This window comes from Salinisphaera sp. G21_0 (assembly GCF_017744115.1).
In the GTDB taxonomy this organism is placed as follows: Bacteria; Pseudomonadota; Gammaproteobacteria; order Pseudomonadales; family Endozoicomonadaceae; genus Endozoicomonas.
The window spans coordinates 1-57671 of the sequence record NZ_JAGHQW010000019.1 but is presented as its reverse complement, the minus strand read 5'-3'; the positions used below and the strand labels follow the sequence as shown (position 1 = coordinate 57671).

General features: G+C 49.8%; 42 protein-coding genes and 1 pseudogene (1 of these 43 running past the window's edge). 17 read left to right on the top strand and 26 right to left on the bottom strand.

Features of this window, described 5'->3' with window-relative positions:
• Window positions 1–326, top strand: the final stretch of a protein-coding gene (locus J7439_RS10685) for an RING finger protein (protein WP_209201800.1). The gene continues 814 nt to the left of window position 1, outside the view; 326 of the gene's 1140 nt are visible here — the last part of the coding sequence; its start codon lies beyond the left edge, outside the window; its stop codon occupies window positions 324–326.
• Window positions 327–430: 104 nt separating this feature from the next.
• Window positions 431–2191, top strand: a complete 1761-nt coding sequence (locus J7439_RS10680) for a mechanosensitive ion channel family protein (protein ID WP_209201799.1) — start codon at window positions 431–433, stop codon at window positions 2189–2191.
• Window positions 2192–2428: 237 nt separating this feature from the next.
• Here J7439_RS10680 and J7439_RS10675 read toward each other — a convergent pair whose 3' ends face one another.
• Window positions 2429–3169 carry a UPF0149 family protein gene (locus J7439_RS10675; RefSeq protein WP_209201798.1) on the bottom strand — a complete coding sequence of 247 codons (741 nt, stop codon included), beginning with the start codon at window positions 3167–3169 and terminating at the stop codon, window positions 2429–2431.
• A gap of 252 nt (window positions 3170–3421) precedes the next feature.
• On the bottom strand, window positions 3422–4411 hold the full coding sequence (locus J7439_RS10670) for a C2H2-type zinc finger protein (RefSeq protein WP_209201797.1): 990 nt from the start codon (window positions 4409–4411) through the stop codon (window positions 3422–3424).
• Window positions 4412–4742: 331 nt separating this feature from the next.
• On the opposite strand from J7439_RS10670, the gene nrdD reads away from it, so the two are divergent.
• The 3 genes from nrdD to J7439_RS10655 all read left to right on the top strand — a co-directional run bounded on the left by nrdD (window position 4743) and on the right by J7439_RS10655 (window position 8788).
• Window positions 4743–6875, top strand: coding sequence for an anaerobic ribonucleoside-triphosphate reductase (gene nrdD / locus J7439_RS10665; RefSeq protein ID WP_209201796.1), 2133 nt, complete (start codon window positions 4743–4745; stop codon window positions 6873–6875).
• Between the two features lie 67 nt (window positions 6876–6942).
• A complete protein-coding gene (nrdG, locus tag J7439_RS10660; RefSeq protein ID WP_209201795.1) occupies window positions 6943–7434 on the top strand; it encodes an anaerobic ribonucleoside-triphosphate reductase-activating protein in 492 nt (163 codons plus the stop codon).
• Window positions 7435–7669: 235 nt separating this feature from the next.
• Window positions 7670–8788, top strand: coding sequence for an Rcat domain-containing protein (locus J7439_RS10655; protein WP_209201794.1), 1119 nt, complete (start codon window positions 7670–7672; stop codon window positions 8786–8788).
• A 15-nt stretch (window positions 8789–8803) separates the two neighbouring features.
• Here J7439_RS10655 and J7439_RS10650 read toward each other — a convergent pair whose 3' ends face one another.
• The 4 genes from J7439_RS10650 to glyA all read right to left on the bottom strand — a co-directional run bounded on the left by J7439_RS10650 (window position 8804) and on the right by glyA (window position 12149).
• On the bottom strand, window positions 8804–9427 hold the full coding sequence (locus tag J7439_RS10650; RefSeq protein ID WP_209201834.1) for a LysE family translocator: 624 nt from the start codon (window positions 9425–9427) through the stop codon (window positions 8804–8806).
• Window positions 9428–9475: 48 nt separating this feature from the next.
• Window positions 9476–10159, bottom strand: coding sequence for a zinc metallopeptidase (locus J7439_RS10645; protein ID WP_209201793.1), 684 nt, complete (start codon window positions 10157–10159; stop codon window positions 9476–9478).
• Window positions 10160–10621 carry a transcriptional regulator NrdR gene (nrdR, locus tag J7439_RS10640; protein WP_101746570.1) on the bottom strand — a complete coding sequence of 154 codons (462 nt, stop codon included), beginning with the start codon at window positions 10619–10621 and terminating at the stop codon, window positions 10160–10162. It abuts the gene before it with no gap.
• Between the two features lie 262 nt (window positions 10622–10883).
• Window positions 10884–12149, bottom strand: a complete 1266-nt coding sequence (glyA, locus tag J7439_RS10635) for a serine hydroxymethyltransferase (protein ID WP_209201792.1) — start codon at window positions 12147–12149, stop codon at window positions 10884–10886.
• Window positions 12150–12672: 523 nt separating this feature from the next.
• Between glyA and J7439_RS10630 the strand changes: the two genes are divergently transcribed.
• Window positions 12673–13659 (top strand): SET domain-containing protein, encoded by a 987-nt coding sequence (locus tag J7439_RS10630; protein ID WP_209201791.1) that lies wholly within the window; start codon window positions 12673–12675, stop codon window positions 13657–13659.
• A 228-nt stretch (window positions 13660–13887) separates the two neighbouring features.
• On the opposite strand, the gene J7439_RS10625 is transcribed toward J7439_RS10630, so the two are convergent.
• On the bottom strand, window positions 13888–15297 hold the full coding sequence (locus J7439_RS10625; protein WP_209201790.1) for an SET domain-containing protein: 1410 nt from the start codon (window positions 15295–15297) through the stop codon (window positions 13888–13890).
• A 261-nt stretch (window positions 15298–15558) separates the two neighbouring features.
• Window positions 15559–16518, bottom strand: a complete 960-nt coding sequence (locus J7439_RS10620; protein WP_209201789.1) for a hypothetical protein — start codon at window positions 16516–16518, stop codon at window positions 15559–15561.
• Between the two features lie 309 nt (window positions 16519–16827).
• Between J7439_RS10620 and ettA the strand changes: the two genes are divergently transcribed.
• The gene (ettA, locus tag J7439_RS10615; protein WP_209201833.1) at window positions 16828–18495 is read left to right on the top strand and encodes an energy-dependent translational throttle protein EttA; all 1668 of its coding nucleotides are present in this window, start codon (window positions 16828–16830) and stop codon (window positions 18493–18495) included.
• A gap of 78 nt (window positions 18496–18573) precedes the next feature.
• On the opposite strand, the gene J7439_RS10610 is transcribed toward ettA, so the two are convergent.
• The 6 genes from J7439_RS10610 to J7439_RS10585 all read right to left on the bottom strand — a co-directional run bounded on the left by J7439_RS10610 (window position 18574) and on the right by J7439_RS10585 (window position 26081).
• The gene (locus J7439_RS10610) at window positions 18574–19737 is read right to left on the bottom strand and encodes an RING finger domain-containing protein (RefSeq protein WP_209201788.1); all 1164 of its coding nucleotides are present in this window, start codon (window positions 19735–19737) and stop codon (window positions 18574–18576) included.
• Between the two features lie 213 nt (window positions 19738–19950).
• Window positions 19951–21129 (bottom strand): RING finger domain-containing protein, encoded by a 1179-nt coding sequence (locus J7439_RS10605; protein WP_209201787.1) that lies wholly within the window; start codon window positions 21127–21129, stop codon window positions 19951–19953.
• 175 nt (window positions 21130–21304) lie between these two features.
• Complete coding sequence (gene vapC / locus J7439_RS10600; RefSeq protein ID WP_209201786.1) at window positions 21305–21718, bottom strand: type II toxin-antitoxin system tRNA(fMet)-specific endonuclease VapC; 414 nt, start codon at window positions 21716–21718, stop codon at window positions 21305–21307.
• Window positions 21718–21957, bottom strand: a complete 240-nt coding sequence (gene vapB, locus J7439_RS10595; RefSeq protein WP_209201785.1) for a type II toxin-antitoxin system VapB family antitoxin — start codon at window positions 21955–21957, stop codon at window positions 21718–21720. Before vapB ends, vapC begins: the two co-directional genes overlap by 1 nt.
• A 106-nt stretch (window positions 21958–22063) precedes the next feature.
• Window positions 22064–22465: a ferritin family protein gene (locus J7439_RS10590; RefSeq protein WP_209201784.1), complete on the bottom strand. Its 402-nt coding sequence runs from the start codon at window positions 22463–22465 to the stop codon at window positions 22064–22066.
• A gap of 1105 nt (window positions 22466–23570) precedes the next feature.
• Complete coding sequence (locus J7439_RS10585; protein ID WP_209201783.1) at window positions 23571–26081, bottom strand: CoA transferase; 2511 nt, start codon at window positions 26079–26081, stop codon at window positions 23571–23573.
• A gap of 302 nt (window positions 26082–26383) precedes the next feature.
• Between J7439_RS10585 and J7439_RS10580 the strand changes: the two genes are divergently transcribed.
• From J7439_RS10580 to gcvA, 4 genes are all read left to right on the top strand, one after another.
• On the top strand, window positions 26384–27973 hold the full coding sequence (locus J7439_RS10580) for a BCCT family transporter (RefSeq protein WP_209201782.1): 1590 nt from the start codon (window positions 26384–26386) through the stop codon (window positions 27971–27973).
• Window positions 27974–28033: 60 nt separating this feature from the next.
• The gene (locus tag J7439_RS10575; RefSeq protein ID WP_209201781.1) at window positions 28034–29194 is read left to right on the top strand and encodes an iron-containing alcohol dehydrogenase; all 1161 of its coding nucleotides are present in this window, start codon (window positions 28034–28036) and stop codon (window positions 29192–29194) included.
• A gap of 66 nt (window positions 29195–29260) precedes the next feature.
• Window positions 29261–30757 carry a CoA-acylating methylmalonate-semialdehyde dehydrogenase gene (locus J7439_RS10570; protein ID WP_209201780.1) on the top strand — a complete coding sequence of 499 codons (1497 nt, stop codon included), beginning with the start codon at window positions 29261–29263 and terminating at the stop codon, window positions 30755–30757.
• Window positions 30758–31038: 281 nt separating this feature from the next.
• Entirely contained in the window at window positions 31039–31986 is a 948-nt protein-coding gene (gcvA, locus tag J7439_RS10565) for a transcriptional regulator GcvA (RefSeq protein ID WP_209201779.1), read from the top strand.
• Between the two features lie 497 nt (window positions 31987–32483).
• Here gcvA and J7439_RS10560 read toward each other — a convergent pair whose 3' ends face one another.
• The 7 genes and pseudogenes from J7439_RS10560 to J7439_RS10535 form a co-directional block, all read right to left on the bottom strand.
• A complete protein-coding gene (locus tag J7439_RS10560; RefSeq protein ID WP_209201778.1) occupies window positions 32484–34067 on the bottom strand; it encodes a SpoVR family protein in 1584 nt (527 codons plus the stop codon).
• On the bottom strand, window positions 34054–35166 hold the full coding sequence (locus J7439_RS10555; protein ID WP_353623042.1) for a YeaH/YhbH family protein: 1113 nt from the start codon (window positions 35164–35166) through the stop codon (window positions 34054–34056). Before J7439_RS10555 ends, J7439_RS10560 begins: the two co-directional genes overlap by 14 nt.
• Window positions 35087–35344 (bottom strand): DUF444 family protein, encoded by a 258-nt coding sequence (locus tag J7439_RS27080; protein WP_353623041.1) that lies wholly within the window; start codon window positions 35342–35344, stop codon window positions 35087–35089. Before J7439_RS27080 ends, J7439_RS10555 begins: the two co-directional genes overlap by 80 nt.
• 95 nt (window positions 35345–35439) lie before the next feature.
• A pseudogene (locus tag J7439_RS10550) lies at window positions 35440–37361 on the bottom strand (PrkA family serine protein kinase).
• A gap of 254 nt (window positions 37362–37615) precedes the next feature.
• Window positions 37616–37879, bottom strand: coding sequence for a hypothetical protein (locus J7439_RS10545; protein WP_209201777.1), 264 nt, complete (start codon window positions 37877–37879; stop codon window positions 37616–37618).
• 283 nt (window positions 37880–38162) lie between these two features.
• On the bottom strand, window positions 38163–39878 hold the full coding sequence (locus J7439_RS10540) for a VRR-NUC domain-containing protein (RefSeq protein ID WP_209201776.1): 1716 nt from the start codon (window positions 39876–39878) through the stop codon (window positions 38163–38165).
• A 104-nt stretch (window positions 39879–39982) separates the two neighbouring features.
• The gene (locus J7439_RS10535) at window positions 39983–40651 is read right to left on the bottom strand and encodes a Rossmann-fold NAD(P)-binding domain-containing protein (protein ID WP_209201775.1); all 669 of its coding nucleotides are present in this window, start codon (window positions 40649–40651) and stop codon (window positions 39983–39985) included.
• Between the two features lie 111 nt (window positions 40652–40762).
• On the opposite strand from J7439_RS10535, the gene J7439_RS10530 reads away from it, so the two are divergent.
• Window positions 40763–41329, top strand: a complete 567-nt coding sequence (locus J7439_RS10530) for a DUF4202 domain-containing protein (protein ID WP_209201774.1) — start codon at window positions 40763–40765, stop codon at window positions 41327–41329.
• Between the two features lie 188 nt (window positions 41330–41517).
• The gene (ydiJ, locus tag J7439_RS10525; RefSeq protein WP_209201773.1) at window positions 41518–44592 is read left to right on the top strand and encodes a D-2-hydroxyglutarate dehydrogenase YdiJ; all 3075 of its coding nucleotides are present in this window, start codon (window positions 41518–41520) and stop codon (window positions 44590–44592) included.
• A 290-nt stretch (window positions 44593–44882) separates the two neighbouring features.
• Here the strand turns inward: ydiJ and dmsD are convergent, their stop codons facing one another.
• The 4 genes from dmsD to J7439_RS10505 form a co-directional block, all read right to left on the bottom strand.
• A complete protein-coding gene (dmsD, locus tag J7439_RS10520) occupies window positions 44883–45476 on the bottom strand; it encodes a Tat proofreading chaperone DmsD (RefSeq protein ID WP_209201772.1) in 594 nt (197 codons plus the stop codon).
• Window positions 45477–45570: 94 nt separating this feature from the next.
• The gene (locus tag J7439_RS10515; protein WP_209201771.1) at window positions 45571–46320 is read right to left on the bottom strand and encodes a class I SAM-dependent methyltransferase; all 750 of its coding nucleotides are present in this window, start codon (window positions 46318–46320) and stop codon (window positions 45571–45573) included.
• 46 nt (window positions 46321–46366) lie between these two features.
• On the bottom strand, window positions 46367–48574 hold the full coding sequence (gene glgB / locus J7439_RS10510) for a 1,4-alpha-glucan branching protein GlgB (protein WP_209201832.1): 2208 nt from the start codon (window positions 48572–48574) through the stop codon (window positions 46367–46369).
• A 4-nt stretch (window positions 48575–48578) separates the two neighbouring features.
• Window positions 48579–51035 carry a glycogen/starch/alpha-glucan phosphorylase gene (locus tag J7439_RS10505; protein ID WP_209201770.1) on the bottom strand — a complete coding sequence of 819 codons (2457 nt, stop codon included), beginning with the start codon at window positions 51033–51035 and terminating at the stop codon, window positions 48579–48581.
• Window positions 51036–51579: 544 nt separating this feature from the next.
• On the opposite strand from J7439_RS10505, the gene malE reads away from it, so the two are divergent.
• From malE to J7439_RS10485, 4 genes are all read left to right on the top strand, one after another.
• On the top strand, window positions 51580–52797 hold the full coding sequence (gene malE, locus J7439_RS10500; protein ID WP_209201769.1) for a maltose/maltodextrin ABC transporter substrate-binding protein MalE: 1218 nt from the start codon (window positions 51580–51582) through the stop codon (window positions 52795–52797).
• A gap of 28 nt (window positions 52798–52825) precedes the next feature.
• Window positions 52826–54382 (top strand): maltose ABC transporter permease MalF, encoded by a 1557-nt coding sequence (gene malF / locus J7439_RS10495; protein WP_209201768.1) that lies wholly within the window; start codon window positions 52826–52828, stop codon window positions 54380–54382.
• Between the two features lie 175 nt (window positions 54383–54557).
• Window positions 54558–55448 (top strand): maltose ABC transporter permease MalG, encoded by an 891-nt coding sequence (gene malG, locus J7439_RS10490; RefSeq protein WP_209201767.1) that lies wholly within the window; start codon window positions 54558–54560, stop codon window positions 55446–55448.
• Between the two features lie 111 nt (window positions 55449–55559).
• On the top strand, window positions 55560–56696 hold the full coding sequence (locus J7439_RS10485; protein WP_209201766.1) for an ABC transporter ATP-binding protein: 1137 nt from the start codon (window positions 55560–55562) through the stop codon (window positions 56694–56696).
• Window positions 56697–57089: 393 nt separating this feature from the next.
• On the opposite strand, the gene J7439_RS10480 is transcribed toward J7439_RS10485, so the two are convergent.
• On the bottom strand, window positions 57090–57509 hold the full coding sequence (locus J7439_RS10480; protein WP_209201765.1) for a hypothetical protein: 420 nt from the start codon (window positions 57507–57509) through the stop codon (window positions 57090–57092).
• Window positions 57510–57671: the final 162 nt, after the last annotated feature.

The following is a 57671-nucleotide window of genomic DNA, read 5'->3' as shown; positions in this document are numbered from 1 at the left end:
TACTGGGTAACGGCTACCTTAAGATTGCCTCTCGCGGCATTGATAGTGATGTTACTGTCAAATTACCACAGGCGTTTGCTCAGCCTCTTAAAATCTTCAGCTTTAACGGGCATGTCACCACTGATAATGACTATCAGATCAAACATGGGGGATTAATCGCTTCGCAGGTGGGGAATATCCGTATCGCAGTTGATGGCACACGGGTAAAAGTTGAAACTATGGGACTTAATTGTGAAGTGACTGTTGCCAACCATGACGAACCTCTCGGACAAAGAACCAGGCTATCCGTGAGAGCCTTGTGTGGCAAAATAAATGTAACCGACTGATCAGGCTTTGTACGCAGGACATAGAATCCCGTTCCCGTTCAAGCCTGAGAAACAATCAACACCTAAACCGGAACAGAAACTGATGTTCCTTTCGGAGACTTCCGATGTTCAGAAACCTTGTCTGGATATTACTGTTTTTTTCCTTCAACGCCTTTACAGACACCACCGGCAACATCGCTCCCCAGCCACCGTTACCAACTGAGCTGATTGATGCTCATGCTGCGGTAATAAAGGATATTAAAGCCACCGGCACGCGTGTGCTCCAAATGGAAGCCAGCTGGAAGACAACCACATCCGAAATGGGCCGCGACCTGATTCAGCAACAGATCGTCTCTGATATTCGCACGACCACTCAACGGGTAAATAATTTCCTGGACCAGGTTAAGGTCGTTAATACAACAGCAGCCGTACAACTGGGCGAGGAGGTGGTGAACGCAGAAAATCGCTTTTTTGAAGCCCGACTGACCCCCGCCTCATCCGACCTGCGTAAAATGTTTGAACAATACGAACAGGCTGAAACCGATGAACAATTGCTGGTGCTGTTCAATATCAATGACTTTTACGCCTATATCAACTGGCTACAGAGCGAAAGGCTGGATAACCTGAATTTACTGAAAAGCTGGCAGGTTGATACCACCGCATTACAGCAGAAGCTTGACCATGAGATCACTCGCTATGCCGAGTTTATGGCTACCTACCTGCGCAACAATAACCGTCAGAAAGAGCTGTTGCAGACCGAGCTTAAATCCCTTCCTGCTGATGCCCGCAGCTCTCTGGAAAGCAAAATTGCCAACCAGGATCGCCTGGTGCGCAGCGCGGTCGCTAACCTGAGGCAGATCGTAATGATGATGGAAGAACAGGGGCTGCCGGTGGATCATTACAATGAACTGATCTTCAAGGCAACCGGCAATCTGGCCGAAGCCGTGGTTAACTTTGATACGCTGCGTGCGGTAATTGTCGGGCTATGGGACGACCTGACGCACTGGTTCAAAGCCAATCTGGGCGGCATCCTCTCCCGCCTGTTCCTGTTTGCCGCCCTGATGGCGGCAGCCATAGTGTTAGCGCGTCTGGTTCGGCGGGGAATATCCCGTGCCGTCACCCATAAAAAAGCCCGTTTCAGTACACTGGTTCAGGAATTTTTTATCAATGTCGGTGGTAACCTGGTGATCATCTTTGGCCTCCTGTTCGCCCTGGCACAGGTGGGTCTGGACCTGACACCGGTACTGACCGGTCTCGGTGTTGCCGGTATTGTCATCGGTTTTGCCCTGCAGGATACCCTGTCCAACTTCGCCTCCGGAATGATGATCCTGATCTACCGCCCTTTTGATGTGGGTGACTTTGTTGAGGCCGGCGGTGTTGCCGGTAAAGTCGGCAAGATGAGCCTGGTCAACACCACCATTCGCACCTTCGATAACCAGGTCTTTATGGTGCCTAATGCCAAGATCTGGGGAGAAACCATCAAAAACATCACCTCGGAACGAATCCGCCGGGTGGATATGGTCTTCGGGGTTGCCTACGGCGACAATGTTGAGCAGGTAGAAGGGATTCTCGAAGATATTGTCAGCAGCCATCCGAAAATCCTGAAAACGCCAGAGCATTTGATTCGTCTGCATGTGCTCAATGAGTCATCCGTGGATTTTGTCGTTCGTCCCTGGGTAAAAACAGACGACTACTGGGATGTGTACTGGGATATTACCCGTGAAGTAAAAGTCCGGTTTGACCGGGAAGGCATCACCATTCCATTCCCGCAGCGGGAACTGCACTTTTATAAAGCACCAGCCGAACTACCGGGCGAGCGGGTAACCGTGCAACGATCAGATATCGGGCTGCGCACGGTGGGTGAAGGGGAAGACGGACGTACTTAAAAGACTTTTTTTGCACCACAAATACTCATGACGATTGTTCGTCACCTTCTGGTATGAAAGATTTGCCACGGAGGCACGGAGACACAGAGGTAAAACTTTATCTTGTCTCCGTGCCTCTGTGTCTCCGTGGCAATTTTTCTTTCACGGCAAAGAAGCGCAAAGGTAAGAGCGAAGCTCTTACCATCAAAGCGCCTTTACTTTGTGTCTTGGTGACTTTGTGGTTAACAGATCTTTCTTTTAACCCTTTTCACAGCACTTTTTGTGCTTTTTGCCGCTGCCACATGGGCACGGGTCATTGCGGCCAACTTTGGTCACCTTTACCGGAGCGGGCTTTTCCAGGGACTTTTGCCAGATCTCGCGAATATCGTGACACATCACCGCCATTTCCCGGGCAACCGCTGGCATTGCCTGCAGCATCTTATTCACATCCGGGCCATCTTTCTTTTTGGCTTTTTCCAGCAGGCTGTCTGCACGACTCCAGACGTTCAGCAGCACCATGCAGCTGGACCAGGACTCTTCCATAGGCTGAACCCCGGGATGCTTCAGTACCTGGGTCCAGACATCCATCAGCAATTGACAACCCTGCCCATAACCTGTCGCCCATTCCTGCAGGCGGGAAAATTCTGAACAATGAACATCTTCAGCCCGGCACTCTTCCGGCAGTACCTCAAAACCACCTGTGATGGTCTTTCTGGTTTTATCCAGCAGGTTAAACAGGATATGGCGGATATCATCTTCCTGCTGTGGGGATTCAAACTCTGGTGTTTTGGTCGCCAGCGCCAGGGTCATCCAACGATCCGGCGGAACATTAACCGGTGAGTTGGCAATGGCAAACATCAGGCCTTTGATGGCTGGCAGCGTCATAACCTGACCGCTTTTCCCCCCAGGGCGTGATGCCAGATAGGCAGATAATACGGTTTCCTGCTGCTGATCAAACTCGTCATTGGCCAAGGATGCTTTTCCAGAACTAACGCTCAATTCAATCTCCTCTCTCCATTACAGGACAGATACAAAAAAAGGCGCAAATCATCGCATCATCAACAGAGTCCATCAATATCCCTGCCACAAAGATAACGTAAATTTTATAATTGTTTTCATAAACGACTAATTACCCTGTTTGCTCTTTCCGGGGCGGCCAGTAAAACAATGATATTAACCCTCCCGGATAACCGACAGTTCTCCGTAATTTTTGACCGATCTAACGGGGCTCCCGGATAGGCAAAGCAGGTTTTACCGTTTGCCTGCCAGAGGACAGCGACCAGTATTTCCTGATGGTTTGGTTGATGACAGTTGAGCCTGTTTCTGCAAATGGCGTTTAGTTTTCTGGTGCCTTATTAGATAAGCTTTTAGTGCAAAGCTCTTTTCGCACACCTCACACTTAAAGGCCTTCTCACCGGTATGTGTGCTTTTATGTTTTAACAGGCTAGTGGCGAGTCTGAAGCTCTTATCGCAAACCTTGCACTTATAGGGCCTCTCACCGGTATGTTTGCGGGTATGGTTTGTCAGGCTAGTGGCTATACTGAAGCTCATTTTGCACACCTCACACTTATAGGGCTTCTCGCCGGTATGTATGCGGATATGTTTTTTCAGGTCACTTCTGTGGAGAAATCTCTTGTCACAATTATCGCACTTATAGGGCCTTTGGCCATTATGGGTGCGGGCATGTACTTTCAGGTTACTGCCTCGACTGAAGTTCTTTTTGCATACCTTACACTTATAGGGCTTTTCGCCATTGTGTACACGGATGTGTCTTGCCAGATTTTTCTTTCGATCAAAGCGCTTCTCACATTTATTACACTGAAAAGACTTCATGACAGTGCGCAAGACCTTTGTTGAATTTTCTATCTGAGCACCCGGTTCATTCATTTTTATTTCTGTGAAAATATCACCATCTCCGGATTTATCACAATTTTCGAGGTGCGAAGATAGTGGACGTTTATTTCCTTCGGTATCTGCGGACGTATGGTAAAGAACATCAGGTTCAGGAATCTTCTCCATTTTTGGCCAAATGGGCGAATCAAAAACACCATTTTGTTCTATCATTTCGGCCATTTCGGCGACGGCGACATGGCAAGAATCAGACGATTCAACTGTTTTAACTTTTTTGTCATAAAAAAGTCCATTTTTTATACTATTTTCTTTTAAATCACATGTTGTTGTTTCAGTGAGCCAGTCAAAAGTATCAGGGGGAAAAAAAAGGTAATTAGGAAATAGGTCCATTTTTGGAACTTTACTACTAAATTGTTTTCGTTAATTTTTTTTAGACCACTTTTCCAAGAAAAAATTCCTTCATTCCAAATTTTTAAACATTTGTCACAACCACACAGTATGTGAGACTTTCCCTGTCAGTAACTCCTGACTTCCGAATGAAAACCGTGCTTTCCCCAGCAGATTTACGTTTTGTCAATATTGCAGAATCAAACAGTTTAGTAGATCATAGCCGCCGCAAAACACCACATATAGTGCCAACCAGGCATGCATACCACCACCTGTAGATATTCCATCCGAAAAGGCGCAATATCTCATTACTTTATTTGTCCGGAGATCCACCATGACTGAGATCATCAAACGCGATGGCTCACGCCAGCCTTTTGATGCACCACGCATCGTAAAAGCCGTTGCCAGCGCCCTCAATGATGCTCAGATCAAAGACCATGACTTTGCTGAGTACGTTGCGAAAAAAGTAGCCAGCACCGTGGAAGGTCTGGAACTGGTGGATATCTATGATATTCAGGATCAGGTAGAGCACCTGATGATGAGCAGCGAATACCATAACGCTGCCCGCAAATACATTGAGTATCGTCAGACCCGGGATATTGAACGTGAGTCGCGTAATGCCCTGAGCCGGGACATTCTGAGCATTATCAACCAGGATAATGAAGAGCTGCTCAACGAAAACGCCAACAAGGACAGCAAAATTATCCCCACCCAGCGGGACCTTCTGGCCGGTGTTGTCGCCAGGCACTATGCCAGGCAGCATATTCTGCCAAAGCACATTACCGCTGCCCATGACCGTGGTGAAATCCATTACCATGACCTGGACTACGCGCCCTTCTTCCCGATGTTCAACTGCATGTTGATCGACATTGAAGGGATGATGACCAACGGTTTCCGCATGGGTAATGCGGAAATTGAAACGCCCAAATCAATCACTACCGCAGCGGCCATCACAGCCCAGATCATTGCCCAGGTTTCCAGCCATATCTATGGCGGTACCAGCATCAATGAGATTGACCGTATTCACGCACCTTACGTACGCAAAACCTTTGAAAAGCACCTGCAGCAAGGCATGCGCTGGATCCGTGATGAAGAAAAAGCCCGTGAATACGCCATGGAAATGACCGAAAAGGATTGCTACGACGCCTACCAGGCACTGGAGTATGAGGTAAATACCCTGCACACCGCCAATGGTCAAACGCCGTTTGTCACCTTTGGCTTTGGTCTGGGTACCAGTTGGGAAGAGCGGATGGTGCAGCAGTCCATTCTGAAAAACCGGATTCGTGGCCTGGGCAGAAACTGCAAGACACCGGTCTTTCCAAAGCTGGTCTTTGCCATCAAAAAAGGGGTGAACTTCAGCCCTGAAGATCCGAACTACGATATCAAGCAACTGGCACTGGAGTGTGCCAGCAAGCGGATGTACCCGGACATTCTCAACTATGACAAGCTGGTTGAAGTGACCGGCAGCTTTAAAACACCTATGGGCTGTCGTTCATTCCTGGGTGTTTATGAAGAAGACGGCAAGATGATTCACGATGGCCGTAATAACCTGGGGGTCGTCTCTCTCAACCTGCCCCGCATAGCGATTGAAAGCAAAGGCAGTGAAGAGACCTTCTACCAACTGCTGGAACAGCGTCTGCAGCTGGCGAAAGAAGCCCTGATGACCCGTATACAACGTCTGGATAGTGTCCGTGCACGGGTAGCGCCGATTCTCTATGTGGAAGGTGCCTGCGGTATTCGCCTGAAGCCCGATGACAAGATCAGCGATATTTTCAAAAATGGTCGCGCCTCCATCTCGCTTGGCTACATCGGTATCCATGAGACGATCATTGCCCTCTATGGTGGCAAAAATGGTTCTGGTGATCTTTACGACAGTGAAGAGCTGCGCCAGAAAGCCGTTGCCATTGTTGAAACGATGCGTGCAGCGGTGAATAAGTGGAAACAGGAAACCGGCTACGGTTTCAGCCTCTACTCAACCCCAAGCGAAAGCCTGTGTGACCGTTTCTGCCGCCTGGACAAAAAGAAATTTGGTGTTATTGAAGGCGTGACTGAAAAAGGCTACTACACCAACTCTTTCCATCTGGATGTGGAAAAGAAGGTCAACCCATACGACAAGGTCGACTTTGAACAGGTATACCCCAAACACGCCAGCGGTGGCTTCATCTGCTACGGTGAGTACCCGAACATGGTCAACAACCTGAAGGCACTGGAAAACGTTTGGGACTACACCTACGACAAGGTCCCATACTACGGCACCAATACACCCAATGACTCTTGCTACAGCTGTGATTATGAAGGTGAGTTCAATGCCACCAGCCGTGGTTTTGAATGCCCACAGTGCAAAAACCGCGACTCCGACAAGATGTCCGTAACCCGTCGTGTTTGTGGTTACCTGGGCCAACCCAACAGCCGACCGTTTATTAAAGGTAAGCAGGAAGAAGTGGTTCGTCGGGTGAAGCACCTCTGATACGGCTGCTTATTCCCACGCTCTGCGTGGGAATAAGCACCACAGGTACCATGGAAACGCAAAGAGCATGAACTATCTCCAGTACTATCCAATCGATGTGGTCAATGGTGAAGGCACCCGCTGCACCCTGTTTGTCAGTGGCTGTGAACACCACTGCAAAGGCTGCCATAACGCCACCACCTGGGATGCCCGCAAGGGAACCGCTTTTGACCAGGCCATGGAAGACCGGATTATTGCCGACCTGGGGGATTCCCGCATCAAGCGCGATGGGCTGTCGCTGTCCGGCGGAGACCCTCTGTTTCCCGGCAATCTATCCGGCATGCTGAAGCTGGTTCAGCGGGTAAAAGCCGAATATCCGCAGAAAAATATCTGGCTCTGGACTGGCTACACGCTGGAAGAACTCAGCCAGGCTCAACAGGACGTTGTGCAATACATTGATGTGCTGATTGATGGACGCTTTGAACTGGATAAGAGAGATCTGTCACTGCCCTGGCGGGGCAGCAGCAATCAAAGAATAATTAATATCAATATTACTATTACTCCGAGACAGATTACTTAAAAAAAATGGAACTTTGGGATCAAAATTTAGTCTAAAGAAAGTAAATCAAGAGTTTAAATATCTAAATATGATTCCCGATTCCACTTTAAACATCGCTTCTAACAATACTGCTTCTAACAATATTGGACAATCTGATGAAGGCTCGAATACTGATGCCCTGGCTTCATGGCTGGATCGTACTTTACAGTCCGTTTTAGAGGCTGATCCCAGCATACCCAGAACTATAACTTATGAAGTGAGAGCAACTGATGGTGCCTACCTGCGCGGAACCCGCCATTTATTAAATCCTGTTGCTCCCATTCCAGAATCTACTGCTGCACAAAACCCGGAACCTGTTTTACAACAAGAAACGTCGGATGCAAGTGAGACTCAACCACCCACCGATGCAAAATGTTCTGTCTGCCTGAGTGATTTTCAAAATGCACCAGAAGCAGCATTTATCTCCGGATGTGAAACACCAACGTGGATTCACTCTGACTGCCTGTCACAGCACACTCAATATCGAATCGCAGACCCCATAACAAATGATGAAATACATGGGGTTGGCATAGCTTGCCCAACGTGCGATTCATCCAAGCACCACTCCATACCCGTCAACAAGCTTGCTCCACAGATATCATCCCCGGAATGTTTGCAGATGCTGCAAGATTTCCACCTGCAATCACAACTCCGGATTTTTGCCCGGGATCCGTTTTCCCCATTGCTTGGCCCTGTAGTGACAAAAAATGCTACATGCCGAGACTGCAATGAACAGTATTTTGTCAACCTGAGAGAGCCTGAACAGGCTGTAATCAGCTGCTCTGGTCAAATTTACAGACGCAATATTGGTTTCGTACCCTGTACTCGCAAGTTTTGCGCAAGCTGTGAAGAAAAGCCCCATTTCAATAAGAGTTGTGATGAAGCACATATCATAAGTCAGGAGCAGCGGCTTTCTGATTTGAATGCAAAACTGCAGGTTTACCAGATGGCCAAAGCGGATGACAGTAGATTCAGGCCATGCCCGAAATGCGATAACCTTATTGAGAGATCAGCAGGCTGTAATCACATTCGACGGTCAGGCCATCATGCAAATGAAAATATACCCGCAGATGCCAGTTTTTGTGACCATGACATTTGCTTTGAATGCCTTAAAGATTGGGAAGAAGCAGAAAGTATACAAAAACGAGGCATCTTCAGAGTAAAGCACCATAATTATGTTCAGTGTAATGATACCAGGAACCGTCAACGTCTTTACGCCAGAAAAATTGCTGATTTAAAACAAGACATTCGAATCCTGAGGGAGGAGAACCCCACAACCCCCTTCCACAGATTAACCAGATTTTTCTCTGGCAACAGATCCTCCGCTGGCAATTGATTTATTGTGCCAGATTCAACCAAACGCCAGCCAGATACCAACCCCCATCATCAGAGAACCGGCAATCCGGTTCAACACCCGGACATTACCGCTTTTCTGCAGAAAATGTCGCAGCGTTCTGCCACCAGCTGCGTATATATTAAGGCAGATAAATTCAATAACCAGAATAATGGCCACCAGAATAATCAGCTGTGGAGTCAGCGGCTGATCTGCTGAAATAAAGGGTGGTAGCAATGAGATAAAGAATGCCCATCCTTTGGGATTCGCTACCGCAGTGAAAAACCCCTGAACCATAAGCTCTCTGATACCGGTCTCTTTTGGTTGCAGCCCCTCATGGGGAATGGCCATTTTCCCCCTGGACAGCCACATCTGCCCCCCGAGATAAAACAGATACAAGCCCCCCAGCCATTTAAACACCGTGAAAGCGGCTGGATAGTTCAGCATCACCGCAGCCACGCCGAGCACAGCAAGCACGGCAATAAGCCCAACGCCAAACAGTTCTCCCAGCATCATCCACAGCGCCCGGCGAACACCCACGGTCATACCCAGCGTCATGGCCAGGGTCATGCACATGCCCGGGGTGGCAGACACAAAGAAAAACGTAGGAACAAAAAGAACCAACAGGGATAAACTGACCATATTTAACTCAATTCCAAAGGCATCCATTTGCCCAACTACTTATTATCGTTATCGCCTTAAAATAGCTATCCATCGTCCGATATTCAGCAAGCTTGCCAGTGCCGCAGCAACATAGGTCATTGCCGCGGCTTTCAGGACCTTTCTGGCCCCCGGTAGATCGTCTCTGGCAAGATACCCTTCCTCCAGAATCGGCAGGGCCTTGTTAAAACTGGCATCCATCTCAATGGGCAGGTTCATCAATTGCACCCAGAGTGAGGCAACCATCCCGGAAGCGCCCAATAGCAAAGTGATCAGAGTACTCTGGGGAAGCCGGGTGAATAAGAAGATAAAAGGTGTCACCATCAGGGCCATAACGCTGAACCGCTCAATCATCATGGCCATTTTTACCCGCTTCTGCCGACGCATAAACCCGGGGTGCTGCTCCTGATGCTGCAAGGCATGGCTGACTTCATGGGCAGCAACGGCAACAGCAGCGATGGTCTTCCCCCGATAGTGCCATGAGGAGAGCGAAACCACCCGGTTTTCCGGATCATAATAATCCTCCCCATCCTGACCTTCACGAACGGATACACCATCCAATTGGAATCGTTCAATCAGGTGCTGTGCCAGCTCGCCGCCGGTGCCCTGAAGATCCGGTCGGTCTTTGCCATATTTACGGAACGTGTGCCTGACCCAGAACTGAGGCCCGAAAACCAGGATCAGAATCGCCAGCAATAACAGAATCAGAGGCATTTAATCCCGATCCTCGGTCTCCAGTCGGTCGATCTCTTCCCGAAACTCATTCAGATCCTTGAAATGACGATAGACGGAAGCAAAACGGATATAGGCCACTTCATCCAGCTGCTTTAATTCGCGCATAACCTCTTCACCCAGAATCCGGGAACTGACTTCCCTCTCACCCATGGCCCGCAGGCGATGAGTAATGCGGCTTACCGCTTCTTCAAGCTGCTCAACGCCTACCGGCCTTTTTTCCAGGGCACGGGACATGCCCGCCCGCAGCTTGTCTTCATTAAAGGGTTCACGGGTACCATCCCGTTTTACCAGCCTTGGCATTAGCAGTTCTGCTGTTTCATAACTGGTGAAACGTTCAATGCAGGACAGGCATTCGCGACGCCTGCGCACCTGGCTGCCTTCTGCAACCAGACGCGAGTCGATCACTTTTGTTTCAGCAGCACCACAGAATGGACAATGCATTGAGCAAGTTAATCCTTGAGTTTTTGAGGGGATCAGGGGACACCATTTGCTATATGTCCCAAAGCAATGATAACCAGCTGCGGTTTTATTACAAGTTCCCGGTTTCTACCCGTATATCAGAGCCCGAAGCAGTTTCAGCGACTGAAGCACTCAACGGAGAAAGCCGCTTTTTAACCTCAGGACCTCTATTGCGATCTATAAAAAAAGCCGCTGACCTTGCACTCATTCAAGGCACAGCGGCTTTCTGTTACCACCCAAACTGTTACTTGTAAACCGGAAGACGAGAACAGATTTCCAGCACTTTGGCTTTCACTTCGGCTTCCACCTGTGCATCACCGGAACCATCGCCCAGGGCGTCCAGGACATCGCAGATCCAGCCAGCCAGAGCGGCAGAGTCTTCTTCATTAAAGCCGCGACGGGTAATAGCCGGAGTACCGATACGAAGGCCACTGGTTACGAAAGGTGAACGAGGGTCATTAGGCACCGCGTTCTTGTTCACCGTGATATTGGCACGGCCAAGGGCTGCCTCGGCATCTTTACCGGTGTATTCCTTACCGATCAGATCCATCAGGAACAGGTGGTCATCGGTCCCGCCGGAAACGATATTGATACCCCGCTCCATCATCACCCGGGTCATGGCCCGGGCATTCTCGACCACCTGGGCCTGATAAGTCTTGAACTCATCGGACATCGCTTCTTTGAAGCAGACAGCCTTGGCAGCAATCACATGGCACAGAGGACCGCCCTGGGATTCAGGGAAGACGGCAAAATTCAGTTTCTTGTTCAGCTCTTCATCTTCAGCGGCCAGAATCAAACCACCGCGCGGTCCACCCAGGGTTTTGTGAGTGGTGGTGGTGACCACATCAGCAATACCCACTGGCGAAGGATAAACGCCCGCAGCCACCAGCCCGGCAACATGAGCCATGTCAACCAGGAAGTAAGCACCGACCTTATCGGCAATATCCCGAAAACGCTGCCAGTCAACAATTCTGGAGTAGGCAGAAAAGCCACCAATAATAAGTTTGGGTTTATGCTCCAGGGCAAGGCGCTCAACTTCTTCGTAATCCAACTCACCGGTATCAGGTGTAATGCCGTACTGCACTGCATTATAGATTCGGCCGGAGGAGCTGACGCTGGCACCGTGGGTAAGGTGGCCACCATGGGCCAGACTCATGCCAAGAATCGTATCACCGGGCTTCAGCAGCGCCATGAATACCGCCGAGTTGGCCTGGGAACCCGAGTGCGGCTGAACGTTGGCGTAGCCTGCGCCAAACAGTGCCTTGGCACGATCAATGGCCAGCTGCTCAACCACATCAACGTGCTCACAGCCGCCGTAGTAACGTTTGCCGGGATAGCCTTCAGCGTATTTATTGGTCAGCGCACTGCCCTGAGCTTCCATAACTCTTGGACTGGCATAGTTCTCGGAAGCGATCAGCTCGATATGCTCTTCCTGACGCAGGGTTTCCGCATCAATAGCCGCCTTCAGCTCCGGATCAAATTCAGCGATGGTCATGTCCTTTGTGAACATTCATTACCTCGGTTGCCTGTTAACAGCCCGCCGAGGAGACTGTCGGACTTAAGACTGTCCTACTGCGGTTGCGATAAATTGGTCTAAAAATTCCTGCTTCTTCGTCAAATAGCCCCGCTATTCTCCTCAGAAGCAGAAATTTTTATCCTCAATTTCTCGCAATCCTCGCTACGGACGCTTAAGTCCGACAGGCTCCAAGAGGCTGTGAAATGCCTGGATATTGGTGGTGAGACGCTATTCTAATACAGCCCGGAGGAAATCGGCAGTAAAAACCACTCAATGTCCATGATGAATACCCTGTTTAACGCCTCTTTTACGCAAAGACAGGCTCAAAGGATTTTTGGCTCAGGGATGGCTCAGACGCCGTGCATTCAACCCGCTTCCGGGACTGCGTTTGAGCAACAACGTTCCCCCCCTGACAGATAATCCAGCGAAATAATAAAAAAATGCTGACAAACAGTTTTGAACCAGCAGTTAACTTCTCTGTCGAATAGATCCAACTTTTCAAAAAACACGCCACAACATGATACCAGCAATCTGTTCACCCAAAAGGACTGAACCACCCGTTGAACCCCCTGCACTTCACCGTTTTGGCATTGATCCCGGAGCCAGAAAGCACTGCTTCAACCGGTCAGTTGCTGAAGAGCCTCCTCATGAAAAATTGATGCGTGATGAGATTCTGGATGATTTACAAACCATCCGGAGCGTCAGATCAATTACTACTGTCAATGCGACAGAACTCACGTTATTTCAAAATAAAGAGACGATTACCAGAATACAAAAGCTGAGAGACATGACCAGTCTTGCCTTACTGCGGTTACAAGAAACAGAAAACACGCAGGAGGCTGCATTTACTGCCCCGGAGTCACCTGTCTCGTTGCTTTCCCATGAAGCCGGGCCCGCTGAGGGTTCCGACCACGGCAATCACCGCAGACTCAGGGCACATATCCAGGCCAGCAGTCAAGGCGTCGTCCACGGCACCGGCGTTGTAGCCAAAAAGCAGTTTAAAAAAGGTGAATTCATCTCTCTGTATCATGGCCCACTGATATACCGCATAAGAAGCCGAAAGTCGGGCCAGCGGCAAAAATTCAATGTATTCAAACTGGAACAGGGCAAAAAAGGGCCTGTTCCGCGATTTATGGAGAAAGATACTTTTGCTGCCTGGTCTGGTATTTTTCTCAAGTATTCCGGAACGCCCGGCATTGAGATTGGCCGTGATGCTGTCGGCCCCATTCGATATCTGAACCACTCCAAAAATGCCAATGTAAGAGTCATCTCGCCCCGGGTAGTGAGAAGATTGCCAGTTAATGAATGCGAGCAGGTTCTGTTAAAGGTTAATGCCCTGAAAGACATTGCCCCCGGAGAAGAACTGCTATTCGATTACGATCCGGACCTTGAAGAGTCAGAGATTGACTTTACGCTATCAACAGTAGAAAAACCCGGGAAAAATAGGGCTATAGCCATTCATAATGCCGTCAGGAAAATTCATCAAAAAACGATAGCAAGCTGAATGTGTGGTACTGGCAACAGTTCTTGGGTTGGACATTAAGCTTAAAGCTTATCCCTCCACTTTCATCAGGTTTCGGAGGAACCACGAAGGGCACAAAGAAGAGCTATTCTTTTCCTTCGTGCTCTTCGTGTCCTTTGTGGTTCCATCTTTAACTTGCCGAAGATAGGAGTAAGCGCTTAATGTGTACCCTAAGGGCAACGGTTTATTTATAGCACCAATTAACCAAGTTTATTTCCACTTAAAGGAATCGAGATATTCTTTTAATTCAACAACATCAAACCAGGTTTGTTTACCGTTAAACATTGTACCTGCTAAATATTTCTTCAGATCGTCAATATTTTTCATTGTTAACTTATCCATATCATTGCTTAGTTCAGTTTTTAATGAAGACAAATAAGAAGCGATATCTTCCAAAATTGACGGGTTATTAGAAAAAATTATTTTCAGTAGTTCTTTATGATTGTTATCCAGACCTGCTTTCAGTTGATTAAGGCTTACTGGATGATGTGATTTACTATGAATAGCCTTAATTTTATCCATGATTTTGTCAATTTCAATATCAAGAGATTCTGGCAGGTCAACTTCTTTTTCCATTGTTTTTGCCGGTCTTTTCTTTCCACCTTGCAAACATCTTTTATTCAGGGATTTAACTCTTTGGATTATGTTATTTCTTTGTTTTTTGGTTACCTGATCTACTGTCGAAATGCTGAAGTCTATTTCAGAGTCAGCCTGGTTTTTATCATAATCAAATACCAGCTCTTCTCCCTTCTTAATATCTCTCAGGGCCACAACTGTCAGCTGAAGAGTATCCCGGTCACCCCACGCTAACGAGTCCACACCTGCACTGCGGATCATTACATTGGGTTGCTTGGAGTGATTCAGGAATCGGATATCATGTTCACAGTCACGGCCAAGCTCAATGCCAGGTACGCCAGCTCTGGCAATAAAAACGTTCGACCATGCAACATAGGTGTCGTTTTCCAGGATATTAACACCAGCAGTGTCATCATTGTCCGAGCCCTTGATGGTAAAGACAAAATATTTGCCACTTCTTTTCGGATTAAGGGTTCTGAATACCAATGGTCCATCGTAAGGGCATATTATCTGTTCCGCTTTGAAGTTTTGGTTAGCAATGACGCCGGTACCATGTACAACACCTTCTGTTGACCTTATGCACGGGGGAGGGAGATCTGTGCCCGGGGATGTTGGCGTCATTGCCCTTTCTGAAACAGGAGAGTCCGGGAAATACACCACCTCTTGAACATTAACAACAGTGATCCCGGCCCCCTGATTTAAACGTTGAATTTGTTCGTCAACCATTTTTCTGAGAGTTAACAGCTGGTTTGTCACTCCTGAATAATCTTCCCCGGGAACTAACTCGATATTTCTGGCGCGTAAAAGAACCATTAAATAACCAAACACAGCTTCCATATCATTAAGGCAATTGTTGCAGCTGGGTGGCCGGGAATTAACGGAAGGCTGGGCGCTATTAACAATTGCTACACTCCTTTCAACCTGATCGAGTCGCATTTTTTTTGCCGGGGAAGGGGTACTTTCTGTTAAATCAGATTTTTCCTCTCTTGAGTAAGATGAACCTTTTGTCGGTGTTTGGCCAAACCCGATTCCAGATGGAAGCATTGATTTTATCCTTCATGGTTTTATTGGTATTCCACTTTTTCTGACCATAAAAACAGCTTCTAGTTCAAAAAATATCGCTATTCTACTTTTTGATTTTTAGACCAATTTATCGCAACCACACGACTGCATGGATGCAGGAGCCAGGGCAACGCAGGAGCAGTTGCCGCTTAGGACAGTCTTAAGTCCGACAGGCTCCTGGAGGAACGCTATTCTCGGACAGCCTCCCAGAGCATCAAAGGACAAGCGAGAGCGGGAGCACGTTTATGAAATATCCGGACTATCTTTTAACACTAGGTTTTGGCCTGAATTTTTTTCCATAAAGGACAAAAATTGGTGTTTATTCGGGTATACGGACAAGATAAATACCATGCGTTGACATGATTTCCCACTGGATTTTATGTCACTAGCTGTGCCTATTGAAAAGACGTTTTCTGTAATAAGGCAGCCGTTTTCTGGATAGGGAAATTGTTTAACTGTTTCAGGAATATGTTTTGTTTCAGGAATATGTTTTACTGTAGAAAAAAACTTCGAAAAAAACGTTTTTGGTGCTTTACCGGCTTCTGGTGCTTTATCGGTTTCTGGTGCTTTTTCAGCAAAGAGCAGATCTCCACCGGAGTATGCACCGTCCTTCTGCTTGCATGGTGAAATGACTGATGCCATGGTTAAAGGGGCCCAGCCAGTACTCCAGGGAATATTGACTATTTCAGCGTTGTTTGAATTGAGCGTGTATCTTACTATTCTGACACTCATAGGAACTGACTGACTGGACCAATTGCCTAGAGTTGCCATTTTTTCCAGGTTGGAGCAAACGAAATTAGCCATTGATTCAGAGGCATTATTTTTAGCTAGCCTGATTCTCACATCAACTTCGTCGGCTAATTTACAAGATTTGTCAAATTTGACAATGGGTGCTCTTACTGTAAGTCCCAAATCAACCGTACTCCCGAACATATCCATATATTGGTAATGATCAGGGGAAATGCCATTAAGTCGGGTTCGGTGGAAAACCTTTTCCTTTGGGCCATGAGTATCATTAACACTTTTTAAGTCTTTTATGCCCTGGTATACCTGACGCACTAAATTTTTCTCATAACAGCCTTCAAGACTGATAATAAGTCGGCCCTTAAGATTACCTTCCATTTGATCAGTGGCATTGTTCAAGTCTTCGCGCAGTTTGATATTATATTGTGAAGTAATTTCTGCAGTAGGTCCCATTAACATAACCAAATCCTCATTCAAAAATTAAAGTGGCCAACCTATGGAGGTTGGTATGGTAGTAGAAACATATTAATTTTTTGACATTGGCAGTTATGAAAAAGTTCCATGCTGATTTCAACGGCGTTTTCCACCATTTTCGCGGGGTGGGTCCAGAGGAATTTTTCAGAGCAGGGATAAAATTTCTGTAATCACAAAAGCATCACAAAAGTGCCTCCCAATACCGCTTCTTCAAATCCCGAATACTCTCAAACATTGTTTTACCATTCTTTGTTGTATTGTATTATTCAGTTCAATTTATCACGGATAAACATGATGTCTCAGTTCGTTTACACCATGAATCGGGTGAGCAAAATCGTTCCCCCGAAACGTCAGATCCTAAAAGATATTTCTCTCTCCTTTTTCCCGGGTGCCAAAATAGGTGTTCTGGGCCTGAACGGTGCGGGCAAGTCCACCCTGCTGCGGATTATGGCCGGTGTGGATAAAGAGTTTGATGGCGAAGCCCGCCCTCAGCCCAACCTGAACGTCGGCTATCTGCCCCAGGAGCCTGAGCTGGATCCGGCCAAAACCGTCCGCGAAGTGGTTGAAGAAGCACTGGGTGAAGTTAAGGCCGCTCAGCAGCGTCTGGATGAAGTGTATGCCGCCTACGCTGATCCGGATGCCGACTTTGATGCCCTGGCCACAGAACAGGCCCGTCTGGAAAACATTATTCAGGCCGCCGATGCTCACAATCTGGAGCGCAAGCTGGAAGTGGCAGCAGACGCCCTGCGTCTGCCTGAGTGGGATGCAAAAATTGAACACCTCTCGGGTGGTGAGCGTCGCCGTGTGGCTCTCTGCCGCCTGCTGCTCTCCAGCCCTGAAATGCTGCTGCTGGACGAGCCCACCAACCATCTGGATGCAGAATCCGTTGCCTGGCTGGAACGCTTCCTGGTTGAATACCCCGGAACCGTTGTTGCCATCACCCACGACCGTTACTTCCTGGACAATGCCGCTGGCTGGATTCTGGAACTGGACCGTGGTGAAGGTATTCCTTACCAGGGCAACTACAGCGCCTGGCTGGAACAGAAAGAGCAACGTCTGGAACAGGAACAGAAGCAACAGGATGCCCGTCGCAAAGCCATGGAGCACGAACTTGAGTGGGTTCGCTCCAATGCCAAGGGCCGTCAGTCCAAATCCAAAGCCCGTCTGGCCCGCTTTGAAGAGATGCAGTCCCAGGACTTCCAGAGCCGTAACGAAACCAATGAAATCTACATTCCACCCGGTCCACGCCTGGGTGACAAGGTGATTGAAGTCAACAACCTGAGCAAAGGGTTTGGTGACCGCCTGCTGATTGACGACCTGAGCTTCAGCATTCCCAAAGGGGCCATTGTCGGCATTATCGGCGGTAACGGTGCCGGTAAGTCCACCCTGTTCAAAATGATCACCGGGCAGGAGCAGCCGGATTCCGGAACCGTTGAGCTGGGAGACACCGTTAAAATCTCCAACGTTCAGCAGCTTCGTGATGAGCTGGATGACAGCAAAACCGTCTGGGAGGCCATTTCTGATGGCCAGGACATTCTGCGCATCAATAACTATGAAGTGCCATCCCGTGCTTATATTGGCCGCTTCAACTTCAAGGGTGGCGATCAGCAGAAACGTGTCGGTGAACTCTCCGGTGGAGAGCGGGGCCGTCTCCAGCTGGCGGCCACATTAAAAGACGGTGGTAATGTGCTGCTGCTGGACGAACCTTCCAACGACCTGGACGTTGAAACCCTGCGAGCCCTGGAAGAAGCCCTGCTGGCATTCCCCGGCTGTGCCATGGTGATCTCCCACGACCGCTGGTTCCTGGACCGTGTTGCTACTCATATTCTGGCCTACGAAGGGGACTCCAAAGTGACCTTCTTTGAAGGTAACTACACCGAGTACGAAGCTGACCGCCTGGACCGCCTGGGCGCAGAAGCGGCTGGTCCGCACCGTATTAAGTACAAACGTATTGATGCCTGACGATATCTGCTACTGATGCACCCGATCACCAAGGATAGTTCGAGGTGATCGGGTGTTACCCGGTTAAGCTTCTTCAGATCAGAATAAGAACCTATCGGTACCAAACTCCCCAGAGGGAATTTCTAACGTGCTGTCACTAACAGAGCATTGAGAGCTGGACATCAAACATTCTAAGTCTATAGTTTCATTCCGGCTATTGGAGTAAAAACCGTTAAGAGAATCAACCGGCCTGCTCTCGAAAAGATTTTCAGAAGGGGTTGTATCGAATAACTTCTTATATTCAAAACCCTTTTCTTCCAGCGCCTTTTTCAATCTATCCCAGCTAAAGGATTTAGTCGATGGATCGAATACGGTGCGAAGAGGGATGGAATTATTTAAGTCATTGATAAAAATAGCGTTCTGTTTCCATAAATCATAACGACAGATCCAGAGATCTGTTTTGCTGTCAAAAATAGCTGGATACGTGTTTTTCAGGCTGAGAAATAATAAATCGGTTCGAATGTCTTCCAGAAGATTTGTGAAAGCAGCTTCTGGAGTTGTCGCATTGTCAATAGCAGCAGACGTATAGCCCAAATCAACCTTGGGCTCCTTGGGGTTGAACTGCACAGAAATGATAATCATTGGTTGAGGGTGAAACTGGATGAATTCGTCTGTGTAGCAACATTTTTCATCATAAAACACATCAGCGATTGTGTACTGTTTTTGGGCAAATGACTCAAGGAGCCATGCAATAATTTGGGTATGGTTGTTCTTCAGAAAGTCTTTTGCCTCTAGATGTGGGAAAGTTACCAGGGGATAAGGGCAGAAAGCTTTCGTGCCGGAGCTGATCGAGGCATTGGTTCCTTCGACGGTACAAAGGTTTTCAGTGCATTCCAGTGGCAAACTCTCTCTTAATAATGTGCTGTTATCGTAGACTTTAATCGTTGAAGGACTGACAACACCCTTACACTCAGGACAGGGCTGCTGATACTTTAATAGCTTATTAGTGCATTCTGAGTGGTACACATGGAAGCATGATAACAAAGATAATGGCTTGATTTCAGTATTGGTGAAAGCTTCCAGGCAAAGAGCGCACTGACCTTGTAGAGCAGCTTCTACTCGCCGGGATGACTGTGTGGCTTGAAGCTGGTGCCCCATAAAGTTTGCATTACTGGTATTAGATGGAAACGTTGATTCAGATGTATGGACTGTAGGGTCAGGGATAACGTATTCAGACTGTGTTCCAGTGTTGGTGTCAATCAAGTTGTATCTCCACTTTTCCTGAAGTTAATTTCATCTTTTGGACTATTTTCACAATGAAAAGTTCCTGACCGGACTTACAGGAGGTTTCGTTCAAATGGTCACTGCCCACTTAGCCAGAAATATACAATTCCATTTGGCCAACTACTTATTTGCTGCTAATAAACCTGAGTTATTTCGAGGTGATCGGGTGTTACCCGGTTAAGCTTCTTCAGATCAGAATAAGAAACTATCGGTATCAAAATCCCCAGAGGGAATTTCCAACGTACTTTCACTAGCAGGGTATTGAGAGCCGGGCGTGCTACATTCTGCGTCTACGGTTCCCCTCCGGCTGCGAAAACCGTCAACAGAATCAACTCCCCGGCTCTGAAAGGATCTCATCCGGGAAAATTGATTACGCTCGAAAAATTTTTCAGAAGGGGTTGTTTCGAATAATTTCTTATATTCAAAACCCTTTTTTTCCAGCTCCTGTTTCAATCTGTCCCAGCTAAAAGATTTAGTCGATGGATCGAATATGTTGCGAAGAGGGACGGAGTTATTTATGTCATTGATAAAAAAAGCGTTATGTGTCCATAAATCATAACGGTAGATGTATAAGTCTGTGTTGCGGTCAAAAATGGCTGGATGTGTGTTTCTCAGGCTGAGAATTAATAAATCGGTTCGAATGTCTTCCACAAGATTTGTGAAAGCAGATTCTGCCGTTTTTGCTTTATTAATATCTGCAGACGAATAGTAGAATCCTTTCATGGGCTCGTTGGGGTTGTGTTGCACAGAAAGCGTAATCGCTGGTTTCTGGTGAATGTGTTCGAATTCTGTTCCGTAATATTTTTCGTAATAACGCACATTAGCGGTTGTGTAGTGTTTTTGAGCAAATGACTCAAGGAGCCATTCAATAATTTGGGTATGGTTGTTTTCCAGAAAGTTTTCTGCCTCTTGATATGGGAAAGTTGCAAGAGGATAAGGACAGAGAGCTTGCGTGCCGGAGCTGATCGAGGCATTGGCACCTACGACAAGACAAAGGTCTTCAGTGCATTCCAGTGGCAAATTCTCTCTTAATAATGTGCTGTTTTGGTAAATTTTAATTTTTGAAGGACTGGCAAGAGCCCTGCAGTCAGGACAGGACTGTTGATTTAATGCTCGAGCATAACATTCTGAGTGGTACACATGGAAACATGGCAACAAGGATAATGGCTTGATTTCAGTATTGGTGAAAGTTTCCAGGCAAAGAGCGCACTTACCTTGTAGAGCAGCTTCTACTCGCCGGGTTGACTGTGTAGCTTGAAGCTGGTGCCCCTTAAAGTTTGCATTATCAGCTGGAGACGTTGACTCAGAGGTAGGGGCGGCAGATTCAGGGATAACGTATTTGGGCTGTGGCCCACTGCTGGTGTTAATCAAATCGTATCTCCACTTAACATGAAGTGAATTTCATTTTTTCGACTAATTTCACAGTGAAAAGTTCATAACCGGGCTTACCGGTGAAACTGGATGGGCATGACAAGGTCTTTGCGAACTTCACCCGAGCTGGCTGGGGAGCAGATACCATCGTCAATATTTAAACCTGAATTCTGATTCAGGCAAGCGAGTCCTCTACCCAATTCTCAATTCGCAGTCCGTCCACCCGTTTAAACTCCCGGGTATTATTGGTCACCAGTACCAGACCCTCACTTCGACAATGGGCGGCAATATGCAGGTCATTAACACCAATCACCTCCCCGCGACGCTCAAGGTCAGACCGGATATCACCGTAATGAGCTGAAGCCTTTGGGGAATAATCAAGAACCTCAAGCCGACTGACAAAATCCTCAACAATATCCCGGTTTTTTTTGATGTTACTGCTTTTTTCAACACCGTGGCTCAACTCTGACAAGGTGATTGCACTGATGGCAATCAGTCCGTCATTCCGGTTGAATATAGAGCCAACAACAGCCGGACGGTTTTTAATCACATAAATGCAAATGTCAGTATCCAGCATGTATTTCAGCATCAAAGTGACTCCCGCTCCCGTTGTTCCTGTGAAGCCCTTTCAGTCATAAAGTCATCGGTAACCCCGTCATCAGGGTTGATATTAAAAAAGGAATCCCACGTCTGACCCACCGGAGATAATATCCTGTCCTGCCCCCGTACCCTGACATTGACCTTTTTAACACCACCGGGAAAACGGGTCTCCGCCGGTAAGCGGACTGCCTGAGTCCGATTATTTTCAAAAACAGTACCTTGCGCCATATCAGTCGCCACCCTCCAAGCTATATACATGAAGTATATAGCATCAATCCAAAGGCTGTAACAAAGAAATTATATTTCCGATTTGTATAATCCGTCTTATCCATCTTTACTCAAACCGTCTCAACTGCGTTGCCAGCTGTTCTGCCGTCTGCAGTTGTGCTGTCATTACTTGCGCCGTCACCATATCGTCTGCCTGCTGAGCCAGTTTGATGGTATGCCTGGCAGTCTGGGCAAACATTTCACAGGCTTTGGCAATCGCTTCAGCGTTCTGGTAGGTCTCCTGAGTTTGTGGGTCTTCAATCCGGGAATACTCAAACATCTCGTTGTAGTCCGAGGGCACCCGACGACCAAATAAGCTGATGCGCTCAGCAATCTGGTGTGATGGTGGAAAGGGTTTTACAGTCTGGTTTTGCTGCACTTGGTATTGGGTGGGCTGGCAGGCCACTTCCGGAGCAGCCGCCACCAGTAGTTGGGTAAACTCAGCAGCCCGGGCACCCTGATATTCCACTGGGCCGCCTTGATCTGGTTCACAATGGCCTGCTGTTCACTGTAGGCAGCCAACAGTTTTTGGGCCAGTTCGTTTTTTTCGGCGGTTTTGATGCCAGTTGCCGCTTCTTTCAATAGTGAGGCAGTCATTTCGTTACTCTCAAATGGCAAGCATTAGGTACCGGAACCCGATGGACAGGTCATTAATGCTGATCTCGCCAGTGGATTCGCTGGCCATCGCCAAGTGGGTCGTTGCCGATAAATCGCAGGCTAACCACTGGAGATATCCAAATAACACCGTAATTCCATCGTAATTCCAGTAAATCTAACTATAGCAATGTCGTTTATTTTTTTTTGAGATTGTTAATTGCTTAAAAATTGCCCGACATAACCGGAAGTATTAAGTTGCTCTCGTCCAAAAACGCATCACCCAGCTTAGGCTGCTTGTACAAACGTAGCATTTAGTTAGAGGCTAAAAAGCTGGCCTTTAATATATACACAGCCTTTTGGCTTCCGGATGATGTTTTCTGGACATCCAAATCTGAAAATTAGCACGTCAGACATCCTCCCGTCGCACAGGAAAGACTGTTTTTCGATCGTTAAGCGGATGTTTTCAGGCTGAAGCCGGATTTCTGACCAGAATCACAAGGTTGTAATACCAATTCCGTCTTCTAAATATGATATCGAGCAAGTCATTTTGGACCACTGGGCTAGCTGTAAAAAAGCAGAGGTGCTTCAATTATTTTTCAGGATAAATTTTCAAAATTTTTAACTGGTTGCGTTTTTGGACGAGAACTAGATAAGAACGCTCCTCCCTGGTGGTTAAAAAAAATGGCCGCAGCCAAAAGTCTTCAATGATGACTTAAGGCTGCGGCCTAAATGACAGGCTCCCCGAAAGCTTAGGAACTGTCCCGAAATAATTTCGACATTTTGAACTCGATCTCCGTTCATCCTGAGGCTTGTCGAAGGGTGATTGACACAATACAAGAGGCCGGAGTTCACGCCCTTCGACAGGCTCAGGACGAACGTAGTTTTGAAACTCAGAAATGTGCAAATTATTCCGGGGCAATTCCTTAATTCAGTATGCTTATGGAAGAGGGTGGCAGGTTATGGCTGCCACTTGATTATCAGCTGGGAAGGAACTCCTTGCCCCAGCCAGTACCCGCAATTCCACGCTCAATCATTGATTCAATAGACTCACTGTCATAACCCATTTCAACTAACACTTCCCTGGTTGAGTGACCAAACCCTTCAGTAGGCGTGGCGGCTACGATAGCTGACTCTGTGGGTCGAATGGAATAATGATCGATTTGTGTGATCTGGTGGCCGCTGGGATGCTCAGGATAGATCGAGAAGGCAAAGCTGCCCAGGTCGGTACCTGCTTTACCATCGGCAACACGGCTGTATTGCTCCCTGAGATGTTCAATAGCCTGTGGAATGGCCGAAGCTACATCTACCATGTCCAACGCGGACTTCCAGTAAACGGCTGGAGCCCTTTTAAAGGCTTCTGACAGATAGTCTGAGAGATTGTCAGCAGTTACTATACCTTCGAAACCTTCTATCTGAGCCAGTCTGTCCAGCTCGGAGTAATTGCTGTCCAGATAAATCCATCCTTCCTGTGTTTCATAGAAGTGAGACAGCGCGTTATAACCCAGAGCCTGTCGACCTGAAGGCTCATTAAACGGAGCTCTTCCCTGGTAGTCAAAGGCAAAGGGAATCTGTGCCAGGTTAGTTACCGCAGACAATGACGTTCTTGCCCGGGTAGGCTGACCTGTTTTCTGCCGGTGGTAGAGAGCAACCGCCATACCCAGTCCGCCGGAGAAACCGCAGTTGACGTCCAGTGTGCCGAGGTGGGCGTGTTCTTCCGGAGTCTGTGGGCCACCGAAGCGACTCATGATGCCACTATTGGCCTGAATGATGTCGTCATAACCAATGTAATTGGTTTTTGGACCGGGCAAAGGACCGCCCAGACAATCCAAGCGACAGAAGAGAACGCCCGGGTTAATGGCTTGCAGTGATTCGTGGTCCAGACCCAGAGGCTTTATCTGGCGTTCAGGCGCATTGATAACCACTATATCCACTGACTTGACCAATTTGTTGAATACCTCTCGTCCTTCTTCAGACAGGATGTTGACCAGCGCACTACGTTTACCAACGCCGGTCTGGAAGGTAAACAGGGTACCAATCAGAGGATCATAAAGAGGGGTAACCGGATCCAGCTTAATCACTTCGGCACCAAAGCGTGCCATAAAGGCGGTAGAGTGTGGGCCAGCAATAACATTGGTCAGATCAAGAATCCGCAATCCGTCCAGCCAGTGAGCAGGGGCTTTGCGCTGTCTGTGAGCGGCAAACCGGTTCTGGTCATCTTCATCCGTGACTGTATTCAGTTCAAAGAGGGCTTCTTCATAGCTGACATTCCTGCGCGGAGCGGGAGTAACCATTTGCCCGGCAAACTCTTCCAGCCAGGCAATGGGGCCAGGTTGTTTCATAAGACCATAGACGGGGTCATTAACCTCAACGATCAGGCCAGACTGGTTGGTGTGCTCTTCATTCACCCATTCCCGGGTTGTTCTGTGAGGAGCGCCTGGAATCTGTCCTTCACCGAAAATCTCTCCCCACTCTTGTGAGGTTTTGGTCAGGAATACTTTCTTCATTTTGGCTGAAATAATGCCAGCCCATTTCTTTGGTAATGGATAGACGCCTATGGACGTTTCACCATCCCACTCCTTGATGGGCAGGTGCAGGTCTTTAACGTCTGGCAGTCCCTCAGCCAGCAGCTCTTCATAAATACCCAGAGCCTCCAGGCAGCGGCGGGCATGATTACGGTGGGATGGGCATACGCAGTAGAACATACGGCCATCGGCGCATTCATAGGTTCTGTAGAAGGGGTCCAGGTACTCCTGAAGCGCTTCATAGCTGAGATCCATGGGAATGTTGTTGCTCTTGCGATGCTCAATTTCATGCTCACGCATGGTTTTGTAGCGCTCTGGCAATCCTTCGACAACGTAAGAATTATAGGAGAGGCCTTCCATCATTGCGGCAACGACAGGAACTTCAATGTGATCACCTCTACCGGTTTTCTCACGTGCGGTGAGTGCCAGAACCACTGAACAGGCTGCCAGTGTTGTGGCGTAGGAAGACGCTAGAGGCAGAGGGGAAAAGCTTGGGTTCAAACCCATCAGAATGCGGTTGAATCCCATGTCCGTGAAGGCACCAGCAGTAGCAGCAACAACGGCTTCAGTAGCTTTCCATTCCCTTCTCAACTGGTCATTACTGGCAAAGCCGGGAATCGACAATGAGATAAGGTCGGGGCGTGATTCTCTCAATTGCTGAAAATCAATGCCCAGACGTTTCATTACGTCGGGTCTGAAACTCTCGATGACGATATCGGCTTTTTCAATCAATGACAGCGCCTGAAGCAAGCCGGACTCAGTTTTAAGGTCAAGTTTCAGGCAGAGTTTGTTTCTATTTAGAACGGCATTTGCGGGATGGTCCCATTGAGGACCTTCGGGTGGATCAATATGGACAACGGTTGCGCCCAGATCGGCCAGCACCATGGCGACAGCCGGACCGGCAATCTGCTGGCCAAAATCAACAACCCTGACACCATTCAATGGCAATTTATTCTTATTGTGCATCTGGTAATCCTGCTAATAAAGAGGCAGCGCTTTATTAAAATACGGTGCGTTCATTGCACGCGTTTATGCAAGGAAAATGTTATGAATGGATGGCCCGATCGACCAGCAAAAAAAAATACCCCTGAGACCTGATTTTTTTTATTGCTGGAAAATGGCTTGCTATAAAAATAATTTGGTCTCAGGTGTCTATTTTATTGTTTCTCATTTTTTTTCCAGCCACAGATAATGGTGGCGTGTTCTGATATGCAAATTGCATTTGATGATGTCCCTGAGGATCAATACCTCAAAAAGAAGGGTAAAAAATGAATAATAAAAATAATAATACGACGCCGTATGCTGGCTTGCTTGCGGGAGCCAATCCAGTGATGACCATTGGTTCCGCTTTACTGATTCTGGCATTTATTGTTTTTACCGTTGCCGATCCTGAATACGCCGATGGCATTTATACAGCGGCAAAAAACTTTATTGCTTCGGATCTGGGCTGGTATTACATAGGGATAATGTCGTTTTTCCTGTTTTTTTCTGTCTGGCTGGTGTTCAGCCGCTACGGTGATATTCGCCTGGGCAGTGATGATGACAGACCGGAGTTCAGTAATTTCGCCTGGTTTTCCATGTTGTTTGGTGCTGGCATCGGAATTGGAATCCTATTCTGGAGTATTGCCGAACCGATTTACCACTTTCAAAGCAACCCGTTCATCAGCGAAGACGAGGCCATGACGGTTGAAGCGGCCCAGATTGCCATGAGAATCTCGATTTTTCACTGGGGTTTGCATGGTTGGGGGCTGTTTTCTGTTACTGGTCTGATTCTGGCCTATTTTGCCTATCGCAAAGGGCTTCCCCTCACTATCCGCTCAAGTCTCTACCCCATCTTCGGAGACAGGATTTATGGTCCTATCGGTCATGCAGCTGACTTGCTGGCAGTATTCGGAACAGTATTCGGCATAGCTACTTCGCTGGGTCTGGGTGCACAACAGATGAATGCCGGGCTGGGCCATTTATTGGGCATAGAAGTGTCGACCACCAATCAAGTGATCCTGATCGCAGTTATTTCGGTTGTGGCAACTCTTTCGGTACTGACCGGGTTGAACAAAGGCATTCGTATCCTTAGTGTTTTCAATATGCAGCTGACCATAGTCATTCTGGGTCTGTTCGTCATCTTTGGCCCTACTGCCTATCTGCTGGGTGCATTCTTCACCAATACCGGTGACTATCTGTTGAATGCCGTTTCCCTGGGTTTATGGGTTGATCCAGAGCCAGGTGCCCAATGGCAGGGATGGTGGACCATCTTCTATTGGGGCTGGTGGATTGCCTGGGCTCCTTTTGTCAGCATGTTCATTGCCCGTATCTCCAAGGGCCGGACCATTCGTGAATTTGTCCTTGGTGTTCTCGTTGCACCTACGACACTGGCAGCTTTCTGGATCACTATATTTGGTAACAGTGCCTTCTATCTGGAACTTTACGGTGACGGCGGTGTTACAGAGGCCGTGAACAAGGATATCACTACAGCTCTGTTTACCACTGTGAAGCTGCTGATTGAGAGTGAGTTGATGTCCTTGCTGATGGCGGGCATCTGTACCATTCTGCTGGTGACTTATTTTGTTACCTCCGGGGACTCGGCGACCCTGGTGATCTGTACCCTGGTGACCATGGGGAGTGATAATCCGCCCGCCCGGTACAGAGTGTTCTGGGGACTGGTGATTGGTGCCTCGGCAGCCGTTTTGCTGTATGCCGGTGGTCTTAAGGCTCTGCAAACAGCTTCTATTGTTGCGGCCCTGCCATTCACGATCATTCTGTTTTTTGCCACTTATGGCCTTATCAAGGCCCTGCGCGAGGAGGCTTTACCAAGAGAAGAGGGTTACAAGGTGTCCATAGCAAGAAATGGACGTTCCTGATAGATATTGGCTGTGCGCAAGGGGTACACAGCCATTTCAGTAGATTACAAGAGGTTTGTTATGTCTACACGAGTGATTTTGCCCCGCATCATGCAGGTTGGGGCGGGGGCCAGCCTGGCTCTTTCTGATGTTCTGACTAGTCTGAGCTGTGCGAAGCCTCTCATTATTACTGATGCCATGATGGTTCAGCTAGGTTATGTCCGGGCATTGCAGGACTGCCTGACAAAAAACGACATTGATTCCAGTGTTTTTGCAGATACCGTTCCGGAACCCACCGTCGGCTCCATTCAGGCGGGTGTTAAAATGGCCAGGCAGGGAAGCTACGACTGTATTGTTGCTCTGGGTGGAGGCAGTCCTATCGACAGTGCAAAAGCAATAGCTATTCTCTCATGCCATGGCGGTGAAATGCGGGATTATAAGTTCCCAAGGATCATGGATCAGCCCGGACTGCCGGTGATTGCTATACCCACTACTGCCGGTACGGGTTCTGAGGCCACTCGAGTCACCATTATCACAGATGAAACCTGTGACGAAAAAATGCTCTGTGTCGGCGCTGCTTATATGCCGTCAGCAGCACTGGTGGACTATAACCTGACATTGAGTGTGCCTCCCCGTACGACAGCAGACACAGGTATTGATGCACTGACCCATGCCATGGAGGCATATGTCAGTAAAAAAGCCAGCTTGTACAGTGACAGCCAGGCTCTGGAAGCCATGCGCCTGCTTGCACCGAATCTGCGTACTGCCTATCACAATGGCAAGGATGAAAAAGCCCGTGAAGCCATGATGCTGGGCTCAACCCTCGCGGGTGTCGCCTTTTCCAATGCCTCGGTAGCTCTGGTCCATGGTATGAGCAGACCTATTGGTGCTTTTTTCCATGTTCCCCATGGCTTGTCTAATGCCATGCTGTTGCCGGCTGTCACTGAGTATTCAATTCCCGCTGCGGCTGATCGTTATGCTGACTGTGCGCGGGCTATGGGTGTTGCCGAACAGGGAGACAGTGATGAAGTGGCAAACCATAAGCTGCTGACCGAACTGAAAGCTCTGAATGATGAGCTTTCAGTTCCGGGTCCACAGGAATTTGGCATTGATAAAGTTGCATTTTTTGAAGTGCTGGACACCATGGCATCGCAGGCTCTGGCATCCGGGTCACCTGCTAATAATCCCAGGGTGCCTGATGCAGAAGAGATTAAAGCCATTTACCGGCAGCTCTGGGACTAATCCAACACAAGACAGTCAAGAGTTAAGAAAAGCATTTCTAATCTAACGATAACAATAGAGTGAATCATGAACACAATTGGCCATCTGATCAATGGTAGCGAAGTCAATAATGATATACGCCATCAGTCGGTTTATAACCCGGCAACCGGACAGGCGGAAAAGCAGGTTGCTTTGGCTTCCAAAGCTACAGTAGAGGAAGCTGTTGCTGCCGCAGAAGCAGCTTTCCCTGCCTGGAGAAACACGCCTTCCATCAAGCGTGCTCGTATCATGTTCCGGTTCAAGGAACTACTCGAGCAGAATGCCGAACGTATCTGTGAATTGATTGGCCAGGAGCATGGCAAGATTTCCCACGATGCCATGGGGGAGCTGCAGCGTGGTATTGAAAACGTTGAATATGCCTGCGGTGCGCCAGAGCTGTTAAAGGGAGAGCACAGTAGTAATGCCGGACCAGGCATTGATTCCTGGAGTGAGTTCCAGTCTCTGGGGGTTGTTGCCGGGATCACTCCCTTTAACTTCCCGGTCATGGTGCCACTCTGGATGTACCCGATGGCCATTGTCTGCGGCAATACCTTTGTTCTGAAACCTTCCGAGCGTGTGCCAAGTTCAACGCTGTTCGTGGCTCAACTGCTGCACGAAGCGGGTCTACCCGCAGGTGTCATGAATGTTGTCAATGGTGACAAGGAAGCTGTGGATGCTCTACTCCATGATAAAAGAGTGGAGGCTATCAGCTTTGTTGGATCTACCCCCATCGCTGAGTATATCTACACGACAGCAACAGCTAATGGCAAAAGATGCCAGGCATTGGGTGGTGCCAAGAACCACGCAATCGTAATGCCTGATGCCGATATGGATAATGCTGTTAATCAGCTGCTGGGTGCAGCTTTTGGTTCCTCTGGCGAGCGCTGTATGGCACTGTCTGTCGCCGTTGCCGTGGGCGATGCAGCGGCCGACCAGTTGGTAGGCAAGCTGAAAGAAGCCATGCAGTCCCTGAAAGTGGGTGCTTACAGCGACAGCTCCAATGATTTTGGACCGGTCATTACCCGACAGCACCAGGAAAAAGTGGTCGGTTTTATTAACAGTGCCGAAGAGCAGGGAGCCGAAATCGTGGTTGATGGTCGCCAACCCGATGTCGCCGGTTATCAGGAAGGTTACTTTGTCGGCGGTACCCTTATTGACAGGGTAACGCCAGAAATGACCAGCTATCAGAACGAAATTTTTGGACCCGTACTGCAAGTTGTCCGAGTCAACAGTATGCAGGAAGCCATGGATCTGATTGATCGTCATGAATACGGTAATGGTACCTGTATCTTTACCCGGGATGGGGAAGCCGCTCGCTATTTCTCCGCACACATCAGGGTAGGAATGGTTGGCATCAATGTGCCTTTGCCAGTGCCAGTGGCCTATCATAGCTTTGGTGGCTGGAAGCGCTCACTGTTTGGTGATCTCCATGCTTATGGTCCGGATGCAGTCCGTTTTTATACACGCCGCAAGACCATTACTCAGCGCTGGCCTTCAGCGGGTGTCCGGGAAAATGTCCAGTTTTCCATGCCCACCATGAAATAAGCGGAGACCAGGTAATACCAATTCCGCTTTCTAAATATGATATCGAGCAAGTCATTTTGGACCGCTGGGCAAGGCGGAATGACGAGTAATAGCAGGATTATTGGGAGGAATTCCAGCGAAGATCCAGCGGTTCAAAATGGCTGCGCAGTTTATATTTAGAAGGCAGAATATGTATAATAGCCCCGGAAACAGTTTGATTGCCGTATTGTTACAAAAAATGAACAGCCTTTCGATTGTCTGGGGTTAATACTGCATGGCCTAGCCATGTAGTGTTTATTACAATGAAAAAACGACTACCTCCTCTGAACTGGCTGCGCTCCTTTGAGGCGTCTGCCCGTCTGCTCAGCTTTACCCATGCAGCCAATGAATTGAATCTTACCCAGGCTGCGGTCAGCCAACAGGTTAAAAGTCTTGAGTCTCAGCTTGGAGTAGCCCTGTTCAAGAGGCTTCCCCGTGGGCTGGAAATGACGGAAGCCGGCATGGCTTATCTTCCTGCTGTTCATAAAGCAATCATTTCACTCTCTGTGGCGACGGAAGAGCTGTTTGGTCAGGGCAGGGACAGATTGTTGACTATCAGGGTGAACCTGGTGTTCTTCACGACCTGGCTGGCTCCCAGAATGGAGTATTTCAGGGAAGAGTTTCCTGAGATTGGCATACGTTTTACCAGTAATATCTGGGCAGAAAACAAGGACAGGGAAGCAGACCTTGAAGTACGTTATGGCCGGGGCAACTGGCCAGATCTGAAGGCTGATTGTCTAACTGAAGACGAACTCTTCCCCGTTTGCAGTCCGGAACTGGCCAATGGTCAGCCACTGCCCGAGTGTCCGGAACAGCTATCAGATCATACCCTGTTGCATGTTATTGGCTATGAAGAAGGCTGGGGGTATTGGTTCAAGCAGCTGGATTGTGAATTCCGGGAAAACTCTCCAAGCCTGCAGTTTGATACCCTGATTACCGCACTGGAAATGGCGAAGTATGGTCAGGGTGTTGCGCTAGGCCGGACATCCCTTGTCGCAGGAATGTTGACCAGTGGTGAGCTGGTGGCACCATTGCAGCAAAGAGTCAGGGCTTCTGAGGGATTCTATCTTACTTCTCCTGCCCGTCAGTACTTGCATCCCAAGGCGAAAGTCTTCAGAAGCTGGGTTCTGGAAGAGAGCCGGAAAAGCAAAGCTTCGTCATCAAAAAGTCAGCTCAGTGAAGATACAAAGGTAGCGGATATTGCAGGCTGATTGTACAAACGTAACATTTATAGGCTAAAGAACTGGTCTTTAACAGACTTTTGGCTTCCGGATGATGCTTTCTGGACATCCCAATGATGCTTTCTGGACATCCAAATGATGCTTTCTGGACATCCAAATACGAAAATTAAAACAGATTGGCCAGTAGCTCAGCTGGAAATCCCCGGCTTTGCCGTGAAAATATTTTGCTTAACGATTTTTCATCCCAGAGGGTGGCGCAAAACATTTTCACGCACCATGGGCATTTGCGTTGGAGCACCAGGCCCCGGTTTAACCTGCACCTGGCACCCATCCACTTGCTACGGCGCTTTCTGCTTATGGGCGCTAGGAGGCTGACCGAGAATAGGCTGCCCTACTGCGGTGGCAGCAAATTGGTCTAAAAAGTCGGAAATTTTTAGCAAATAGAACCACTATTCACTAAAAATTTCCGACTTTTTATCCTCAATTTTCTGCCATCCTCGCTACGGGCGCTATTCTCGGACAGCCTCCTAGGGGTTGACCCGCTTTTTCGACGTAACCTGAACCTGTTCTTTCCTTTCGCTGGTGCTTTCCGTGCTGAAGGTGTAATGGATGATGTTATCCTGGTCTACCGAGTCCAGTTTGACATCAAATCCCCACAGGCGATGCAGATGCTTCAAAAGTTCATGCGTGCTGTCTCGATCCAGCGGACGTCGCTGGTGCAGGTAATGGCGCAGGGTCAACGAGCGATCGCCCCGGACATCCACGTTGTAGACCTGTATGTTGGGTTCCCGGTTGCCCAGGTTGTATAGGGCAGCCAGGTTTTCCCGCAACTGCCGATAGCCCTGCTCGTCATGGATGGCATCCACTTCCAGGTAGGGGTTGATGTCGTTGTCGTCGATGCTGAACAAGCGCATGTCCCGCATGACCCTGGGGGACAGGTACTGAAGAATGAATCCCTCGTCCTTGAAGTTCTGCATGGCAAAGTGCACGGCGTCCAGCCAGTCACTGCCCGCCAGGTCGGGGAACCATTCACGGTCCTCTTCCGTGGGCTGTTCGCAGATCCTGCGAATGTCCCGGAAGATGTTAAAGCCAAGAGTATAGGGGTTAATCCCGCTGTACCGCGGATCATCAAAGGCCGGCTGAAACACGACACTGGAGTGTGAATGCAGGAATTCCAGAATAAATCCTTCGGTGATCAACCCTTCATCATACATCTCATGCATCAGGTGGTAGTGCCAGAACGTTGCCCAGCCCTCGTTCATGACCTGGGTTTGTCGTTGCGGATAGAAATACTGCGCCACTTTACGCACGATGCGGATAATCTCCCGCTGCCAAGTCTCCAGCAGCGGCGCATTCTTTTCGATGAAGTAGAGCAGATTCTCTTCCGGGTCTTTCGGAAACCGTTCATCCTGGCGTGACTGTGGTGGCTCGCTCACCGGGATGGTGCGCCAGAGGTCGTTCAGGTTGCGCTGGATATACGCTTCACGCTCCCGCGAACGCGCCTGTTCCTGCTCTGCCGAGACCGGAGCGGGGCGGATATAGCGATTGACGCCCTGATTCATCAGCGCATGGCAGGCATCCAGTATCGCTTCCACCACCGAAACGCCGTGCTTCTCTTCGCACCGGGCGATGTAGTGCTTGGCAAACAGCAGGTAGTCAATGATGGCGCTGGCGTCCGTCCACTGTCTGAACAGGTAGTTGCCCTTAAAAAAGGAGTTGTGGCCGTAGCAGGCGTGGGCGATCACCAGGGCCTGCATGGGCATGGTGTTCTCTTCCATCAGGTAGGCAATGCAGGGGTTGGAGTTGATCACGATCTCGTAAGCCAGCCCCATCCGTCCCCGCTGGTAGTTCTGCTGATTGTTGAGAAAGGTTTTGCCATAACTCCAGTGGTTGTACATCAGGGGCATCCCCACCGATGAGTAGGCGTCCAGCATCTGCTCGGAGCTGATCACTTCAATCTGGTTGGGGTAGGTGTCCAGCCGGAATTTATCCGCCAACCGGGCAAACTCCCGGTCGTAAAGGTCCAGCAGTTCGAACGTCCATTCGGACCCGGTGGACAGCGGTTTTTCTCGCCGGACGGTATGCCTTTCCGGCGCTTCAGCGGCCAACATGGGAACCCTCCTTTTTTTCAAAGAGACGCCGGAAGGTGGGGTAGATATCCAGATAGCTGTGGATGTGCTGCATGGCAAAGTGATCCGGGTAGGATTCGGCAATGGTTGCGTACTCGTACCAGAGGTTCTGGTGATGCCGGTCGGTAATCTCCACGTAGGCGAAGTACTGGCAAACTGGCAACAGCTTGTCCAGGATGATGTTGGTGCAGGTGCTGGAGTCTTCGCCCCAGTTATCTCCGTCAGAGGCCTGGGCGATGTAGATGTTCCACTGGCCGGGCGGGTATCGCTGTTGAATGATGTCGTGGGTAAGCAGCAGGGCTTTTGAGACAATGGTGCCCCCGGTTTCCCGGGCGTAGAAGAAGTCGTGCTCATCACACTCCCGCGCTTCACTATGGTGCCGGATAAAGACCACCTCCACGGCCTCGTAGTTGCGCTCCAGGAACAGGTAGAGCAACAGGAAGAAACGCTTGGCCATGTCCTTGATCTCCTGGGTCATGGACCCGGAGACATCCATAACACAAAACATCACCGCCTTGCTGGAGGGCAGGGGTACCCTGGTCATGTTATTGAAGCGCAGGTCAAAGTCGTCAATAAACGGCAGCCGTTTGAGTTTCTTGTTGAGCAACTTGATCTCTTCCCGGAGGAGGGTGGCCTGCTGCTGATCGACAGGATCCGGGCTCACTTCCATTTCCCTGAGCTGTCGCTTGAGGGTTCGGATCACTTTTCGGTCTTTACCGGACAGGGCTATGCGACGGGCATGGGCAGCCCGCAGCGAGCGCACGATATTCAGCCGGTCCGGGGAGCCGGCAGTGGTAAACCCTGCCCGTTTGAGTTGATAGTCGGTGCTGTCTTTCAGTTCTTTTCGCAGCAGGTTGGGCAGCTCCAGATCATCAAACAGGTATTCCAGGAACTCGTCCCGGTTGATCTGGAAGACAAACTCATCCGCCCCTTCGCCCCTGTCGCTGGCCTGCCCGTCACCGCTGCCCTGCCCTCCGCCACCCGGTGGCCGCTGAATGCGATCACCACGGTGAAACTCGTGATTGCCGGGATGAACATGGCCGTGATGCCCCCCCCTGCCCGTGGTGAAAAAACGGCTCACTGAGGTCTTTTCTGGGGATAGTGATATCACTGCCACTGTCAACGTCGGTGATGGAACGCTGGTCAATGGCATCCTGGACGGCGGCTTTGACATGATGCCGATAGCGCTTCAGAAAACGCTGCCGGTTCACGGTGCTCTTCTTTTTTCCATTGAGACGCCGGTCGATGATGAGGCTCATGATGAACGCTCTCCCGATAGCTGCAGCTCGGTAGATCAACCCCGGTCGTGGGGCTGGAGATGGGCCCGCAGTAGGACGGACCGGTCAGTACCGGATCATTGGGACTTCCGGACCCGGATGTACCATTCCGACAGCAGGCGCACCTGTTTCTCGGTATAACCGTGAACCACCATACGGGAAACGAAGTCTGCGTGCTTGCGCTGGTCCTCCTGCGAACCCTTGGCATTGAAGGAGATGACCGGCAACAGGTCTTCAGTATTGGAGAACATTTTCCTCTCAATGACGGTGCGCATCTTCTCGTAGCTTAACCAGCTGGGGTTTTTGCCATCGAGGTTGGCCCGGGCCCGCAGTACAAAGTTGACCACTTCGTTGCGGAAATCCTTGGGATTGGCGATGCCTGCCGGTTTTTCGATTTTTTCCAGCTCTTCGCTCAAGGCACCCCGGTCCAGAATGTGCCCGGTGTCCGGGTCACGGTACTCCTGGTCCTGAATCCAGAAGTCAGCGTAGGTGATGTACCGGTCAAAGATGTTCTGGCCGTATTCTGAGTAAGACTCCAGGTAAGCAGTCTGGATCTCCTTGCCGAGAAACTCAATGTACTTGGGCGTCAGGTACTCTTTAATAAAAGCAAGGTAACGGTCATGAACCTCTTCCGGAAACTGTTGCTGCTCAATCTGTTGCTCCAATATATAAAGCAGATGCACCGGGTTGGCCGCCACCTCGGTTGGATCGAAGTTGAATACCTTGGACAGGATTTTGAAGGCGAACCGGGTGGAAAGCCCGTTCATACCTTCATCCACCCCGGCCATATCCCGGTATTCCTGCAACGGCTTGGCCTTGGGGTCGGTGTCCTTCAGGTTTTCACCGTCGTATACTTTCATCTTGGAGTAGATAGAAGAGTTCTCCGGCTCCCTGATGCGGGAAAGCACCGTGAACTGGGCCAACATCTTGAGCGTATCCGGGGCACAGGGTGCCGCTTTGAGCGAGCTGTGTTCCAGCAATTTCTGGTAAATATGCACCTCCTCACTGACCCGGATGCAATAGGGCACCTTGACAATGTTGACCCGGTCGATGAAGGCTTCATTGGTCTTGTTGTTCCGGAAGGACTGCCACTCAGACTCATTGGAGTGCGCCAGCAGAATCCCCTCATACGGAATGGCCCCCAGCCCTTCGGTGCTGTTGTAATTGCCCTCCTGGGTGGCGGTCAGCAATGGGTGCAGCACTTTGATGGGTGCCTTGAACATCTCCACGAATTCCATGATGCCCTGGTTGGCCCGGCACAACGCCCCTGAAAAACTGTAGGCGTCGGGGTCATCCTGGGCATACTCTTCCAGCTGGCGGATATCCACCTTGCCCACCAGGCTGGAAATGTCCTGGTTGTTTTCATCACCGGGTTCGGTTTTGGCAATGGCAATCTGGTTCAGCCTGCTTGGGTAGAGCTTGACCACCCGGAACTGAGTAAGGTCGCCACCAAACTCGTTCAGGCGCTTGACCGCCCAGGGGGACATGATGTAGCTGAGATAGCGACCGGGAATGCCGTATTCCTCACTAAGAATGGCCCCATCCTCTTCAGGGTTGAACAGTCCCAACGGCGATTCAAACACCGGCGACCCCTTGATGGCATAAAACGGCACCTTTTCCATCAGCTGCTTCAGTTTTTCGGCCAGGGAGGACTTGCCACCCCCTACGGGACCAAGCAGGTAAAGGATCTGTTTTTTCTCTTCCAGGCCCTGAGCCGCGTGTTTGAAATAAGAGACCAGCTGTTCAATGGCCTCTTCCATGCCATAAAACTCTTTGAACTCCGGGTAACGTTTGATCAACTTATTGGAGAAAATCCTGCTCAGTCGCGGATCACGGGCGGTATCAATCACTTCCGGCTCACCGATGGCCTTCAGCAGCGCTCAGCTGCATTGGCGTAGGCCGAAGGATCCTCTTTACAGAGCTTCAGGTAGTCCAGCAGGCTCAGCTCTTCCTGCTGAACTGCCTCATACCGTTGCTGAAATTGCGCAAAAATGGACATAGCAAACGACCCCACCGTGTAGAAAGGGAGAGAGTAGACATCTAACCGGGTAGCGCCAGAGAACAGGCAACATCACCTGATCCCTTGGTTCAGTGTACACACGCTGCCCGTGTGGTCTCTGCAGTCTGACAAGAAATGAACGCCCCTTGACCGTTAAATGATCGGCGAATCAAACCCGGGTAACACTCGATGTAAAAAAAGACCTGACAGCGTATATACCGTGACTGAATCAGGTGCTGGATATGCTGAAAATACTACTTGCTCTTTCGGTAACAATCCCTGATGCCCACCTCTTTCAAGGGGTAATTGTCGATCAAATGGTGATAAACCAGACTGCTCTGCTGTTCACAGACAAGAGCAATCTGTCGTTCAATATCTGCAAGATTCGCTTGTGCCGCCACCGCTCGTTGAATCACTGCGTGGACATCCACATGCAGCGCTCTGGCTTTGCTGAGCAAATCGGCGGAGAGATCGGTTTCAAATGCAACAGGACTGTCGTGACCAGTTTTTATAACCATGATCAACCTCCTCAATCATCAGCTGTCGCTTAATTGTAGCAAATCAAATAGAATTGAAGCGTTTTAGAAATCGGTATCTTCTCAAACTCCCTGAGCTTGCTGGCTGTTTGGTCACAATTGACACCAAAAAAAAATGAGGAATTGTCCTGGAATAACTTCCTCTTTTTTGCCACGGAGTCACGGAAGAAAGATTTTTTTTCTCTGTGCCTCCGTGTCTCCGTGGCAAAATTCTTTCTTGGTGGAAGTTATTTCAGGGCAGTTCCTAAGGGAAGTACGATATTCGCTACTTTATATTGAGCTGCGTTCTGTCCGCTGCCCATCTGACATACACCACCTCCGCTGGAATCCCGTTTTCCTGAAAAAAAGCCAACCACAATTTCTGGTTTTCCTGCAGCCTGTCTCCCGGCCCCTTAACCTCCAGCCACTGGTACCGGTTATTTGCCGGATCAAACAGGATCAGGTCCGGAAACCCGGTTCGGTTGTGGGCAATATCAAACATCAGTCGTTGAAACATGGCACGCAGTTGTTCTATCGGTATCAACGATACGGCCAGGGTAATCAGCCCCGGACTGAGTGCTGGCCAGATAACCAGACGATTGCTGATCCCCTGCTTCCCGTTATAGGTTGCCAGCAGAGTATCCAGAAGATTGCTTTCAGACATTTCTGCCAGCCGGTGATGAATCAGATCCTTACAGCTCCGATAAAAATCCGGAGTCATCAAGTCTGCTGGTCCACTCTGAAACGGATGGAAGAACGCCCCCTCCCGGTCGGCAAAAATAATATCCCAGAACCACAGGCCAGCAAGCCCATTGATCAGGGCATTTTCCACATAAAACACCTGCCAACCCTGATCTTTGAAATGCGCCTGCACCTGAAATTCAACCCGCTGCCCATTGTCATTCAGCTCAAGAGTCCGTTGGTTAAACGGTGCGGTTTGCCGCCTGCGCTTCTCACCCTTCAGGGTTTTGGCAAACCGATGGGCAAAGGCCATCTCCAGGCTGCTGGCTGGTGAAGCCTGTATCTCTTCACAAAGTGCCAAAGCGCCAGCCGTATCATTGAGTTTGGCCAAAATGCGAGCCCGCCGTTCCCGGGATGGGGGCAAATACGACTGCTGAAAACTGGCGACTGCCTCCCGCAAAGCACCTTGCCTTTCCAGATCACGGGCAATGGCATTCACCAGCCGGGCATAACGTCGCTTAAGGGTCGGATGGCTGAAATCAGACGACGGTGGTAACTTAGCGGCCAGGGCTTGCAACTCATCAAGGTCAAGCTTCTTATTGTCCCGGGCAACTTCCTGCCAGAGCAGCGACAGGCTCAATCCCTGCTCCAGCTCCTCCCGGCTGTCAAATAACCGGGAGTTTAGCGGATAGCTTTCAAAACGATTCAATCCCAGGTCCTGAAGTACAAACTCCGTCAAATCCTGACTGAGGTTACCAAAGAACAGGAACAATAAGGTTCTCAGTTCTTCCCGGCACAGAGGTTGAAGTATGGTAAATGGCAGGTCAGGGCATGGTTTACCGCTATCAACCAACCGGTTTACCAAAGCCTGCTTTCGTTCGCTTCGGTAAGGGCCAAGCTGGTCAGGAAAACAGCACAGTAACTCACTTTTGGTCATAAGATCGGACACCGCAACCAGATCCAGCGGCGGGTTAACCTGCATAAGACCCGTACCGACCAATTCATTAACCGCCAATTCAATGGAGGCAATTTCCGGATAGTTGAGTTTATCCCACCGAAACATCGGGCCTTTGCGCCCCACCAGCCGCACATAGAGTTTCTGTGCATCCTCCTCCAGCCGTCGGAAAGTGTTGAGAAAAGCGGTTTCGCGGCAACTCAATAAATCAGCATACTGCTGCTCAACAAAACCAAGCAGCCGCTGAAAATTGGTCAGGTAATAGTCTTCAGGTAATACCATCGGTGTGTGCAATGCAGCCTCGCTATTAAGTAGTGAACCAAATGGAATCGTATATTTCTGGCTTAGTGGGCAGTTACTATGCAAGGCACAACGCAGGGAGCATAGCCTTAGCTATGTGACCGGAGTTGTAACGCAGCAGAGTGGCTGTCCACTAAGTCAGAAATATACGATTTCATTTGGTTAACTACTTATTCACAGACAGCAATATCGGAAGGGCGGAACACCTGCAAACCGGACACATCCAGTAATGACTGCTGGTACATCAATGTTGCCAGTGCTGTAATCCGGGTGGGACGAAGTACTTTCAAACCGGAAACCGGCAGGCTGCCTAACAGCGACAGCAGATAAAATCCAACAGACTCCATCAGCCGGAACTCATCTCGCCTGCCATGCAGCAATGACGGCTGGTAAATAGCCAGAGAGCGAAGCCCCAGTGCTTTCAGCCCACTCTCCGCCTCACCTTTCACCTTCATATAAAAGCCCAGAGCCCCCTTATCTGCCCCATAAGCACTGATCAGATGAAACGACGGCTGTCCATGGTCCACTGCCCACTGACCAAGTGCCAGAACATAGTCACGATCAACTTTGGCAAAGGCTGGCTTTGAGCCAGCCTTTTTTATGGTAGTACCAAGACAACAGAACAAGACGTCAACGGTTAAATCCAGATCCTGTAACTGATCCAGGCTCAGCACCACCTCCCTGACTTTGGCGTGGCCAGCCCATTGTGTCGTCCGGTAGTGCAGAACAACGACCTCAGAGTAGTGGCTTCGCTCCAGCAAGTATTGCATCAACACCTGCCCGGTGGCACCGGTCGCACCAACCACCATGGCAACCCTCGGGGACTTTTCTTTACTCATCCTTTTTAACCCGACTATCCAGTTGAGTAGAATCACAAATACCAGTCGAAATCCACTGGCAAATCAAGTAAAAAGTGCGACATAACTATTTTTAAAATGAGATCGCAGTTTATGACCAGGCTTGCAGAAACATTGGCCGCCATTGACCAGCTTCACCAGATGGACCCAAGCGTCATTGATGATACCCCGGCAGAATTAAGCTACGCCCGGCAAATGACCCACTGGTTACAACAGCTGGCTCCGGATGCTTCTGAGGAGTTGCAGATCGCCGTTCGCAGTCAGCACCTCTGCCGCTGGGAAATCCCCCGTTCAGAATACCCTGAAGGACGCACCGGCTACCTGAAGTGGCGCACCGAACTGGGCAAACTGCATGCCCGAAAAGCCGGTGAAATCATGGCCAGAAACGGTTATTCAGAAGCAAGCTGTGCACAAGCGTCAACGATTATCCGCAAGCAGGGCATCAAGCGAAATGCCGACACCCAGACGCTGGAAGACTGTGCCTGCCTGGTCTTTTTAACCCGGGACTTTTCGGCCTTTGCCGCCAAACACCCCAGGGACAAGGTGATCGCCATTGTGCAGAAAACCTGGAAAAAAATGTCTGAGCAGGCTCAGCAGAAAGCGTTGGCTTTGCCATTTGCAGAGCCTGACCTGCAGGTTCTTCAGGAGGCGTTGGCGTAGGAACGGTCATATTGCAATAAGTGCTGCCCGCTGCCCGAAAAAGACAGACTGCATGTGCTTGTGCGGGAAGCGGGAAGCGACTTCAGAAAACAAAACTTGCCAGAGCAAACCCCAAACCCACCACCTTTTGTTCCCTACTTTCCCTGCTTTACGTACAATACCCCACGGGATTGATGGGGAGTAAAGCTGTGATCAGCAGGCTGGATCAGAAAACAACAAACACCTTGTATAGCCACTTTGCCCGTGAACTGGCCTCTGCTGGCTTTAGCGGGGATATTGAGCTGGGCTATGCCGACCGGACCGTTCTGGCAACAGACAATTCGATCTATCAGGTACTGCCAGAGGGAGTACTCTACCCTCGCTCAACGGCAGACATCAGCAGGATTCTCACCCTGGCCAATAAACCGGCGTTCCATCAGATCGTCGTGTCTCCCCGTGGTGGTGGTACCGGCACCAATGGTCAGTCGCTGACGTCTGGTTTTATGGTGGACACCAGTCGTTATATGCACCAGGTGCTGGAGATCAATACCAGAGAGCGCTGGGCCAGGGTTCAATCCGGCGTGGTCAAAGACTACCTGAACGAGCTGGCCGCTAAAGAAGGCCTGTTCTTTGCCCCGGAACTCTCCACCAGCAACCGGGCAACCGTGGGCGGCATGGTGAATACCGATGCCAGCGGTCAGGGTTCTGTGGTGTATGGCAAAACCCGGCACCATGTACTTGAACTGACCTCTGTGCTTGCCGATGGCACGGTATGGAACTCCTCACCAGTCGATAACGATCAACTTGAGCAACTGTGTCAACGACAGGATCGCATTGGCAAGATTTATAACACCCTGAAAAAGACCCACCGCGAACATAAACAACAGGTGTCTGACGTATTCCCTCACCTGAATCGAAACCTGACCGGCTATGACCTGGCCAATATTGTCAATAAAGATAACCAGCATGATCTGAATGCCATTCTCTGCGGTTCCGAAGGAACCCTGGCCATCATCAGTGAGATTAAAGTTAACCTGCTGCCTATTCCCAAACACTCTGCCCTGGTGCTGGTTTTCTACAAAAGTTTCCAGGACTCGCTGCAGGATGCCCAGACACTGATGTCCGCTGTGCCAGATTCCATTGAAACCATCGACTCCCGTGTGCTTGGGCTGGCAAAGGCTGACAGTGTCTGGGAAAGCGTCAAAGACTTCTTTCCCGGGCAGAGTGATGATATTGACGGCATCAACTTTGTCGAGTTTACCGGCGACAATGAAACGCAGATTCAGCAGGGTATCGATCGCCTGACAGCCGTACTGGAAGAACCGGTCAGTATCTGGCGTGCCGGTCACAGCGTCGTGAAAGGCACCGGCAATGTTAAAAAAATCTGGAACATGCGCAAGCAGGCTGTCGGGCTGCTGGGCAATATGAAAGGCGACGCACGCCCTATACCCTTTGTGGAAGATGTGGCCGTTCCCCCGGAAAATCTCGCTGACTTTATTCAGGCTTTCCGGGCACTACTGGACAGTCACCACCTTTCCTATGGCATGTTCGGGCATGTGGATGCCGGTGTTCTCCATGTTCGCCCGGCCATCGATATGAAAGACCCGGAACAGGAGAAACTGGTCCGGTTAATCAGTGATGACGTGGCCGCCCTGGCCAGAAGTTATGGTGGTGTGCTCTGGGGCGAGCACGGTAAAGGAATCCGTTCGGAATACGCACCGGACTTCTTCGCCGACCTCTACCCGGTGCTGCAGGAAATTAAAGGCGTATTTGATCCCTACAACCAGTTAAACCCCGGCAAGATTGCCACCCCCGCCACCGAACCGGTTCAGCTGCTGAAGATTGATGAAGTGCCCACCCGAGGCCAGCAGGACCGGGAAATTGAGCGCAATGCCTTTGCCGCGTTTACCAGCAGTTTGTACTGCAACGGCAACGGTGCCTGCTTTAATTACAACCCCAACAGCGCCATGTGCCCCACCTGGAAAGCCACCTATGACCGGACGCAATCCCCGAAAGGCCGCTCTGGTCTGGTGCGGGAATGGCTGCGGTTACAAACCGCCGCTGGAGCCGACATAGCTGGCGAAAGCCATAAGATCCGTCAGGCGGGCCCACTCTACAACGGTGGTCAGAAACTGATAAACCTGGTGAACAAATGGCGGGGTGAAGAGGACTTCAGTCATCAGGTGTATGGAGCTCTGGATAACTGCATGAGCTGTAAGTCCTGTGCCGGGCAATGCCCGATTCAGGTCAATGTGCCCGACCTGCGCTCCCGTTACTTTGAACTTTATCATGGCCGCTACCCGAGACCGGTCAAACACCATGTGGCCGGTTTACTGGAACCAATGCTGCCGGTACTCGCCAGGATCAAACCGGCTTACAATCTGGTTATGGGCTGGTCAGTGGCCAATACCCTTGCCAGCAAAACCATTGGTCTGCAGGATATTCCGGCGATTACCAGTTCATCGCCGGTTAACGACTGCTGTCGTTCCGGTGCGGCCATTGCCAACCGCACGTTGCTGGATGCCATCCCCGATAGTGAACGGGATAAAACCGTCATTATTATTCAGGATGCCTTTACCAGCTTCTTTGAAACACCGCTGCTGACCGACCTGGTTGAGCTGCTGATTCGTCTTGGCTACCGCCCATTGATTGCCCCTTACCGCCCCAATGGAAAAGTACTCCATGTCTATGGCTTCCTGGGTCGGTTTGAAAAAATCGCCAGAACCAATGGTGAGGAGCTGAAAGCACTGGCCGACAGCGGCATCAGCCTGGTGGGCATTGATGCGGCGGTTACCCTGACCTATCGGGATGAGTACCGGGAAGTGATGGGCGACAGATCCCCGGAAGTACTGCTCCTGTCCGAATGGTTTGCCAAACAGTCAGAAACAATACGTCAGTTGCAATTAAACCTTGCCAGCACGGCTCTTTCCAACAAAAGCGAAGACTTTGTGCTACTGGGCCACTGCACAGAAATCTCCAATGTCCCCGCAGCTCCTGCTCAATGGCAACAGTTATTCAGTGACCTGGGCCTTAAACTCACCTATAAAGCCACCGGCTGTTGTGGCATGGCGGGCATCTACGGCCATGAGACCCGTAATCAGGAAACCTCAAGAAAGCTCTACGATATGAGCTGGAAGGACGTTGTGCAGAACCCTGAACACAGTGGCAGGCTGGTGGCTACCGGTTATTCCTGTCGCAGCCAGGTGAAACGTTATGGTGATGGCAAGATTCCACACCCGGTTCAGGCACTGCTGCAGGTGATGAAACAACAGGCTGTGAATTAGCCAGTTTTTTGCACCACAAATACTCATGACGATTGTTCGTCACCCTCTCCTCTGGTATGAAAGATTTGCCACGGAGGCACGGAGACACAGAGGTAAAACTTTATCTTGTCTCCGTGCCTCTGTGTCTCCGTGGCAATTTTTCTTTCACGGCAAAGACACGAAGGCACAAAGGAAGCCTTTATTGTTTGCCGTGCGTAGCTCAGGCAAGCCCATAAAAACTTTGTGTCTTTGTGCCTTTGTGGTTCAAGTGCTTGTACGACAGCCTTAATGTATATTGCGGTGCAAAAAGCTTATCGATATAACTGACGGGGTTCCGCCATTACATCATACGCTGCAGAGACTTCCTTCAGGAATTCACCAGCCACCACCGCCAGCGCACGGTAAAAGCCGCTCTCATCCGCCTCTGCCAGCAATTCCAGATAACGGCCAGACCATGGCAGCAGATGGGTGCCAAGCAATTCCACCACCGCATCGTCATTCTCCGTTTCCATAAAGTAAGCCATGGCCAGAATCATCAGGCCAAACTGATCTTCCGGCTCATTCAAATCGGTATCCAGTTCCACCTGGTTTGCCCGCAGAAACTGGCGATAAGCCTGCGCCGTTTCACCCAGCAGCAAATTCTCCCGGTCCAGATAAACCGATCCCCAGGGCGGCGCTGGCATAGAGCCCTGCCCCTCAAACAACAGGGAAAATTGATAGGTCAATTCCGCTATATCCACAGAACACAGCTGTGCAGCAGCAGCTTCAATAACAGAAGGATTCTGCCAGTCCAGCAGAGCAGGCAGCTCAGCCAGTTCGGCAATAACGCTACCGGCTTCTTCGGAGGTTGGAGAGTAATAAAACAGGGTTCCCAGCATTCTGGGAAGAACGGCAATAGCAGACAACTCGGCACTTCCTGAAATCAAACGTATGCAGACGACGAACTATAGTAGCGAGCGATTTTCTTGAGTATATGGAGTAATACCGAAAAACTATCCCTCACTTCCTGAACGCCTCAATCGCCACAATAAACGGATCGGCCTGATACGCTGCCCAGTAATCGCCCCCCCTGGCCTTAAGCCCTTCTTCAGAAACGTTTAGATAAAGCACGTTCACGTTGGTCAAACCAGCCTCTTGCAAGCACTGAACAATCGTATCGGTAGACCAGCAGTAATCGGTAAAATGAACCTCAGTTTCCCCGACTTGAATGGCCAGCTCAAACGGATCACCGTCCTGCAGGTTTGCCACAGCGTCCACTTTTTTTCCATAGCAGTCATCCGGTGCCTGAGGATTACCCTGCACCCGGGAATGACGCTCAGAATCCAGCGCCAGCAGATAACTATAGCCGCCCGGTGACGTATGATACCAGAGGGTTTCGGCCAGCTCTTTCAGATGGTTAAGGCTGCCCAGGCGACAGGTCAGCCAGAAGGCCAGCACCGCAGAAAATGAACGCTCCAGTCGCAATGTTGTTGGATCCGCCTGCTTGTACTCAATACCAGGGTCAGCAGACTCATTCAACTGTATTGCCCGATCCAGCATGGCCGGACACTGATCCACCCCCACCACATACTCAGCCCCGGCCGCCAGGGCAAGGCGGGAAAAGAAACCTTCGCTGCAGCGCAGGTCCAGCACAGAATTTACCGGGTGTGTCATAAACAGACTTTTTACATAAGGGGTGTAAACGTATTTGCCAACGGGGGACTCAGCCACCGCAATGGCATAATCATCCGGCGTGAAAACATGACTCATATTCGCGCATCCTAATGAGCAATCTGCTCAAATCCAGAGAAATGGATTATTCGGTCAGGTGTAAGAAAACCGTCGCTAATGGCGGTAGCGTCATCACTAATGAATGCAGCTGATGATGCATTGGTACAGGCTCTGCCACCAGGGGCAGTTCATTCAACACACCACTGCCGGCAAACTCGCGGCTGTCGGAATTAAACACCTCTTTCCAGACACCGGCTCCGGGGACTCCCAGCCGGTAATGGGGCCTGACCACCGGGGTAAAATTACAAATGACCACCACCGGTGAGTCATTGACGGTATGCCGACTGAAGGCGATAACTGACTGAAGATCATCATCGGTAATTAACCACTGAAAGCCCGTTGGGTTGTAATCGAAATGCCATAAGGCAGGTAAGGCCTGGTAAGTGGCATTCAAATGCCTGACCATAGTCGTTAGACCACGGGAAAATTGATTTTCCTCCGGTAACAACCAGTCCAGCTGACCATCGTGATTCCATTCACGTTGGGAACCCAGCTCCGCGCCCATAAACAACAATTTTTTACCAGGATGCCCAAACATATAGCCGTACAAAGCGCGAAGGTTGGCAAACTGCTGCCACTCATCTCCCGGCATTCGGCTGAGCAGTGTGCCTTTGCCATGGACCACCTCATCATGGGAAAGCGGTAAAATAAAGTGTTCACTGTCGTTGTACACCATGCTGAACAGGATCTGATCATGGTGATAACGACGATGCTCCGGATAGCGGGCCAGGTAATTCAGGCTGTCATGCATCCACCCCATATTCCACTTGTAACCAAACCCCAACCCGTTGTCGTAAGTAGGCATTGAGACTCCCGGCCAGCTGGTAGACTCTTCAGCAATCATCATGGCATCGGGATAGTGCTGGTATACGGTTTCATTCAGCTCCCTGATAAACTGGACGGCCTCAAGGTGCTCATTGCCCCCCAGAACATTAGGTTGCCACTCGCCTGCGCCCCTTGAATAGTCGAGATAGAGCATGGAAGCGACCGCATCCACCCGCAGACCATCCACATGGAACTGTTCAAACCAGAACAACGCATTGCTGATCAGAAAGTGTCTGACCTCCGGGCGTCCGTAGTTATAAATATGTGTCTGCCAGTCCGGATGCCATCCCCTTTGGGGATCTTCATATTCATAAAGATGGGTGCCATCAAAGTGGGCCAGGCCATGAGTGTCAGTGGGAAAGTGTGCCGGAACCCAGTCAAGAATGACCCCGATACCTGCATCATGAAACCGGTCTATTAAGGCTTTCAACCCATCCGGATCCCCGTAGCGGCTGGTTGCCGCAAATAAACCTACCGGCTGATAACCCCAGGAACCATTAAAAGGGTGCTCGTGAAGCGGGAGAAATTCAACATGAGTAAACCCCATCTCTTGCACATAAGGCACCAGTTGTTCGGCCAGTTCAGTGTAATTCAGCAGCTGCCCACGCTTGCCTTTTTTCCAGGAGCCCAGGTGTACCTCATAAATACAGACCGGTCTATCTAACCCCTGGCGCTGATGCCACACGGTATTCTGCCATTGATATTTACGGGAATCATAGACAATGGATGCATTCCCCGGTGGCTGCTCCGCATAAAAGGCAAAGGGGTCCGCCTTATGGGGCAGAAGCTGACCATTCGGGTCTTTCAGCTCAAATTTATACAGATCCCCCGCGGTTACTTCAGGAATAAACAACTGCCATATACCACTGTTGCTGCCGGCCATCTGGTGCAACCGACCATCCCAGTGGTTAAATGAACCAATCACACTGACACTGCGGGCATGGGGCGCATAAACACGAAATATGACGCCTTGCCAGCTATGGCCTGACAGCGTCACGGAATGGAAGTGCGCACCCAGTGTATGGTGCAGCCAGTTGTGGCGGATGACCGGCTCTGTACGACAGAGGCTGGAGAATTGATAAGGGTCGTTAGCCCTGAACTGATGATGCTGGGCATTGGTAACCAGCAGATGATATGCCTGAGGCTGAGAGATCTCCGGAAATTGCAGCTCAAACAGCCCCGGTGCAATATCAGTCGCGGGCCCCAGGCTCTTTCCGGTAACCTCATCAATAACATCCACACTGATGGCGTCTGGCCGCCATACTCTGACTACCAACCCTTTACCGGTTCTGGCGGGATGCCAACCGAGCAAATCAAAGGGGCTGGCACAGCAGCTATTCAGAAGGTCATCAAGCACGGTATCCCGGCTGTCAGAATCCAGCCGGATACCTTCAAGAGCATCGTCCATAATCCTAGACATCAATATTCCAGATGGTTTTACAGTAGTCGACAATGGACCGATCCGATGAAAACTTGCCCATGGATGCGGTATTAATGATCGCCATTCGCCACCAGTGGGATGGATTCTTCCAGGCTTGAACGATCCGGTCATGGGCGTCACTGTAAGACTGGTAGTCAGCCAGGGTCAGGAAGTAGTCCGAATCCAGCAGAGATTCCACCAGTGGACGAAAGGCATCCGGCTCGTCAGGAGTGAGGTCTCCCGATGCCAGCCAGTCAATAACCGCCTTCAGTTCTTCATTGTGCTGATAGACATCCCGGGGGTTATAACCCCGCTGACGCAGATCACTGACGTCATCCACCGTCTTGCCGAAAATAAAGATATTGTCCTCGCCCACCTCTTCAGCAATTTCCACATTGGCACCATCCAGGGTTCCTATGGTTAACGCACCATTCAGGGCAAATTTCATATTCCCGGTACCTGAAGCCTCAAAACCGGCGGTGGATATCTGCTCAGAAACATTGGCCGCAGGAATGATTTTCTCAGCCAGACTGACCCGGTAATTGGGCAGAAACACCACTTTCAGCTTGTCCCGAATGCGGCGGTCATTATTGACTCGCTCAGCCACACGGTTAATGGCATAGATAATGTTTTTCGCCACCAGATAACCCGGCGCTGCTTTGGCTGAAAAAATAAACACCCGTTGTGGTACATCCAGGTCGGGGTCTTCGAGCAGACGACGGTAAATCGCGATGATATGCAAAAGATTCAGCTGCTGCCGTTTGTATTCATGCAGACGCTTGATTTGCACATCAAAGATCGCCTCAGGATTGACTTTGACACCGCACAGCTCATCTATAACACCAGCCAGGTGTTTCTTATTGTTCAGTTTGATCCGGGCAAATGTTTCCTGAAACTGTGGATCATCAGCCCGGGTCTTTAACTCGCTTAATTGGGCAAGATCGCTGCGCCAGTCGCCGCTGAGCGTCTGATCAATCAGCTCAGCAAGTTCAGGGTTACAGTTGGCAAGCCAGCGTCTGGGGGTTACGCCATTGGTGACATTGACAATTTTCTCAGGCCAGAGCTGGTCAAATTCCGGGAAGAGATTTGCCTTCACCAGCATTGAGTGCAGAGCAGCCACACCATTGACTTTATGACTGCCAATAACCGACAGGTATGCCATACGTACCATTTGTGGTTCCGCAGGATTTGCCGGCTCTTCAATAATGGACAGGCGACGTTTCATCTGATGGTCACCGGGCCACCGTGCTTCTACCTCCTTATTCAGAAAGTGGTAGTTCAGTTTATAGATCAACTGCATGTGTCTGGGTAAAACCCTTGCGACCAACCCCTGAGGCCAGGTTTCCAGGGCTTCAGGCAGCAGCGTATGGTTGGTGTAGCAGAAAACGCTGCGGCATACTTCCAAAGCCTTGGTAAACACAAAATCCTCTTCATCCATAAGTATTCGCATCAGCTCAGGCACAGCGATTGCCGGGTGCGTATCATTTAACTGAATAACGACTTTACTGGTGAATTCTTCCCAGCCTTTATGCTCACGCTTGTAACGGGCAAGAAGATCCGCCAGCGAGCAGGCAACAAAGAAATACTGCTGAATAAAGCGCAGCTCTTTGCCTTCCGGATGACTGTCGTTTGGATAGAGTACCTGACTGATATTTTCTGCGAGAATTTCCCGGAACCTGGAATCCTGATAACGACCGGCATCAAAGCTGTCCAGGTCGAACCCTTCTGTCGCCCGCCCCTCCCAGAGGCGCAGGGTGTTAACACGCTCAGTGTTATAGCCGGTTATTGGCAAGTCCCAGGGAACACCGAGCACTTCCTGGGTATCCTCCCACAGCTTTTTGCCATCAACCTCCCTGACCTTGCCGTATAATCGTATAACCTGTTTTCTTTTCGGTTTTTCAATGCCCCAGGGAAAATTGTCTTCCCGCCAGGCATCCGGGCTTTCCACCTGTTTACCGCTGACAAAGCCCTGCTTGAACAGACCAAAGCGGTAATTAATGCCATAACCAAATGCGGGAACGTTCAGAGTGGTCAGTGAGTCGAGAAAACAGGCCGCCAGTCGTCCAAGCCCGCCATTACCCAGTGCCGGATCCGTTTCGTATTCCAGAACATCCGCAAGGCTCACGCCAAAACTGGCCATGGCTTTTTCAGCCTGATGGTAGATCCCCAGATTATGAAGGTTATTGCCCAGCAAGCGCCCTACCATAAACTCAAGTGACAGGTAGTAAACCCTTCGGGCTCCCTGGTCTTTTTCGTCCCTCCGGGTATTCCTGGTACGATCCAGATTGATCTCCCTGGCCAGCAGGCTTAATGATTCCCAGTAATCGCCGGGGGTCGCTTCCTCGGGTTCAACCCCGAGAGACTGTTCAAGATGACGACGAATTCCCTGTTCAATCTGAACCGTATCCATATTACGAACTGAACTCAGATCTACATTGATTCTATCCATATCAAACACTCTCTTGTGGCAGCTCAAGCTTGTCAGATTGATCTATTGAGAGGAGTCGTCACAGAAAACAGCTTGAGAGAAGTAACTAAAAACCATGAACCGGTTCATGGAGACAAAGTTAACCCTTGCGCCATTAGCAATAATGGAAAACCATGAGTAAGTTATAGTTGCCTGACCCTGATTAGGTATACTTTTGTCGTTTTTTTTTAGAGTTATATCAATTTAAGCAATATAAACGACGACAAATAACTGATTTATATAAATCAAATAACAACTGACATTCAAATATAACCACGCAGCGGAAAAGTAGTATTAAAAACAAACTGTTAATAACCAAAACATCACCTTAATTAATGTATTGGATATTCTTACTGGCATACTCAAACACAGCGATTATTATTAGTCGGTATTCGATTCATTCATCTGGCTAAGACCTGACTGGTTTTTTAGTAATCAACCATGGTTCTTTTAACCTGTTAACGACGTCCCTTACCCGAATAACCAGCCGCTTTCAAGCAGCCTGGTTTGCCCGGAGAAATCAGAAATGATCCCTTCGCTGATTAAAAAAACTTTCCCAGCTATCCTGACAGCACTGTCACTGATCTTTGCCGGTAGCGTATCGGCCTTCAGCTCTGACGAGCTGTTGATATGGGTTGGTGGCGACAAAGCCTATGAAGGTATTCGCAAGGTCGGTGCCCAGTTTACCAAAGACATGGAGATAACCGTTAAAGTCGAAATCCCGGAAAATATTACCGACCGCTTTCAACAGGCAGCAGCCTCCGGCAGCGGACCTGACATTATTTTCTGGGCCCATGACCGATATGGTGAATGGGCGAGAAGTGGTTTGCTGGCACCTGTCCGCCCATCATCAGAGTTTAAAAAAGGCGTGAACAACATTGGCTGGGAAGCCATGACCAGTAATGGCAAAATCTATGGCTACCCTGTCTCTCTGGAAGCCATCAGCCTTATTTATAACAAAGAGATCCTGCCAACACCGCCTGCCACCTTTGAAGAAATGTTTCCCCTGGCCAGTAAACTGAAACAGCAGCCAGTCCCCAACAAGAAGAATGAAAAAGGCATCATTACGATTATGTGGGATCAGGTTCAACCCTATTTCACCATGCCACTGCTGGCAGCAGATGGCGGTTATGTTTTTCAGAAAACGGCCAAAGGCTATGACGTTAAGAAAACCGGTGTAAACGACAAAGGCGCAATGGAAGGTGCCAAGATGCTGCTCGACCTGATCGATAAAGGCGTGATGCCACGTGGCGTTGACTATGGCGTGATGGAAGCCAATTTCAACCAGCAGAAAGTCGCCATGATGATCACCGGCCCCTGGGCCTGGGCGAATCTGGATAAGAGTAAAATCAACTATGGTGTTGCACCACTGCCCAAACTTCATGGCAAACCGGCCAAGGCATTCGTTGGCGTATGGGGGGCAGCACTTAATAATGCCAGCCCTAACAAGTCCATTGCCAAAGAGTTTCTGGAGAATTACCTGCTCACCGAACAGGGGTTGACCGTTATGAACAACGACGTCCCTCTTGGTGCCGTAGCCAATAGGGCGTTGATGAAAAAACTGATGAAAGACCCTCGTATCGCAGCAACGTACAAGAATGTTGAACAGGGCCTGATCATGCCAAATGTTCCCGAGATGGGTAAATTCTGGTCTGCCATGGAGACCGCTCTGCGCAATATTACCAGTGGCCGACAAAACTACCGTGAAGCCCTGAACGACGCGGCAAAACGCATCATCGGCTAACCGTTTCCTGTCGAGAGGCCAGCACCCCATGAGCACATCAAGAGCCAGCAACAGTAACGGTGCCTATCTGGTGATCGGTATTGTTGCCGTTATTGATCTGGTACTTTTATACGGTGTGACCTTGATGTATGCCCAGGGAGAACTGGCTTTTGCCATGCTCGTGCTGCTTCTCGCAGCGGTAGGTACATGGGTGGTTATCAGTAGAAAAGGGTACAACTATCGCTATGTTTACCCCAGCCTTCTGGGGATAATTACCTTTATCGTCTTTCCGCTGGTTTACACGGTCAATGTCGCCTTTACCAATTACAGCTCCAACCACCTGCTTTCTCTTGAACGGGTCAGGGCTATACACCTGGCAAAGACCTACCGTACGGGCGGCGAATCGTTTTCTTTCAAAATGTATCAGGAAGGCCCCAGCTTCCGGCTGATGCTGACCAGCGCTGCAGGCGGTGAGGCACACTATCTGACCGGGCCATTTACCGAAAGTGATCAGCCTCAGGAGCTGAAAGCCTTTGAGTCCATCCATGCGCCAACCGGAGCGGCACTCCCTATCCGGGACGTCATCAAAAAGCGTTCGACCCTGCAGAAGCTGGATATTGTTCTGCCTGATGGCACTGAGCTGGCCATGACCAGTCTGAGAAAGTTCGGGGCTATTGCCAGGATTTATCGTCCCGATGACCACACTGACCGGCAATACCCGGAACAAAGCCTTGCCCTTGTCGATAACCGCACGGGAGAGATCATCTATCCGGATATGGCTACAGGGTATTACACCAATGAAGCCGGTACCGAGCAGATGGGTCCCGGTTTCACCATCTATACGGGATGGGATAACTTTGTCCGGGTCTTTACTGATCCGGGTATTCAGGGACCTTTCCTGAAGATCTTTACCTGGACGGTGATTTTTGCCGCGCTTTCTGTTGCCTTCACACTGATTATCGGCCTGTTAATGGCCTGTCTGGTGCAATGGGAGCCGCTGAAAGGGAATGGTGTTTACCGGTTGCTGTTGATCCTGCCTTACGCAGTACCGGCCTTTATCTCCATCCTGATTTTCAGAGGGTTGTTTAACCAGAACTTTGGTGAAATCAACCTGCTACTGGATATGCTCTTCGGAATTAAACCAGAATGGTTCAGTAATGAGCTGCTGGCCAAATCCATGGTCATTATTGTCAACACCTGGCTGGGCTACCCCTACATGATGATCCTCTGTATCGGGCTGCTGAAAAGTATTCCGGATGATCTCTATGAAGCGTCGGCCATTGATGGCGCTTCACCGATCCAGAATCTTTTCCACATTACCATTCCGATGATCATCAAACCGCTGATTCCACTACTGATTGCCAGCTTTGCCTTTAATTTTAACAACCTGGTTCTGATCGCCCTGTTAACCGGTGGCGCTCCGGACATGCTCCACGCCACTACCCCGGCCGGAACTACGGATATCCTGGTGAGCTACACCTTCCGTATTGCCTTTGGCTCCTATGGCCAGGATTACGGTCTGGCCTCCGCGATTGCCACAGCGATCTTTCTGATGGTGGGCTTTATTGCCTGGGCAAACCTGACAGCAACACGACGATTGCAGTAATGCCGGGAACCATTTTTTTGAACCACAAAGACACCAAGACACAAAGCGCTTTTTGCAGACTTATTTTGATGCATTTATTCAACATCCTGAAGCTTTGGAAACGGGAAACATCTCTTCTCAGTGACTTTGTGCCTTTGTGGTAAAGCTTTTACGTAGCCATACAGGAGACTGTGTCATGGCAATGGTGCAACCAAGAAATCTGAAGTACCGGGTCTGGTCAGCCCGTATTGTGATGTGGCTTTTCCTGCTGATTATCCTGTTCCCTTTTTTCATGATTATCTCGGTTTCCCTGCGCACCGGTAACTTTGCCACGGGCTCTTTGATTCCTCAAAACCCCAGCCTTGAACACTGGTATCTGGCACTGGGTATCCCCTGGGAGAATGCCGATGGCTCTATTACCCAACCACCGTTTCCGGTGCTGACCTGGCTGTGGAACTCCATCAAGGTCGCCATCACCAGCTCTGCCCTGATATTGATTCTGGCGACAACCGGTGCCTATGCCTTTGCCCGGCTGCGGTTCCGGTTTAAACAACAGATGCTGACAGCCATGATGATCCTGCAGATGTTCCCGGCCGTCCTTGCGCTTGTTGCCATCTACTCACTGTTTGACAAGATTGGTGACTACATCCCCTGGCTCGGTCTGGATAGCCTGGGTTCCGTCACAATCGCCTACCTGGGAGGCATGGCACTGCATATCTGGCTGATCAAAGGGTACTTTGAAACCATCGATAACTCTCTGGAAGAAGCAGCGGCTATTGATGGGGCAACGCCCTGGCAGGCATTCCGTTTTGTGCTGTTGCCGCTGTCCGTTCCCATTCTGGCGGTTGTTTTTATCCTGGCATTTATCGCCAGTATTGCCGAATACCCGGTGGCATCCGTGCTACTCCAGAGTATGGATAATCTCACCCTTGCGGTGGGCTCAAGGCAGTACCTGAACCCACAGAACTATTTATGGGGCGACTTTGCCGCCGCCGCTGTGCTCTCCGGTTTTCCCATTACCATTATTTTCCTTGCCTGCCAGCGCTGGATCGTCGGAGGACTAACATCGGGCGGTGTCAAAGGTTAAAAAAAACGCCGCCCGCCGCCTGCTTCCCGCTGCCCGTAAAAGCGTAAGCAAATCCGGCTTTTTCGGGCAACGGGCAACGGGCGGCGGGCAGCGATCTGTTAAAGGTGTCCTATGGCAGAAGTTAGACTCGTCAACATTGCGAAAAGTTATGACCAGGGGCAAACCTGGACTCTGAAAGATATCAACCTGAACATTGGTGATGGTGAATTTATCGCGTTCATCGGCCCATCCGGTTGTGGCAAGTCAACGCTGCTGAGGATGATCTGTGGACTGGAAGATATCACCAGCGGTGAGCTGAGCATTGATGGCGAGAAGGTGAATGACTGGCCACCCAATGAGCGGCGTGTGGGCATGGTCTTCCAGTCTTACGCCCTCTATCCCCACATGTCCGTTGCCGAAAACATGGCGTTTGGCCTGAAGCTGGCCAGGGCACAAAAAAGCGTTGTTGATGAGAGGGTTGATGAAGCCGCCCGCATCCTGCAACTGCAGGCACTGCTGGAGCGTAAACCCAAAGCCATGTCCGGAGGCCAACGACAGCGGGTTGCTATTGGCCGTTCCATTGTGCAACAGCCCAGGGTCTTTCTGTTTGATGAGCCTCTGTCGAACCTTGATGTCGCCCTGCGTGTCCAGATGAGGCAGGAGATCGCCAGATTACATCGCCGACTGAAAACCACCTCCATCTACGTCACCCATGATCAGGTGGAAGCCATGACCCTGGCGGATCAGATTGTGGTATTGAGCCCCCTGGCACAGGGCGCGGCCAGCAACCTTGAGCAGGTGGGCAAACCGCTGGAACTTTATCACCATCCGGCCAACCTGTTCGTTGCCGGTTTTATTGGCTCACCCAAAATGAACTTCTTTGACGGCGTCATTGAAAAAAATGGAGAACAGGAGACGCATGTTCGTCTGACCACAGGCGAAACACTGAAAGCCTGTGTCGATACCAGCAAAGCCGATCCGGGCTCCCGTGTTGTGTTAGGGATTCGACCGGAACATACCCTGGCGGAGACCGACAATGGCAATGCCGTTGATGGACGTATTGAAGCACTGGAGCGCCTGGGTGCCGAGTCATTTATCTATATGGGCCACGACACCATTCGAGAGCATTTTATTGTGCGGGTAGAAGACTCCCTTCGCCGGGAAGAAGGCAGTAAAATACGTATCGAGCTGTCACCTGAGCATTGTTATCTGTTCGATGCCAACGGCGTTGCCTTTCGCCGAACCCGGGCACCGGAAATTGATCAATAACCACTGCCCCTGGTACATCATTTCGATGAGTTTGATGTGTAAAATCTCCGTTCACCCTGAGCGTCCTTCGACCCCGCTCAGGATGTACGGTCGAAGGTTGATTGGCACAGTATTCAGGGTAAGTAGACAAATTGCCCGAATAATCAAGAAGTATCCGGGTCAGGAGGGAGAAGGTAGAGGGAGGACTGGTTACTCTTACAGGTCGTTAAAATCCGCTATTTTAGCCTATTCCCATATTTGTCGTATCCGTACTGATGCAGTACATGCTCACGGGGTTTATGCTGTCTCGGTCTGGATGCATTCTGTGGGTCAACTGTCATCCAGCGTTTAAACAGATGAATAATTAATGGAGATAACACTATCAACACAATCACAATGATATCAAACATAGTATCAAATCTTCAGTTTACGAATGGGCATTCTACCATCAAGAGCCACAAGCATTGCACCGTCTTCATCAATGAATACATCACCACCAATGAATACATCGCCACGGTCATTAACATCATCAATCACACCAGCCTCTCCCTTGACAAGACGAATATATGTTTTCGCACCCTGGGTAATCATCTCGGCATGATGACGACGCTCAGCCATACCAGGTGATTTCTGATTACTTTCTGGCCAAGCTTCGATAGCCTTATCGGACCAGAGAATCAAAGCATACGTCTTGCCGTTTATTTTCCGACGCTTTTCGTTCCAACATGTCAACATAACAGAATTATCAGGACGGACAGCTCCCCAACTCCAACGGTAATTTTTGAGAGGTGTACCAACAAGTTCATAGAATACTTTGTTAGAAATAGTTGCCATTTTCTGAGCATAGCTTTTCAGTGATGCCAGCGTGCGAAACCGGTGAAGCAAGGCAAGCACAGATCTTTGTTGCCGTGCTCGGTGCTTCAAGCTACACCTACGCCGAAGCAAGCTGGGGGCAGTCCCAGGCTGATTTTCTGGCCTCTCATGTCCGGGCATTCG

Excerpts from the sequence above, each read along its gene's own strand:
- malE (WP_209201769.1), top strand. The coding sequence starts at position 51,580 with ATGATCCCTTCGCTGATTAAAAAAACTTTCCCAGCTATCCTGACAGCA.
- ettA (WP_209201833.1), top strand. The coding sequence starts at position 16,828 with ATGTCTCAGTTCGTTTACACCATGAATCGGGTGAGCAAAATCGTTCCC.
- J7439_RS10545 (WP_209201777.1), bottom strand. The coding sequence starts at position 37,879 with ATGGTTATAAAAACTGGTCACGACAGTCCTGTTGCATTTGAAACCGAT.
- J7439_RS10625 (WP_209201790.1), bottom strand. The coding sequence starts at position 15,297 with ATGCTTCCATCTGGAATCGGGTTTGGCCAAACACCGACAAAAGGTTCA.
- malG (WP_209201767.1), top strand. The coding sequence starts at position 54,558 with ATGGCAATGGTGCAACCAAGAAATCTGAAGTACCGGGTCTGGTCAGCC.
- J7439_RS10645 (WP_209201793.1), bottom strand. The coding sequence starts at position 10,159 with ATGCCTCTGATTCTGTTATTGCTGGCGATTCTGATCCTGGTTTTCGGG.
- J7439_RS10535 (WP_209201775.1), bottom strand. The coding sequence starts at position 40,651 with ATGAGTAAAGAAAAGTCCCCGAGGGTTGCCATGGTGGTTGGTGCGACC.
- J7439_RS10620 (WP_209201789.1), bottom strand. The coding sequence starts at position 16,518 with ATGTTAATGGGACCTACTGCAGAAATTACTTCACAATATAATATCAAA.
- J7439_RS27080 (WP_353623041.1), bottom strand. The coding sequence starts at position 35,344 with ATGAGCCTCATCATCGACCGGCGTCTCAATGGAAAAAAGAAGAGCACC.
- vapB (WP_209201785.1), bottom strand. The coding sequence starts at position 21,957 with ATGGCGCAAGGTACTGTTTTTGAAAATAATCGGACTCAGGCAGTCCGC.
- J7439_RS10515 (WP_209201771.1), bottom strand. The coding sequence starts at position 46,320 with ATGAGTCATGTTTTCACGCCGGATGATTATGCCATTGCGGTGGCTGAG.
- J7439_RS10680 (WP_209201799.1), top strand. The coding sequence starts at position 431 with ATGTTCAGAAACCTTGTCTGGATATTACTGTTTTTTTCCTTCAACGCC.
- nrdG (WP_209201795.1), top strand. The coding sequence starts at position 6,943 with ATGAACTATCTCCAGTACTATCCAATCGATGTGGTCAATGGTGAAGGC.
- J7439_RS10505 (WP_209201770.1), bottom strand. The coding sequence starts at position 51,035 with ATGGATAGAATCAATGTAGATCTGAGTTCAGTTCGTAATATGGATACG.
- nrdD (WP_209201796.1), top strand. The coding sequence starts at position 4,743 with ATGACTGAGATCATCAAACGCGATGGCTCACGCCAGCCTTTTGATGCA.
- J7439_RS10630 (WP_209201791.1), top strand. The coding sequence starts at position 12,673 with ATGATACCAGCAATCTGTTCACCCAAAAGGACTGAACCACCCGTTGAA.
- J7439_RS10580 (WP_209201782.1), top strand. The coding sequence starts at position 26,384 with ATGAATAATAAAAATAATAATACGACGCCGTATGCTGGCTTGCTTGCG.
- nrdR (WP_101746570.1), bottom strand. The coding sequence starts at position 10,621 with ATGCATTGTCCATTCTGTGGTGCTGCTGAAACAAAAGTGATCGACTCG.
- J7439_RS10670 (WP_209201797.1), bottom strand. The coding sequence starts at position 4,411 with ATGGACCTATTTCCTAATTACCTTTTTTTTCCCCCTGATACTTTTGAC.
- J7439_RS10560 (WP_209201778.1), bottom strand. The coding sequence starts at position 34,067 with ATGTTGGCCGCTGAAGCGCCGGAAAGGCATACCGTCCGGCGAGAAAAA.
- J7439_RS10530 (WP_209201774.1), top strand. The coding sequence starts at position 40,763 with ATGACCAGGCTTGCAGAAACATTGGCCGCCATTGACCAGCTTCACCAG.
- glyA (WP_209201792.1), bottom strand. The coding sequence starts at position 12,149 with ATGTTCACAAAGGACATGACCATCGCTGAATTTGATCCGGAGCTGAAG.
- J7439_RS10485 (WP_209201766.1), top strand. The coding sequence starts at position 55,560 with ATGGCAGAAGTTAGACTCGTCAACATTGCGAAAAGTTATGACCAGGGG.
- J7439_RS10570 (WP_209201780.1), top strand. The coding sequence starts at position 29,261 with ATGAACACAATTGGCCATCTGATCAATGGTAGCGAAGTCAATAATGAT.
- J7439_RS10480 (WP_209201765.1), bottom strand. The coding sequence starts at position 57,509 with ATGGCAACTATTTCTAACAAAGTATTCTATGAACTTGTTGGTACACCT.
- gcvA (WP_209201779.1), top strand. The coding sequence starts at position 31,039 with ATGAAAAAACGACTACCTCCTCTGAACTGGCTGCGCTCCTTTGAGGCG.
- J7439_RS10650 (WP_209201834.1), bottom strand. The coding sequence starts at position 9,427 with ATGGTCAGTTTATCCCTGTTGGTTCTTTTTGTTCCTACGTTTTTCTTT.
- glgB (WP_209201832.1), bottom strand. The coding sequence starts at position 48,574 with ATGGACGATGCTCTTGAAGGTATCCGGCTGGATTCTGACAGCCGGGAT.
- vapC (WP_209201786.1), bottom strand. The coding sequence starts at position 21,718 with ATGCTGAAATACATGCTGGATACTGACATTTGCATTTATGTGATTAAA.
- J7439_RS10575 (WP_209201781.1), top strand. The coding sequence starts at position 28,034 with ATGTCTACACGAGTGATTTTGCCCCGCATCATGCAGGTTGGGGCGGGG.
- J7439_RS10585 (WP_209201783.1), bottom strand. The coding sequence starts at position 26,081 with ATGCACAATAAGAATAAATTGCCATTGAATGGTGTCAGGGTTGTTGAT.
- malF (WP_209201768.1), top strand. The coding sequence starts at position 52,826 with ATGAGCACATCAAGAGCCAGCAACAGTAACGGTGCCTATCTGGTGATC.